General features: G+C 41.5%; 32 protein-coding genes and 1 pseudogene (1 of these 33 running past the window's edge). 11 read left to right on the forward strand and 22 right to left on the reverse strand.

The window, feature by feature from the left end; genetic code table 11:
- The 6 genes from AAGC65_RS00805 to AAGC65_RS00830 all read right to left on the reverse strand — a co-directional run.
- Positions 1-796: the start of a TldD/PmbA family protein gene (locus AAGC65_RS00805; RefSeq protein ID WP_343110497.1), read on the reverse strand. It extends 842 nt beyond the left edge of the window; the window shows 796 of its 1638 coding nt (coding positions 1-796); it begins with the start codon at positions 794-796; its stop codon lies beyond the left edge, outside the window.
- A gap of 59 nt (positions 797-855) precedes the next feature.
- Positions 856-2682, reverse strand: a complete 1827-nt coding sequence (locus AAGC65_RS00810; RefSeq protein WP_343110498.1) for a hypothetical protein — start codon at positions 2680-2682, stop codon at positions 856-858.
- Between the two features lie 6 nt (positions 2683-2688).
- The gene (locus tag AAGC65_RS00815; protein ID WP_343110499.1) at positions 2689-4803 is read right to left on the reverse strand and encodes a hypothetical protein; all 2115 of its coding nucleotides are present in this window, start codon (positions 4801-4803) and stop codon (positions 2689-2691) included.
- Positions 4796-6328: a BatA domain-containing protein gene (locus tag AAGC65_RS00820; RefSeq protein WP_343110500.1), complete on the reverse strand. Its 1533-nt coding sequence runs from the start codon at positions 6326-6328 to the stop codon at positions 4796-4798. Before AAGC65_RS00820 ends, AAGC65_RS00815 begins: the two co-directional genes overlap by 8 nt.
- 32 nt (positions 6329-6360) lie before the next feature.
- Positions 6361-7236 (reverse strand): DUF58 domain-containing protein, encoded by an 876-nt coding sequence (locus AAGC65_RS00825; protein ID WP_343110501.1) that lies wholly within the window; start codon positions 7234-7236, stop codon positions 6361-6363.
- Between the two features lie 74 nt (positions 7237-7310).
- Positions 7311-8306, reverse strand: a complete 996-nt coding sequence (locus AAGC65_RS00830) for a MoxR family ATPase (protein ID WP_343110502.1) — start codon at positions 8304-8306, stop codon at positions 7311-7313.
- A 202-nt stretch (positions 8307-8508) separates the two neighbouring features.
- Between AAGC65_RS00830 and AAGC65_RS00835 the strand changes: the two genes are divergently transcribed.
- The gene (locus AAGC65_RS00835) at positions 8509-9135 is read left to right on the forward strand and encodes a DUF4159 domain-containing protein (RefSeq protein ID WP_343110503.1); all 627 of its coding nucleotides are present in this window, start codon (positions 8509-8511) and stop codon (positions 9133-9135) included.
- On the opposite strand, the gene AAGC65_RS00840 is transcribed toward AAGC65_RS00835, so the two are convergent.
- From AAGC65_RS00840 to AAGC65_RS00860, 5 genes are all read right to left on the reverse strand, one after another.
- On the reverse strand, positions 9132-9503 hold the full coding sequence (locus AAGC65_RS00840; protein ID WP_343110504.1) for a MarR family transcriptional regulator: 372 nt from the start codon (positions 9501-9503) through the stop codon (positions 9132-9134). The genes AAGC65_RS00835 and AAGC65_RS00840 overlap by 4 nt on opposite strands.
- Positions 9504-9580: 77 nt before the next feature.
- On the reverse strand, positions 9581-12877 hold the full coding sequence (locus AAGC65_RS00845) for an efflux RND transporter permease subunit (protein ID WP_343110505.1): 3297 nt from the start codon (positions 12875-12877) through the stop codon (positions 9581-9583).
- Entirely contained in the window at positions 12874-16134 is a 3261-nt protein-coding gene (locus AAGC65_RS00850; RefSeq protein WP_343110506.1) for an efflux RND transporter permease subunit, read from the reverse strand. Before AAGC65_RS00850 ends, AAGC65_RS00845 begins: the two co-directional genes overlap by 4 nt.
- A gap of 49 nt (positions 16135-16183) precedes the next feature.
- Positions 16184-17365 (reverse strand): efflux RND transporter periplasmic adaptor subunit, encoded by a 1182-nt coding sequence (locus AAGC65_RS00855; protein ID WP_343110507.1) that lies wholly within the window; start codon positions 17363-17365, stop codon positions 16184-16186.
- 18 nt (positions 17366-17383) lie between these two features.
- Positions 17384-18817 (reverse strand): TolC family protein, encoded by a 1434-nt coding sequence (locus AAGC65_RS00860; RefSeq protein WP_343110508.1) that lies wholly within the window; start codon positions 18815-18817, stop codon positions 17384-17386.
- Positions 18818-19170: 353 nt separating this feature from the next.
- Between AAGC65_RS00860 and AAGC65_RS00865 the strand changes: the two genes are divergently transcribed.
- Both AAGC65_RS00865 and AAGC65_RS00870 read left to right on the forward strand, forming a co-directional pair.
- Positions 19171-20172, forward strand: coding sequence for a polysaccharide deacetylase family protein (locus AAGC65_RS00865; protein WP_343110509.1), 1002 nt, complete (start codon positions 19171-19173; stop codon positions 20170-20172).
- Positions 20144-21118, forward strand: a complete 975-nt coding sequence (locus AAGC65_RS00870) for a GNAT family N-acetyltransferase (RefSeq protein WP_343110510.1) — start codon at positions 20144-20146, stop codon at positions 21116-21118. Before AAGC65_RS00865 ends, AAGC65_RS00870 begins: the two co-directional genes overlap by 29 nt.
- A 12-nt stretch (positions 21119-21130) precedes the next feature.
- Here the strand turns inward: AAGC65_RS00870 and AAGC65_RS00875 are convergent, their stop codons facing one another.
- Positions 21131-22066 carry a hypothetical protein gene (locus AAGC65_RS00875; protein ID WP_343110511.1) on the reverse strand — a complete coding sequence of 312 codons (936 nt, stop codon included), beginning with the start codon at positions 22064-22066 and terminating at the stop codon, positions 21131-21133.
- Complete coding sequence (locus tag AAGC65_RS00880; protein ID WP_343110512.1) at positions 22063-22785, reverse strand: class I SAM-dependent methyltransferase; 723 nt, start codon at positions 22783-22785, stop codon at positions 22063-22065. The genes AAGC65_RS00875 and AAGC65_RS00880 overlap by 4 nt, the downstream gene beginning before the upstream one ends.
- Before the next feature lie 69 nt (positions 22786-22854).
- Here AAGC65_RS00880 and AAGC65_RS00885 point away from each other — a divergent pair, with 69 nt between their 5' ends.
- Entirely contained in the window at positions 22855-23982 is a 1128-nt protein-coding gene (locus AAGC65_RS00885) for a glycosyltransferase family 4 protein (RefSeq protein WP_343110513.1), read from the forward strand.
- On the opposite strand, the gene AAGC65_RS00890 is transcribed toward AAGC65_RS00885, so the two are convergent.
- Positions 23963-24454 (reverse strand): cupin domain-containing protein, encoded by a 492-nt coding sequence (locus tag AAGC65_RS00890; protein ID WP_343110514.1) that lies wholly within the window; start codon positions 24452-24454, stop codon positions 23963-23965. The genes AAGC65_RS00885 and AAGC65_RS00890 overlap by 20 nt on opposite strands.
- Before the next feature lie 48 nt (positions 24455-24502).
- Positions 24503-25249 carry a DeoR/GlpR family DNA-binding transcription regulator gene (locus AAGC65_RS00895; RefSeq protein WP_343110515.1) on the reverse strand — a complete coding sequence of 249 codons (747 nt, stop codon included), beginning with the start codon at positions 25247-25249 and terminating at the stop codon, positions 24503-24505.
- Positions 25250-25516: 267 nt separating this feature from the next.
- Between AAGC65_RS00895 and AAGC65_RS00900 the strand changes: the two genes are divergently transcribed.
- The 4 genes from AAGC65_RS00900 (at position 25517) to AAGC65_RS00915 (ending at position 31777) form a co-directional block, all read left to right on the forward strand.
- Positions 25517-28642, forward strand: coding sequence for a SusC/RagA family TonB-linked outer membrane protein (locus tag AAGC65_RS00900; protein WP_343110516.1), 3126 nt, complete (start codon positions 25517-25519; stop codon positions 28640-28642).
- Between the two features lie 11 nt (positions 28643-28653).
- The gene (locus tag AAGC65_RS00905) at positions 28654-30240 is read left to right on the forward strand and encodes a SusD/RagB family nutrient-binding outer membrane lipoprotein (RefSeq protein ID WP_343110517.1); all 1587 of its coding nucleotides are present in this window, start codon (positions 28654-28656) and stop codon (positions 30238-30240) included.
- Positions 30241-30260: 20 nt separating this feature from the next.
- A complete protein-coding gene (locus AAGC65_RS00910) occupies positions 30261-31205 on the forward strand; it encodes a DUF4397 domain-containing protein (protein WP_343110518.1) in 945 nt (314 codons plus the stop codon).
- A gap of 212 nt (positions 31206-31417) precedes the next feature.
- Complete coding sequence (locus tag AAGC65_RS00915) at positions 31418-31777, forward strand: RNA-binding protein (protein ID WP_343110519.1); 360 nt, start codon at positions 31418-31420, stop codon at positions 31775-31777.
- Here the strand turns inward: AAGC65_RS00915 and AAGC65_RS00920 are convergent, their stop codons facing one another.
- Both AAGC65_RS00920 and AAGC65_RS00925 read right to left on the reverse strand, forming a co-directional pair.
- A complete protein-coding gene (locus AAGC65_RS00920; RefSeq protein ID WP_343110520.1) occupies positions 31778-32254 on the reverse strand; it encodes a helix-hairpin-helix domain-containing protein in 477 nt (158 codons plus the stop codon).
- Positions 32251-33108 carry an HD domain-containing protein gene (locus AAGC65_RS00925; RefSeq protein WP_343110521.1) on the reverse strand — a complete coding sequence of 286 codons (858 nt, stop codon included), beginning with the start codon at positions 33106-33108 and terminating at the stop codon, positions 32251-32253. Before AAGC65_RS00925 ends, AAGC65_RS00920 begins: the two co-directional genes overlap by 4 nt.
- A gap of 220 nt (positions 33109-33328) precedes the next feature.
- Here AAGC65_RS00925 and AAGC65_RS00930 point away from each other — a divergent pair, with 220 nt between their 5' ends.
- Positions 33329-34636, forward strand: a complete 1308-nt coding sequence (locus tag AAGC65_RS00930; protein ID WP_343110522.1) for a spondin domain-containing protein — start codon at positions 33329-33331, stop codon at positions 34634-34636.
- 54 nt (positions 34637-34690) lie between these two features.
- Here AAGC65_RS00930 and AAGC65_RS00935 read toward each other — a convergent pair whose 3' ends face one another.
- From AAGC65_RS00935 to AAGC65_RS00950, 4 genes are all read right to left on the reverse strand, one after another.
- The gene (locus AAGC65_RS00935; protein ID WP_343110523.1) at positions 34691-35884 is read right to left on the reverse strand and encodes an FAD-dependent oxidoreductase; all 1194 of its coding nucleotides are present in this window, start codon (positions 35882-35884) and stop codon (positions 34691-34693) included.
- 22 nt (positions 35885-35906) lie between these two features.
- Entirely contained in the window at positions 35907-37628 is a 1722-nt protein-coding gene (locus tag AAGC65_RS00940; protein WP_343110524.1) for an FAD-dependent oxidoreductase, read from the reverse strand.
- A gap of 259 nt (positions 37629-37887) precedes the next feature.
- Positions 37888-38763, reverse strand: coding sequence for an SMP-30/gluconolactonase/LRE family protein (locus AAGC65_RS00945; protein WP_343110525.1), 876 nt, complete (start codon positions 38761-38763; stop codon positions 37888-37890).
- A 9-nt stretch (positions 38764-38772) separates the two neighbouring features.
- Positions 38773-39693, reverse strand: coding sequence for a DUF5996 family protein (locus AAGC65_RS00950; RefSeq protein ID WP_343110526.1), 921 nt, complete (start codon positions 39691-39693; stop codon positions 38773-38775).
- A gap of 176 nt (positions 39694-39869) precedes the next feature.
- Between AAGC65_RS00950 and AAGC65_RS00955 the strand changes: the two genes are divergently transcribed.
- Together AAGC65_RS00955 and AAGC65_RS00960 are read left to right on the forward strand one after the other, a co-directional pair.
- A complete protein-coding gene (locus AAGC65_RS00955; protein ID WP_343110527.1) occupies positions 39870-41753 on the forward strand; it encodes a gamma-glutamyltransferase in 1884 nt (627 codons plus the stop codon).
- Positions 41754-41899: 146 nt separating this feature from the next.
- Positions 41900-42163, forward strand: coding sequence for a CHC2 zinc finger domain-containing protein (locus AAGC65_RS00960; RefSeq protein WP_343110528.1), 264 nt, complete (start codon positions 41900-41902; stop codon positions 42161-42163).
- Positions 42164-42253: 90 nt separating this feature from the next.
- Here the strand turns inward: AAGC65_RS00960 and AAGC65_RS00965 are convergent.
- Positions 42254-43489 (reverse strand): annotated as a pseudogene (locus AAGC65_RS00965) (SusD/RagB family nutrient-binding outer membrane lipoprotein); the annotation flags it as partial.

Consider the following 43489-nt stretch of genomic DNA (forward strand, 5'->3'; position numbering starts at 1 on the left):
CATAACGATTTTTATAGCGAGGAGTAACACCCAAAACCTTTTCGCTGGCCAGGGGATCCATATATTCGTACCCCATACCTACCGGCGAGCTTAATGAACGGCGTGTTTCAAAAGCACCTGCCGAAGGATCGATCTTGGTAACCGTAAAACTTGGATAAAGCCTGTGCACGTCCTGATCAATATATGAACCATCGGTTGATGCAAAATATTTTTGCTCGTTTACCGCAAACATGATAGAGTTTACAAAGTTGGCACCACCCGCCATAGCCACACCATTGGCGTTTAATAACAGATCGGCTTTTTCTTTAATAGGTACCTCGAAAGCATTTTTAGTTATCGGTGTTTTCCAGCTTACCTCGCCGTAACCTTTTTGAGGGGCAAGCTGCACGGGTGCACCGCCAATTTTAGCATTAGCTTTGGCTACGGCAACCGCTTTTAAAGCAGTTTTGGCCATACCTTCCTTGGTTACATCATTAGTGGCTGCAAACCCCCAGCAACCATTGGCTATAACCCGGATACCGATGCCATACGATTCGGTATTGGCTACGTTAAGCACCTTGTTTTCACGGGTGATAACAAACTGGTTCAGGTATCGCCCTATCCTGACGTCGGCATAAGTAGCTCCGTTTGATTTGGCCGTATTTAAAGCTACATCTGCCAGCTCCTTCTTGATTTTTACGTCAACGCCCTCCAGGGCCTGAGCCGGATCAATTGTTTTACCAAATGCGGATAGATCGGGCAGCAGCAACGCTCCAGCCCCCATACCCGTTAAATAAATAAAGTCGCGTCTTCTCAAAGTATGTTCCTCCTTAGTGTCTCAAGCATCTCATAATTGGATACCCTAAAAACCTATTTTTAAATTTTAAGATTATTTTTAACCTCCCTTTTGGCAGAGGATGATGTGGCCTGCGAAATTTTAGCCTCGGCCCACAAAAACGTACATGCTAACAGCAGCAAAACATAAAAATATATTTTCGGCACAGTATTTCTCACATTTCCATGTATCTGTTTTGTTACATTATTCATAATCACATTTTTTTCCACGTAATTTTTAGTATCCAATTGCTTTTTAAGTACTCGCAGGCTTTTCCAATCATCATTGCCATATATATAAAACCAGCCCAAGCCTCCAGCATTCGCTTTTATCGACTGCCAGCCGGTATTTTGCGGCCAGTACGAAAAGCTATTTTCAAATGGTAAAAGCGGATTTTGTTGCCCTGAAACACCAAACTTATCATCTACTAATGCTTTTGAGGCCGAGCCATTTAATTGTAAATTAACCGGACTTAAAACAGATGGCATTGCTGTCAACACATCCCAATTTTTAATAGCTGGCACCTTTTGTGCAGCTTTATTAATTAAAAATGACCATAATGCCGCATAATCATTTTTATTACCCGCCAATACCCAACTAAACGTATTATTCAACGTGGTAAATATTAATTTACCGCTTCCGGTTAAAATGCTGCTGGCCAGTATATGGCCATGCTCATCATTTATTAATGGCTGAGTACCCACTTGAAATTTTATATCGACCAGATTATTATTCAGCTTTGCTAATTTTTGATTGTTCCCGGTAATATATATTGAAGATGGAATGGTATCCCGGCCCTGTAAACGCCCGGCCGAGAAATTACTTTGCAGCCATGAATCGCTTTTTAATGTACTATCGGCTTTTATAATGATACCCAGTCCGTTTTGAGTTACCTCCGACCTTAAAGTTGTCGCCTCCTGATCGCTCAGTGATTTTAATACCGAAAGATCTCCTATCAACACATCAAACTTATTAATTATCTGTGCAGAAAGATGATCTAAAGACAACCGGGGCAGGTTAATAAATTCGGTACTGAATTTATCCTTACTAATAGTCGACCTTACAGCCACGCCATATCCATTCCCTGAAAGCCAGTTTTTTAAAAACCTGCTTTCAAAGTCGGGCGATGCTGTAAGCATTAATACATTTAATGGTTTTGCAGTCTCTATTTGTACGGGTAAGTTTTCTTTTTCAAGCGTGTCGGCACCGCTAATAACCATTAAATTATATACGGTTCTGCCTGAAACTTTCGGTGTGTTTTTTAAATGGAAAATAGCTGTACTGTCTGGCTCAACGAAAGCAGAATCTAAAGAGGTGCTTAAACCTTTTAACAGCAACTTTATTTTTTGAGCGGATGAGTTTTTATAAGTTCCCTGAATAGTTAATTCATCACCAGCTTTTAATTTTTCATTCCAGTTGATAGCGGTGATACCTTGTTTAAATTCTTCCGGTTTGAATACCACGGGCAAGTGATACAATTGTTGTAACTGACTTTCAGTTAAACCATCACCCAATATCCTCAGTTGGGTAATAGTTGAATCGCCCGTCAGTTCATCTATGCTGCCTAAAGATTTCACTTTACTGTTTTTAATAGCTTTATCCAGGGAAAACAGTTTGTCATTGAGGTACTTATCCAGGCTATCAGTGTTAAACCCTGACGTAAGTAAAATGGCTTCGTGATTATCTTGCTGATGGACATTGGTCTGATAGGTTAATGGTAAAGCAATACAGCCTAATGCTGCAGCAGCTATTAATACTGCCAGAACGCGTAAAATAAGATATCCTTTATTAACCCGAATAAGCTCCTTCCATACAGCAAATATTGTAACCACAACACAAATAATCACTACAAGGCTATTCCAGTTCATGCGCGGTTATTTGTTTAAATGGTTAAGGTTTTTATAATACTCCTTTGATAGTCCCATATCAACCGGATTTTGAGCTGTCGATGGCATTTTTTTGGCTGGCAGCAGTATCTTTTGAATAGCCTTTTCAACTATAGCAATATCTTGAGGTCTTATCTCTTTTTTGGTCGTTAAAATTCTTCGCATGGCACTTAAGGCAGTTAGATAACTTCCCGGCTCGGCCGATGCCTTTATACTAAGTTGCTGATTGGCTGAGGTAAGTACATACCGATCCGCATTGCCCAACACAGGCTGTGATTTTAGTTGCTGCAATATTGCCACCGCTTTTTTAATATCTGCTTGTTGGTCTGCAACTGGCTTTATGTCCTGTTGATTTACCTGTTGGTTTATTTTGCTAAGGTCACCGCTCAAACGCTTTTCTAACTTTAAAGGTGGTGCGTTGTATGATGTTTTAGCGACATATACCCTTGATTTTTGCTGCAGATCTTTTAACAAACGCAAGGCTTTATATTCAAAAGGTAGAGCATCTTGCGGTTTATACAATCTTAGCTGTAGCTCGGCCTTCCACATTTCGGTTAGTGTAGCCTTTAGTTGTGCTTTCAGTTCCGGATCAAAAAAGCCGGCATCTTCGGCGTTATCATGTTTATCAGTGTATTTATCCAGTATCACGGCGGCATTACCATAATTTTTAATGTCCGAAACGGCATCATTATCGTCCCCGCCTATATCCGATTCTGATTCCTCGCCCAAAAATTTGCCGTAACGCAGGCGTAATAACTTTTGATCGGTACCCAGGTCATTACTCCGGCTTTTAAATTGCTCCACGCTGATGCTGTCTTTTTCTTTAAGCAGTTTTTCAGAATCAAGAATGATCTGACGTTCACTCCTAAAAAATTCAGGCTTTTGATTAACCCCACTCAGCACACCATCCATGCTCAGCAATTGAGCCGTATCCTGAATAGATACCGTGTATACATCTGTACGGCTTTGCTGCTGGTGGGTATCAGTAGCTTGAATATAAAAATAAAGCTCATCACCAGGCTCCATGTTGAGTGTTGGCAGACTGATGATTTTTTGCAGGTTATATTGAGCAAGGTGGCTGCCAAACGATGTTGAAAAATCCATTTTATACTCCTTAAACTTAACCGCCTCTCCGCTGCCCTTGGCCACGGTAGCAATTAGTTGAGCATCATTAACTCCATAGTCATCACTAACAACGGCATCAATATTTACCCTGGGAGCTTCACCGGCATCTATATAGGTATACTGTTTAGGCGTTTTGATGTGGATTAGAGGGGACTGGTCTATAATAACCTGCATTTGATATAAGTCCGAAAGTTTACCATCAACACTTATCTGATAAAATCCTGGTTGGGTGATCTGCTTTTGAGCTATCCATGTTGTTTGATCATAGTTTGCACTTTTCAAAACAATTGTTTCTTTGTCGTTGAATAATATCGACACTTTTTTTACCGCAATATTGGTAGCTATTTTCCAGGCAGCCACACCGCCCTCTTCGATCAATATCGTGAATTTATCTTGCCGATGGCGAGCTTTGCCCGTATATGCAGGTGGAGTAATTGTAAGTTCAACTGCTGATATTTGTGGTAATACCTTTTCGGCTATGCCAGGTTTTGTATTGGTCTCGCCGACTTTAGTCACATCATGCATTAAAAGGTGATGCCCTCCTCCCTTCAATAGCGTACTCAAAAAAACAGATAAAATTAAAGCTATAACTCCCCACAAAAATGGTTTTATAAATTGTTTCTGTTGCACAGGGATCAAACTCAGTTCCTGTTCAATTTTTGAAAGCTGTAGATATTCTAAAAAATTATGCTCAGTTTCTGGCTTTATAAATAGTTGGGCACTTTCTTCCAGTTGCGGGTACCGACGGTCAAGATAATTGGAAATTGAACTTTCGGTGATCTGCCAGGCCCGGTGCCACATTACAAGTGAAATAAAAACCACTCCAAATATTCCCGCAGCAAAACCTATGGAACTTAAAAATATCGACTTTAAGATAATGGCAAAGGCAGCACCAAAAAGCACATCAGCAATAATCCGGTACGTGATGTACCAATTACGCATGCTTTTTATTTGATGTGCACCCCTTGGTTTAATCATTTTTTAGTACTGCTTTATTTTTGTGCGCCCACCACCGTTCTATCATAAAAATCACAACCAAAGCAAACCAGCAATAATGCGAGAGATCTGTTTGTTGCTTTATTTGATCGGTTGGTTTGTTATTATTCACTATCGGCTCATAATGCGGCATCAATTGTTCCTGATCCATTACCCGGCGATCATACTGGCTGTTCTCTATCGAACCGTTTTTATCAATGATGAGTTTAAAGATCAGCTTTGGAAACTCATCGCTCCATACCAGATCATTCCAGGTCGGGTTAAATCGTGAATAAAAATGGTAGGTATCTGGTTTATATGTTTTTGTTTGGCTTAAAACAGGCTTACCAAAACCATCATGCCATATTAATGCCTCGTTTTTATGTATTGTACTAATCAGTTTAAATAGAGCTATTTGCTTATCCTGCCCGTCCACAGCATACTGATCGTTAGTGTTAATCCATGAAGCTGTGTTATTGATTGAGCCGCCTTCATATTTAAATATGTGTCTGGCTTTTAGGCTGAGTCCTGCATCAAATGGTTTATCAGACAACCAGAATACCCAACTTTGTCCGGCAGGGATACCGGCTGGATCGTTATATATCTTAACATTTATCTTAAGCTGGCTAAAAGTAGCTATAGCTTGCAAAGCACCCATCAAATACGTTGCATCCACAGTGTTTCTACCGGGGTAAATTGCCAGTTGCTGTGTTGTGGTATCAATAGCAACCGGTGCCTGATTACTATTTTTAAGTTTTATTGTCGGCTTGCCATTTGATGTACCGACCTCGAAAGCAGAACCGCCCCTATCACCTGATTTCATAATCGAATTGGTAAAATTAGTTCCTGATGGTTTACTATTACCTTCAATCACTTTAATATCGTTATCAGGTGTAAACCAGGCCTGCTCGATCCATCTGCTTAACGAATCATTTGGGGTATAGGTTTGCCAGTGTAAATTCAAAGCAGTGGTAGGTTTATCGCCGACAAAGTATTTGGCACTATTCGGAGTAATAATATAAACAGGTATTGCCGGTTGAAACTGCTGACTTAATTCGGCTATTCTATTCCAATAATTGTTGTTTCGTAATAGCGATCCGTTTTCTTTTCTGGCTAAATCCACTATGATCTTGTGCAGATCAGCCTTTGTAAACCCCTCATTAAAATAATGAAACTCATAACCCACTTTTATCAGCGAATCTGCCAATAGTTTGAATTTTCGGTAGCTTTCCCCTATGTTTTCCTTAGGTATGAGTAACCAGCCTTTTGATTTGGTTGCTGTATTATGTTTCTGCCATATAGGGCCTGCCAATAGTAAAGCAAGTATCATCAATAATAAACAACGCATTAAAAACAAGGGCACATCATTCAGCTTAAAACTTCGGCTGCTTTTCTGCGCCGCTTTATCAAAAAGTGATATACTACCTATTTTTAATACTTTGCCCCGTTTTATATTCCACAGGTGTATGGCTACCGGAATACTTAAGGCGGCAACAGCGAACAACCAAATGGGGTTTAAAAACAGCATTTATTATGGATAGCTTATAAATTATATGATCACTAAAATCTGCCTTTGTTTCTTTGCACCAGAAAATCGCGAAGCGCGGTATCTAAGGGTTGGGACGTTTCTATCGTCCGGTAAAAAACATGTTTGCCCAACAGTTGCATCCTGATGTTATCTAAATGACTCTTCAACTTTTCCTGATATGTTGATGCCTGCTGCGTATTTATTTCAATGGTTTTACCAGTTTCCAAATCTTCAAGCGTTGAATAGGCCCCAAAATCAAAATCAATTTCGTTTTTACCCATTAAATGAAACACAATCACCTCATGTTTTAATGCCGATAATGAGTCAAGCAATTTACTGATCTCGCCTTCCGCCTGGTACATATCTGTTATGAAAACTAAAAGCTCCTTGCGTCCTGCACCGGCAAATAATTCTTTATAATGCACGGGTTGGGTAAATGTTCCGGCTGGATTTACTTGCTGCAGGTGATAAAACAAGCGCTGCAAATGCTGCGGATCGGGTTTGGAAGCCAGCGAGAACAACCTATCGTCTTGGAAAACATAAAGCCCTACAGAATCGCCCTGTAAATTGGCCAGATATGCCAGTGAGGCTGCTAAAAACCGTGCGTAATCAATTTTCCTGATCCTGTTATCATCATGATTCATGGAGGCGCTGGCATCTATCAGAAACCGGACAGAAATACTGGTTTCAATTTCCGATTCACGGATGTAATACCTGTCTGAACGGGCAAACATGCGCCAATCCAACCAGCGCAGGTCATCGCCGGGCTGATAGCTTCGGTATTGACTAAATTCCAATCCCGGCCCTTTTACCTTGCTTTTATTAAACCCATTCATAAAGCCATCAATAACCGTTCTGGCAAGCAGTGGTAAATCTTTAATGGTCATTAATACTTTAGGATCAAGCATGCTTTTGATTTCGGATTTGGGAATTTAGATTTCGGATTTAGTTTATCGCACTTTTTAATAAATAACTCAATTAGCTATATCGCTTTAGGCCGCTCTATGGTTTTTAACAGTTCGGCGGTTACTTTGTCTGATATTATACCTTCGGCTTCTGCCTTAAAATTCATTAATATCCGGTGCCTTAAAACAGCGGGCGCCATAGCATGAATATCTTCAGTTAAAACGGCATATCTTCCTTTTAACAAAGCACGCGCCTTTGCGGTTAATATCAATGCCTGTCCGGCTCTTGGGCCTGCTCCCCAGCGAACCCACTCTTTAACATAAGGCACCAACGTAGTATCCGGGCGAGTAGCTCTAATAATATGGCTTACATACCTTACCAGGTCATCATTGATTGATACCTGTCTTACCAATGCTTGTGCCTGTTGGATATCATCAGCATTTATCACCGCCTTTATATCGGCTTTTTTTGATCCGGTGGTACGGTTCAATACTTCAAACTCCTCCTGCTCGGTTGGGTAACCTATTTTGATAAGCAATAAAAATCGATCTAACTGAGCTTCTGGCAGCGGATAAGTACCGGCCTGCTCAATAGGGTTTTGTGTAGCCAATATAAAAAATGGCTTATCCAACGGATAGGTTTGTCCGCCGTAGGTTACTTCAAACTCCTGCATGGCCTCCAGTAATGCCGATTGTGTTTTGGGCGGTGTACGGTTAATTTCATCGGCCAGGATGATATTGGCAAATAACGGCCCCTTGTTAAACTTAAAGAAACGCTTACCGGTGGCATGATCTTCTTCCAATATCTCGGTGCCTATAATATCGGTAGGCATCAGATCGGGCGTAAACTGTATACGGCGAAACGACAAGTGCAGTGCCTGTGACATGGTTTTAACAATCAACGTTTTCGCCAGCCCGGGTACCCCCTCCAGCAAACAATGGCCACCGGCTAAAAAAGCTACCAGCAGTTCGTCAAGTATGGCATCCTGACCAACAATTACCTTTTGTATCTCATCTTTTAACAGTGGCAGCTTAGTGAGTAATGTTTTTACGTTTTCTTCGGTAAGTTCCAATTATTTCAAGTATTTAATAATCAATATAGATATAGCAGTAAATAAGGTTAGCTATTATTATTCCCAATATATCATGCTTTAAACTAAATCCCATGTTTTTTCAATAAAAAACCAAACAGGTATCCAAAACTTTACAGGAGATACTAACAAAAAGCATTTCTCCATAAAATATTGTACTAATTTTAGATTTTTGATAAAATCAATGGGGTTCAGCGGAAAGTTCACATTCACAAGGTTAAGTTACCACTCCGGCGATTGGGATACAGACCAGCGTATGCCATCAAACCTGCTTAATTCATTACTTGAATACACAACTATACCTATTGATCCGCATGAAAAGGTGATTCCTTTAAGCAGCGACGATATTTTTATGGCGCCATTCTGTTATATCAGCGGCCATAAGTTAGTTCAGTTTGATGCAAAGGAACGTTCAAACTTTAAAAAATATGTCGAAAACGGGGGCTTTGTATTTGCCGATGACTGCAACCATGATATTGACGGACTCTTCGCTAAATCATTTGAAGCACAAATGGCTGCACTGTTTGGACCAACGGCCTTAAAAAAGATACCGAATAACCATAAACTGTACCATTCCTTTTTTTCGTTTGAAAAAGGCCCACCCACTACCAGCTTTGAGCTGAATGGGTGGGGCGATGATCTGGTACACGACTATTTAAAGGCAATTGAAATAAACGGCCGTATAGGTGTGCTATATAGCAGTAAAGATTATGGCTGTGAATGGGATTATGATTTCAGGAACAAACGTTTCCTGGCAGAAGATAATACCAAGTTTGGGGTTAATATTATTATGTACGCGCTAAACTCCTAAGCGCCTTTTGCGAGGAGGTTTTTCTGCATCATTTCAGATACCTCATAAAAAGTACTCAGCTTTTGCTGCTCAATGCCGGCCTCAGCCAGTTGATTAATTTTTTCGATGGTTATTTCTATATGCGGTATGGATGTTGAAGCCGTTGGTGAAAGCGACACATAGTGCTGCCGCCTGTCGTTCGGGTTTACCTGTATCTGTATCAGGCCGCGTTTTTCCAGGTCGAACACGATAACCGCTGTTCGTGATTTATCTATCTGTAACAACTCTGCCAGCTTATTTTGCGTTACCGGTTTTTCCTGCGTAGCCAATACCAGCAATGCTTCAAAATGATGATCCAATTTGAAGGCTGATAATTCTTTCGACAGCATTTTGCTATACAAATAGTTGATTTTTTTTAAACTCTGTGATATTAACTGAACTGTGCGCATAAGCTTTAATTTTAATATTACTGCTTGTTTTTATCTTCTTTATTCTCGTGCTGCTCTTTTGACGCCTTGTGTTCGGCATGGGCAAGTGCTATATCGTATTCAAGTTCAGGATCAATGTTTTGTGATTCTACCCGTTTAGCTTTTTCCATCAATTCTTCATGATGTGCCTGCAGCCAGGCCAGTTGTTTTTTACCGTATGAAACCCGGGTAAACAACACAAAAAGAACAGGTACTATAAAAATGGATATGGTTGATGATGCTATCATTCCGCCTAAAACGGTTACGCCTATGGTGTTTCTGGAAGCCGCTCCGGCTCCTGTTGCCAGTGCCAGCGGCAGTACACCAAGGATAAAGGCCAGTGAGGTCATGATAATTGGCCTTAAACGCAGCCTTACCGCCTCAAGTGTTGATTTAATAAGCTCTTCGCCCCTGTCAACCCTGATCTTGGCAAATTCTACAATCAAGATGGCATTTTTAGCCGATAAACCTATCAGCGTGATCAGACCGATCTGCGCGTATACATTATTGGTCAACTGCGGCATGGATGTAAGTGCAACTATGGCCCCAAAAGCGCTGATAGGCACTGCCAGCATTACAGAAAATGGCACCGACCAGCTCTCATACAACGCGGCAAGGAAAAGGAACACGAAAACTATACAAAACAAGAATATGTATATGGTAATTGATCCTGCCTTTATTTCCTCATAACTTAATCCCGAAAACTCATAGGTATATCCGCGTGGTAATGTCTTTGCTGCCAGCGTTTTTAAAGCCTCTAACGATTGACCGCTGCTGTATCCCTCCGGTATAGCGCCATCAACCTCTGCCGAACGGAACAAGTTAAAATGCGAAATAAGCGGAGCTGCTATCGTAGGCTTATATTTGATGATACTCCCCAGCGGTACCATGTTGCCCACCTGGTTACGCACATAGTATTTATTCATATTACCAATCAGCGCCCTGTAAGCGGTATCTGCCTGAATAACTACGTGATACGTACGGTTATATAAGGTAAAGTTGTTTACAAACAAGCTGCCCATATAGGCCTGCATGGTTGAAAACACATCGGAAATATTAACGCCAAGCTTTTGACATTTTTCCCGATCTACCGTAAGCTCAAAACTTGGTGTATGGGCAGAAAAGTAGCTAAATGATGTAGATATAGCCGGTATTTTTTTGGCTTCGGCTACAAACTTCTGAACCGATTTTTCAAACGCGTGTACATCGTCTGTAGAACTACCTACCTCTATTTGCATACTGAAACCGGCGGCCAAGCCTATACCCCTGATGGGCGGTGGTTGAATGACCACCACGTTAGCATTTTTTATTCCGGCCTTGGCAATCCGCTTTTTAATGGCCATTGTTATACCGGCTACCTGGGTTTCAGACGTAGTACGCTCGTCCCAGGGCTTCAGCATACAAAACATGGAACCATTGTTGGAGTTGGCCCCGCCATTTAAAATATTAAAGCCCGATATAGCCGTGTAATGAAGAACGCCAGGGGTTGAACTTACGATCTTCATCAGCTTTTCCATCACCTTTACAGATTGTGTTGTTGATGAGGCTTCCGGCAACTGGTAGGTTACAAAAAGCCGCCCGCCATCTTCAGAGGGTACAAAGCCTGAGGGTTTAGATTTAAACAGCAGAATAGTACCCACACAAATACATACCAGTATAATTACAATGTACCGTGCATTTTTTATGCTCCTTCTTACACCATTGGAGTATTTATAGGTAACCTTGTCAAACCAGGTGTTAAAACGATAGAAAAACTTATCGAGCCAGTTAGATGATTTTTTATTGATATGGCTTGGCCTTAAAAGTAGGGTACATAAGGCCGGTGTTAAAGACAATGCAGTAAATGCCGATATCATTACCGAGATGGCAATCGTAATAGCAAATTGCTGATACAAGCGCCCTACAATGCCCGGAATAAAGCCAACCGGTACAAATACCGAAGCCAGAATAAGCGCGATGGCCACAACCGGCGCCGAAATTTCTTTCATGGCATGATAAGTAGCCTCCTTGGGCGACATCTCCTTTTCATCAATATAATGCTGTACAGCCTCTACCACAATAATGGCATCATCTACCACAATACCTATGGCCAGCACAAAGCCAAACATGGTAAGCGTATTAATGGTAAACCCTAAAGGGATAAAAAAGCAAAAGGTGGATAAAAGGGAAACCGGAATAGCCAGAATTGGGATCAACGATGAGCGCCAGTTTTGAAGGAACAGAAACACTACGATAGCAACCAATCCTAACGCCTTGAGCAAAGTACCGATCACCTCTTCCATTGACACCTTGATAATGGTTACCGATTCATATGGTACGGTATAGTCAACATCGGCGGGGAACGCTTTTTTTAGTTTGGCCAGTTCGGCATATACATTTTCGGCAGTTTGCAATGCGTTACTTCCCGGCGATTGATAAACCTGTATGGTTGAGCACCGGTTGCCATCAGCAAAGGCATTACTTGAGAAAGTAAACTTTCCTAATTCTATCCTCGCTATATCTTTCAAATAAACCAGCTCACCAGTGGATGGGATGGTTTTAACGATCACCTTTTCATACTCCGGCGCTTTATTAAGCATGCCGTTCACCAGTATACCTATCTCATGCGATTGCGAAGATTTTTGGGGTGGCGCTCCTGCCGAACCAGCCGCTACATAAACATTTTGAGCCTCTAAAGCCGCCTGAACATCGGCCGGGGTTATATGGTATGAAGCCATTTTTTCCGGGTTCATCCAAATACGCATACTAAAATTATCCGTACGGGCACTTACATCACCTACCCCGGGCACGCGCAAAATAGCATCCTGTATAAACGTGGATGTATAGTTATCTAAAAAGGTGATATTATGCGTTTTCTTTGGCGAATAAATAGCAATCAACATCAGCTGATCGGGGTTACTTGCCCGCACGGTCAATCCTAATTTACTTACTACCGCCGGCAATATCGGTTTGGCTATGCCTACGCGGTTTTGCACGTTAAGCGCGGCTATCTGCACATTGGTACCTATATTAAAGGTAATGCGCATACCTACACCACCGCTGTTGGTATTGGTACTCTGCATATACTCCATGCCCGGCGTACCATTAACCTGCTCCTCAATAGGTATGGCAACGGTTTGCTCAACGGTTTCGGCATCGGCACCCGTGTATGACCCGTTAACAGATACACTCGGAGGCGAAATATTAGGATACTGATCTACCGATAAATTAAACAGGCAGATAGTGCCCGCGATCATTAATACTATAGATATAACGATTGCAGTTACCGGCCTTTTTATAAATGTATTTGCAATCATATATGATCTGGTTGACTTAGCTCGCGTGATTTTGCGATCTCGTATTCTAATTCAGGGTCGATGTTCTGAGCTTCTACTTTTCTGGCTTTTTCCATCAGCTCTTCATGATGATCTTTGAGGTATTGCAGTTTGGCCTTACCGTATGACAGGCGCGTAATTACTACATACAGCACCGGCACAACAAATATGGCAATGGTTGAAGCCGCGAACATCCCTCCAAGAACGGTGTAACCAATTGTTCTGCGCGATACCGCTCCGGCACCTGTTGCCAAAACCAGCGGCAATACACCTAAAATAAATGCCAGCGATGTCATGATGATCGGTCGTAAACGAAGGCTTACCGCGTCTAAGGTTGATTGCAGCAGATCCTCTCCCCTGTCAACCCGTACTTTGGCAAACTCCACGATCAGGATAGCGTTCTTAGCTGCGAGGCCGATAAGTGTGATGAGACCTATTTGCGCGTAAACGTTGTTGGTCAGATCAGGCACCAGTAATAAGGCTAATATCGCCCCAAAGGCACCAATTGGCACTGCCAATAACACAGAAAACGGTACCGACCAGCTTTCATACAAGGCTGCCAAAAACAGGAATACAAACGTTATGGAGAAGATAAAGATGTAAATAGTAGTTGAACCTGCTTTTTGCTCCTCATAACTTAAACCTGAAAACTCGTAGGTATAGCCCTCTGGCAGTTTTTTAGCAGCCAGCTCCTGCAGCGCGGCTAAGGCCTGGCTGCTGCTGTAGCCTTCGGCGTTTGAACCGTCTATCTCGGCGGTCCTGAAAATATTAAAGTGCGATATCAAAGGCGCAGCCTCTGTTGGCTTATTACTGATCAGCGTTCCAAGCGGTACCATCGTGCCAAACTGATTACGCACATAATATTTATCCATATCAGATACATTGGTACGGAACGCGGTATCAGCCTGCACCACTACGTGAAACGTACGGTTATAGGTAGTAAAATCATTGATATACAAGCTACCCATGTAGGCTTGTATGGTGGTAAATACATCGGCAATGTTAACACCCAGCTTTTCGCACTTTTCACGGTCAACCGTTAAATTAACGTTGGGGGTATGCGCAGTAAAATAGCTATATGCCTTAGCTATACCGGGTGTTTTATTGGCCTCGGTCACAAAGTCATTTACTACCTTTTCAAACTGGTGTACATCATCTGTGGTGCTGCGTTGTTCTATCTGCATGCTGAAACCAACAGTTGTACCTACACCAGGCAAGGGAGATGGCTGTACCACCTGCACATTGGCGTTGTTGATACCGGCATCGGCAATACGTTTTTTGAGTACGCCAATGATTCCCGGCACCTGCTCGCTTGATCTGGTACGGTCATCCCAGGGGGCCAACTGGCAGTAAATAGTACCACTATTAGAATTACTGGCGTTGGTAACCACGTTCAATCCAGATAGCGCCGCGTAATGTGCGACACCTGGAGTTGTACCGATCACGTGCATCAGTTTTGACATCGCGTCAACAGACGCTGCCGTTGATGAAGCCGGAGGTAGCTGAAAGGTTACATACAGGTTACCATCATCTTCAGACGGTATAAAACCTGATGGTTTAGCCTGAAACATGAAGTAGGTACCTATACAAAGGCACAACAACAGGATCAGGATATACCGGGACCCCTGGATGCTCTTTTTTACACCGAAAGTATATTTGGCCGTAACCCTGTCAAACCAGGCATTAAACTTATTGAACCATTTGTTTAAGCCTGTATTTTGTTTGCTCGGGTCAGTTGGTTTTAATAATAAGGTACAAAGCGCCGGAGTTAACGATAATGCTATAAATGCCGATATCATTACCGAGATAGCTATGGTGATAGCAAACTGCTGATACAAGCGCCCTACTATACCCGGAATAAAGCCTACCGGAACAAACACCGCCGCCAAAATAAGCGCGATAGCTACCACCGGCGCCGATATATCTTTCATGGCCTGATAGGTAGCTTCCTTAGGCGACATCTTATCATGATCAATATAATGCTGTACTGCTTCTACCACGATAATGGCATCATCCACCACAATACCAATAGCCAACACAAAGCCAAACATGGTCAGTGTATTGATGGTAAATCCTAAGGGAATAAAGAAGCAGAACGTACCAAAAATAGATACCGGGATAGCCAGCACAGGTATTAACGTAGACCGCCAGTTTTGCAGGAACAGAAATACCACTACGGCTACCAAACCTAATGTTTTCAGCAAGGTTCCAACAACGTCCTGCATGGATACTTTAACCACAGTAACTGACTCAAACGGAACGCTGTACTCTACATCAGCCGGGAAGGTTTGTTTTAACTTGGCCAGCGCATCGTAAATACCTTTAGCGGTTTCCAGCGCGTTACTACCTGGCGCCTGGTAAATTTGCAGGTACGATGCCCTGTGACCATCAACAAATGAATTACTGGAAAAGGTAAACTTACCCAACTCAACACGTGCAACATCCTTCAGGTAAACCAATGCCCCGGTTGACGGGATGGTTTTAACAATAATATTTTCAAACTCCGATGCCTTGCTCAGCCTTCCGTTCACCAGGATACCCAACTCATAGGTTTGACTTGATGATTGCGGAGGTACCCCTGCCGTTCCGGCCGCAACCTGAACGTTTTGGGCGTTAAGGGCCGCAATAACATCAGAAGGTGTTAAACTGTACGATGCCATCTTCTGCGGATTCATCCAGATGCGCATACTGAAATCATCAGTAAACCTGTTAATGGTTCCTACGCCCGGCACACGCGATAAAGCATCCTGAATAAAAATATTGGTGTAGTTATCTAAAAAGGTAACGTTATGCGTGTTTTTGGGTGCATATATGGCCACCATCATGAGCATACTGGGGTTTACAGCCCTAACGGTTAAACCTAAACGGCTCACTACCGCCGGTAATAATGGCGTGGCTATACTCACCCGGTTTTGTACGTCCAACGCAGCTACATCAATATCGGTACCTATTTTAAAGGTTACGTTCATTTGCATCAGTCCGTTATTGGTACTGTTACTTTGCATGTATTCCATGCCCGGGGTACCGTTTACCTGCTCCTCTATGGGCGTGGCTACGGTTTGTTCAACCGTTTGCGCGTCGGCACCGGTAAACTGACCGTTTACCTGCACTATAGGCGGGGTAATATCCGGATACTGGTCTATAGGTAACAGCAGTATACATACCGTACCGGTAATAACCAGTACAATAGATATAACTATGGCTGTTATAGGTCTTTTAATGAAGGTATTAGCAATCATACAATAGTCGTTTCGTTAAGCACAGCTTATAGAAAGCTGTAAGCATCATTTATCCGCGGCCGCCTTTACCGCCTGCAGATGGGCCTATTTTGTTGGCTGTTGTAATTTGTGAGCCATCATGCAATAATTGCACACCATCGGTTATAATTCGGTCGCCCGGATTAACCCCTGTTTTTATAATGATATTGCCGCCAATGGTTTGGCCAACCTGCACCTTTTTCTGCATGGCCAAAAGCTCACGTTTGTGTTTGCCGGTATCTGTTTTAGCCTGGGGATTATCAATCACGGTATCCTTAGCGACAAACACAAAATACTCGCCCATTTGCTCCACAACAGCTTTATTAGGCAGCACCATTTGCGGGGTAGTTTCTTCGTTATGAACCCTTACCACGCAGCTCATACCTACCCTCATGAAGTTTTTAGGATTTGGGAATACCAACCTTATTTTGATGGCTCCGGTTTGCGCGTCAACCGCACGGTCAATCACCGAAATTTTACCGGTGTATGGATACAGCGAATTATCAGGCAGTAAAACCGTAAATAACGAATCGGTTTGTTGTTTACTGTCTTGAAGTTTTTCAAAATGCGGCAGCTGTTTTTCGTTCACTATAAAATCAACACCGATCGGGCCGTCTGTGGAAATGGTATTCAACACTGTTGTACCTACATTAACCACATCGCCCAACTTTACCATACTAAAGCCTATGGTTCCGTCAAAAGGCGCGGTTACTATAGCGTATTGTAAATTGGTTTTAGCTGTTTTAACAGCCTGCTGGGCCGACTTAACAGCACTTTGCGCGTTTTGCAGGGCAATAATGGCATGGTCGTACTGTTGTTTAGCAACCGCGTTATATTTGTTCAGATACTCATATCTGTCGGCATCCTGCTGAGCCTGTACCAGGTTACCTTCAGATACTTTTTGATTAGCCACAGCCGCATCATAATTATCACGATAAATGCGCTCATCTATCTCATATAGTTTTTGTCCTTTTTTAACGTGCGTACCTTCGGTAAAAAATATACCGGTAATAGCACCCTGTATCTGCGGCAATAAGCTTACCTGGCTTAACGCGGCGGTGGTTGCCGGGTATTTATCAAAGTATAAAACGTTTTGGGTTTTTAATTTTAATAAATTAACAGGCACCTCAGTAACTACTGGTGGTTGCTTTTTTTTACAGGCTGTTATGGCCACGCAGCTTATTAAAATGGTATTTAAGATTACTCTGTTCATAGAGACATGTTTAGAATATTAATAAGAGATGCTTCCCATAGCTTTTTGCAGGTCAACTTTGCTTGAAAGCACCTGGAACAAAGCGTTCAAATAGCTTATTTCGGAAGTAATTAAATTTGATTCGGCAGTTATTACATTTAAGTATGGTACAATACCTTGCTTGTATTGCAGGTTAACTACAAAGTAAACCCGCTTGGCCATAGCCACATTTTTTTGCAGTAGCTGTAGGTTAAAGAAATTACCTTTATAGTTAGCGAGGGCGGTAGTATATTCTTTATCAATCTGTAATTTCAGATCGGTTTCGTCCCAGCTTATCAGTTGTTCCTGTAATTTGGCTTTTTGCAAATTATGTATCCTTGAAAAGCCTGTAAAAATGGGTATGCTGAACGATAGACCTACCAAAGAGCTTGGGTACGAGTTTGACAGCAGGTTAGAAAACTTATTGTTATCATAAGCCAGATTATAATTATAAAAAGCTGATAAAGTAGGCAGATACGATGTACGGTAATAGCCTACAAGTTTTGATTGCAGATCTTTATTGGTTTTAACCTGTTGATACTCGATACGCTTTTCATACTGCAACTGCTGCGTGGTATCTATATAAATACCTTTGATCATTTGAACAGTATCAAAGCTTACATTAAACTCTTTTTCGGACTGAAAACCCATCAACTGCTTCAAAGCTGCATATTGCGGAACAACGTTCTCATTGGCTTGCTTTAACTGGGCAGTTGAATTATTCAGAGTGATGGCAGCCTGCTCATAATCAGTTTCATCAACAATGCCACCTTTATATTGGTGATACGCATCCCTCAGATTTCTTCCTAAACGGGCGGTATCTTCCTTAAGCACATTAATTTGCTCCAGCGTAAGCAGCACATTGTAAAATGATTTACTTACTGCCGATACCAGGAATATTTTAGAGCTATCGGTAACCTGCTGCGCCTGTTTTAAAAATAACGGGGCGCTTTTTGCCGCATATAGAAGGCTTGGATTAAACAATGCCTGTGATACCGATACACCGGGGATAAAGGTATTGGCATATTGTCCTCGTGGTGTAACTCCGGCACCTCCGGGACTAACTGCTCCGCCGGGTAATGTAGTATTTGAACTGGCGCTTGATTGCTGAATATAGTGGAGCAAATTACCTGAGGCATTGGCCTGGGGCAACCAGCCTGCTAAACTGATAGAGTTGGTGGCTTTGGTGATCGACTCATTGATTAAAGCCTTGTTTAATGCAGGCTGATGCTGCACGGCATAATCAATACACTGCTGTAATGTTAAAGAAGTATCATTACCGTTACTGCGCGGGTTTAATGGAATAATAAGATTATTTTTCCCGGTATCGGGCTGGGTAACGGGTGATAAATCAGTTTTTTTACTTTGGGCCTGTGTTATTAAAGGCGAACAAAATAAAAGAGAAATAAATAAAAAAACGGGTCTGGTATCCATACTAAATATATTCTGCACCCTCAAAATAAGGGCGACCATTAGTTCAAAAACTAATAAGGTTTTTTAAATAAAATATTCGTCCGGAGTGTTTCAAAAAAATTGAGAAACCCCGGTCGTTTTAGCAGGATGAGCGAAGGTGATAAAATCATTTATTATTCCAGGTAACATTTCTGTTAACAGCCTCAACCATAAATCAACCGAACAATATTGTTACACTATCATCTACAGATTAACTAATTTTTGCTGAACCGACCAATAGTTTATCAAACCGATCAATGGTATCCGGGGCAAAGCAACCAATGTAAATATTTGCACGTATTTATTATTGAGAACGCTTTGCGAATAGGTAAACCATGATCATAAAAACAGGCAAAAAGCTATATCAAAAAGCTAAATATTTATATACCGACACATGCCATATGTTGGGGCTAAATAATAGCTTTTACAATAAAGCCAGGGGAAACCGTATTTTAATATATCATGGTATTTGCAAACAGGACCATACCCGTTTTAATCCCATATTTTTAAAGCTAAAAACCTTTGAGGCGCATCTTAAATTTTACAAAAAACACTTTAATGTAATTTCCCTGGATGATTATTACCAGCAACGTTTCAGCAATAATAAGTTCAACATTTGCATTACTTTTGACGATGGGTTTGCCAACAACTATCATTATGTATTACCTCTCTTAGAAAAATATCAGCTTCCCGCAACCTTTTTTATTACCGCTATCAATGAAGCTGGTTACGACGTGCTGTGGAATGATTTTTTAGGTATTATAAGCAAATATGGCCCCGCTACGCTGCTTTATAAAAATGAGCTTTACAAAAAAGGGCTTTACGATAAATATATCCATATCAAAAACGGCATTAGCCTCATAGAAAAACTACGGTCGGTTGGGTTTGAGGAGAAAGCCGAAATGATGGAGCTACTATATCCGCTGGTACCGTTTAAGAATAATAAAAATAATGACGACTACTGGATGCAAATGACGGGCCAGCAAATTAAGGCGCTATCGGCTTCGCCATATGCCAGTATCGGGGCACATGGTTATTACCATAACGACCTGGCACGGATAAATATTAATCACGCCTGTATTGAAATGGTACAAACCAAAAAATACCTGGAGCGTATTACGGGCAATGAAGTAAATAGTTTTGCCTTTCCTTATGGCAGTTATAACCATGAGGTGGTTCAAAAAGCTAAAGAAGCTGGTTATGAGCAATTGTTAGCTATGGATTTTCATTTTGAAGAAGACCATACAGATCCTACCCTGCGCGAGCGTTTCACCGTTAATCCATTTATATCTACTATTAACCAGCAATATGCTACCATCAATAAAAGATATGAATAGCCAGGTACAAACAGCGGAATATACTGTTGAGCGACTGAGCTCAGATAACATTAAGGATGTTGCTGTACTGCATAATATGGTCTATAACAGAAAGCAACCTGAAGTCTTTTTCCAGAAAAAATATGATACTGTATATACAGGTGCAGCATATATCGGTTACGTTGCTTACAATGCCAGCCGCTTTCCTATAGCTTATTATGGCGTGATCCCAACCCTACTAAGTTATAACGGCGAAACCATACTCGCGGCCCAATCTGCCGATACCATGACCCATCCACAATTCAGATATGCGGGATTGTTTACCGCCCTGGCCAAACAAACTTTTGATCTATGCATTGCCGAAGGTATTCAGTTAGTTTTCGGCTTTCCTAATCAAAACTCGCTTCCCGGTTTTATAGGTAAATTAAACTGGCAGCTAACGGAGCATATGGATTGTTTTATTATTCCGGTACAGGGAGGATTACCTTTAGAAAAGCTTGCAAATAAATTTTCTTTTTTAAAACCCATGTATAATTGGTACAGTAACCGGTTGTTAAACAAATTTTCAGTTTCACAACCGGATGTTGCCAATTCTGTATTATCGGATAATTACAACGGAGTGCTTCGCGATGAAGGTTATCTGCATTATAAAAGCTATTCAACAACCCGTGTTATACAAATAAATCAAAGTAAATTATGGATTAAGCTACAACATGGCCTTACCATTGGTGATGCGGAAATAACAAAAACTGATTTTGATACTACCATGAATCAGCTCATGAAGTTGGCACGTAAACTTGGTATAACACAAATTCAATTTCATACCAGTCCGCATACCTCACTGCATGCTTTATTTGCTGAACGTTATCAGCCGGTGACTTCTTTTCCCATTATTTTTAAGGATCTGAGCTCTGGTTTGCAATTAAAAAGCATCAAATTCACCTTTGCCGATATTGATGTTTTTTGATTATGTGGATAGTTACACAGCCGGGTATAAAACACCTTTACTTTTTTGGTACAGGTACAGCAAGTAGTGAATATGGAATAAGTGGCCGGTACTTTTTTTAAGCTCACATTCATTTTGAACCTGGCCCCAAAGCAGCATATGGCTCCCTAAATTGATGGTTTTGATGATGCTGATCTCCTTATAACTGTTAACCCAATCAGGTACATAAAAGCCAAACTGTTCACTTTCAATTACTTTAAAAGGCAATTTTTCAACCGGGGGTGCACCACTACTATGATGCGATCCGAGTTTATAAATAGTGTCTTTATATTCAAAAGGCACTTCTGAAACTATTATTTTACCGGTTTGAATGATTTTGGCAAGAGCAGTGTTGGTATGCCTTAAACCAAATACATATTTATTTCCCGGCTTTATCTCCCCCAACAGATCCATTGGGAAAATATTGTAATAATCGCCCTCTTTAAATGATATGATACGCACCCTCCGGGGATAACTGTAGGCCGATGAAAAAGCCTTCAATTGCTCAAAAGAAGTTTGAGGCTTTTTATAATACTTATTATAAAGCAATCTGGTGCTAAATAAATTAAGATGATGGATGCGGCCTGCTTTAACCTTTAGTAATACAAGTACACCTGCTTCATCGCTGATATTTTCAAAAAAATCAAGAGTTAAGGCAGCAATAGTCTTCTCTTTACCAGAGGCACTTACGGTTGTAAAAAACATGCTGTATCGTGCTTTTTGCAAATGTTTGATGTTATTTTGACCCGGTAACCATACACCAAAAACAGCCGGATTTAAACATAGCAGCCACTGATTTTGAGACACCTCGTATTCAGTTTCGTTGATCTTGAGGTATACTTTTTCTCGGATAATGTCTTTGACTGTTACGGTTGCATATTCGCGGATTTGTGTATCTCCAAATAATATCTGATTTATTGCACCTATCATTTTCGCGTAAAATGGAATAAAGTAAATTCAAACAGATTTTCGCTTGCATGCATATCCCAATCAGGCGCCGAAGCTTTTTTTATCTGTTCTGGTGTATACACGTATACAGTTTGCAAATGGTTGTTATAGGTAACATTTATTCTCAAAGGTTTTGAATTGACCAAGGCCCTTAAACCTTCTGCCAGCTTCCATCTTTTTGTTTTTTTATAGCCATGCTGCAGCATCAGTGCAAAAAAATGACCGCCCGGTTTGATGCGCTGCCCCAGATTTTTAAATAACAGATCCAGATCACCAATACAGTTTAAAACCGCGAAGTCAGACAGAATCGCATCTACCTTTGTATCAAACGGTGATTTATTGTGCCACTGCGAAAAATCAATCTGATCATTATTCAAAAATATGATCTGCTCTGGGGTCGCACCTTTATGATGTTCAATGGCCTTATTTCTCATTCCTTCAGACGGTTCACAAAAAACTACCTGATATTGATCTTTCACCAACCAATCCAGATCACGTCCGGTGCCACCTCCAAAATCAAGTACCCATCCATTTTTCACGGTATTCGTAAATTTTTCCCTGACACTTTTTCTTACCGTTTCGTTTGAGCTTTCCTTATCCAGAATAGCATCATAATCCGTTGCTATTTCATTATAAAAGGTGATATTTTCTTTGATAGTCCCTGATTTTTCTTCAATAATTTCTGAAGGCATGTTTTTCATTATTTATGTATAAAAATAGAAAAAAATAAGCATTTTTGAACGTATCAAGGCATATTTTAACCCTTAAATATGCAAGCGCGTGTTGTTATGATTTTTGTTTTTGTCAGCTATAATTATTCTCCAAACTTTAACTCGCCAGAGCGATGGCTGAAAAGAACCGAAAGCTATAATGGTTTATTGGATTGCCTGGCCCAAAAAAACAAGATGATCAGCTTGAAGCAGATAGATTATGAAGGCAAATACGAGCAGAATAGCGTTGAGCATCGTTTTGTAAAATTCAACAGCCAGCCAAAGCATATACATTGGCAATTAAACAATTACGTAAAGAACTTAAACCCCGATATTGTTTTTATCCAGGGTTTGCATGAGCCTTTGAATGTGATTCACTTGGGTATGATACTCCATAAAAAAACAAAGATCATAGCGCAGAATCATGCCGAAAAACCTGCTATCGGGCTAAAAAAATACGCGCAAAAATTTGCCGACAGGTTTGTCGACGCTTATTTATTCGCTTCAAAAAGTATGGGTATGGAATGGGTGGAAAAAGGCAACCTGTCATCGCCGCGAAAGATACATGAGGTGATGGAAGTATCATCTTTATTTTACCCGGTTGAAAGAGCTTTAGCCCTGACTAAAACTGGCATTACCTCCGCTCTTTCCTTTTTATGGGTTGGCAGGCTCAATGAAAATAAAGACCCGTTGAACGTGATCAAAGCGTTTCTTGAATTTGCTAATCTTTATCCGGAAGCTCGGCTGTATATGATATATCATACAGAAGAGTTGATGGATGATATCATGGCGCTTTTAAACAAAAATCCGGCTTATAAAGAGGCCGTTATCTTAGTTGGCCGTATACCTTACGATGATCTGTTATACTGGTACAATAGCGTTGATTTTGTAGTATCGGGCTCACATTATGAAGGCAGCGGCACAGCCATTTGCGAGGCCATGTCATGCGGGTGCATACCTATAGTTACAGATATATTCTCATTCAGAATGATAACTGATAATGGTAATTGCGGCATTTTATACGAGCCTGGTAACCAGGCCGCATTATTGAACGCGCTTAAACAGACCCAGCAAATGAATATTGCCGAACAGCGCGATAAAGCCCTAACTTATTTTAAAGCCAATCTTTCTTTTGAGGCCATTGCAGATCAGGTTCAGCAAATAGCCATTATTGCCGGCAAAGTCTAATTAAGCTGGAAGCATGTTGTGGGTATAACTCAATTAGCCCTGCAAGTGTCCCCATTTCAAATTCGCTAAATTCAAATCCAGGGGCAACCGCGCAACTAACCAGCGTAAAACCTTTGGCCGATTGAATTTCAGCAGCAAACCATAACCCGGCAGGCACTGCTATGGAAAAACTCCCGGTAGGTTCATCAGAAAGCTCATGGGTTATGAGTGCGCCTTTTTCATCTATTACATGAATAAGCAAAGGCTCGCCTTTATGAAAATACCAGATCTCTTCTGAAGCTATCCGGTGAAATCCCGAAAAATCTGTATTTTCAAGTAAATAATAAATGGAGGTACAAGCTTGTTTTACAGCAGCTGCACCCTCCCTTAACACATTTTGATTTGAGCGAAAAATCTCTTTGTAGTAGCCGCCTTCGGGATGTGGTTGTAGTTCAAGCGAGCTGATGTAATACCCGGCATTTTTTGTATCCATAGAAAAATCAAAAATGATTATTCAAATCTATATTAATTCAATTGCAAGTTAATAAAGTTGTACGCCTTTTTTCCGGTAATCTGCAAGCACATCATCAGCAGGCGCAAGATCGGTGATCAGGTAACTCACCTGGTTAAGCTGGCAAACGTTCATACGCTGAACCGAATTTAGCTTTTCGGCAATACACATGATAACCAATTGTTCAGACGCGTGTATCATAGCTTTTTTCAAATGCACCACATTCAGATCTGAATCGGTAACCCCATCATTCACCGAAATCCCGTTGGTACCTAAAAAGCACATATCAAACTTTATCTCGTTCAGGTAACTTACCACCTGCGATCCTACACAAACCTGCGAATCTTTTGAAAACTCGCCCCCTATCAGTATCACGGTTACTAAGGGATGATCTGCCAGCTGTAGTACAACAAGTGGGCTGATGGTGAATATGGTTACTGCAAGATCCAAGGGTAAAGCCTGCACCATTTCCAGTACGGTTGATCCTCCTCCGGTTAACACCATCATTCCGCTTTTAATTAAGCTAATAGCTTTCCTGGCTATCGTTTTTTTAGCTTCAAGCGCATACACATCATTATGCTGAAAGGGATAGTGAAAGGATTTTGCCAGAGCCCCGCCATGCACCTTAACAATTTGTCTGGATTCATCAAGCTCTACCAGATCCCGGCGTATGGTGTCTTCAGATACATTTAAGGCAATGGCCAGATCGGCCGACAGCACTTTGTTATGCAGGTTTATTTGTTTAATAATAAAAGCGTGACGTTCTTTTTTAAGCATATATAAATTCAGGTTTCGGCAATATACCAATTAACGTTAATGTAATTTATATTAATATAAAATTGCAGGTATTTGCATTTTTTAAAATTAAATCGGCCAAATAGCGCATAAATCAAAATTATTTTTACATATCTTTAGCATTAACTTTACATAAATGCGGTTTCCTGCAAGATTCATCTGCATTGAATATCGGTTTAAATTAGCCCTAATTAATTTATTAGCCGACTACAAGCAATTAATAAATACTATATAATTAACTAATCAAGCATGAAAAAAAGTTTACTTTTTTTATTCCTGGTATTATGTTGTTGGGTTACGCAAACACTTGCCCAAACCCATACCATTACAGGAAAAATCACATCTGCAGAAGATGGCTTACCCTTGCCAGGTGTAAGTGTAAAAATTGTCGGCGCTACCGTTGGCGCGGTATCTGATGGTCAGGGTAACTACAGCATTAAGGCAAGCTCCGGCCAGGTTATCAGTTACTCTTTTATTGGTACCGTTAGCCAGCAAAAAACAGTTGGTGCAGCTACTGTTATTAATGTTGCCCTGCAAGCAGATTCAAAAATGCTGCAAGAGGTAAAAGTAACTACCGGTTTTGGTGTACAAACCCAAAAACGCGATTTAACCTCTCCCGTACAAATTGTTAAAGGTGAAGCCATTCAGCAAACCCAGCGCGAAAATATTTTAAATGCGCTGCAAGGCCGTGTAGCTGGCGCATCAGTTACCAGTACCAGTGGTAACCCAGGCGCTTCGGCATCAATTGTTTTACGTGGGGTAAACTCTATTGGCGGTTCAAACAGCCCTTTGTTTGTAGTTGATGGTATCCGGGTAAGCAATGATGCCGTTGACCAAAACTCACTGGCATCTGCCGGTGATAACCGTAGGGAAGATTTCACCAACCGCATAGCGGATTTTAACCCGGATGATATTGAATCTGTTACTGTGCTAAAAGGTGCCGACGCCGCGGCTATATATGGCTCATCAGCATCGGGCGGTGCTATTGTGATCACCACTAAAAAAGGTCATAACGGACCGGGTACAGTTACTTATGATAACGACTTTGGCTTCGCGACAGCATATCGTTTCCCTAAAATTCAGGATGTTTATGGCGTAGGTCAAAACGGGGCATCAAGCGGCATTGTACGTACTTTGTTCGGGCCCGCATACGCCCCGGGAACAAAAACCTACAACAACTTGCAGAATATTATGCAAACAGGGCATACAACCATCAATAATTTAGCCCTTGAAGGTGGGAACGAAACCACTACTTACCGGCTTTCCGCCGCTGTAAGGGATGCTACTGGGGTACTACCTGTAGCTTATAATGATAAAATTTCACTGCGTTTTTCAGGTACATCAAAAATCTCATCCAAATTAACCAGCAGTGCTTCATTCAACTATTTTAATATAGACAACCGCAAACTCAACAAAGGAAATTCCGGCACCTATATTAATGCGCTGGCATGGCCTACCAATGATGATGTGCGTAATTATTTAAATCCTGACGGTACCCGCAGGCTGATTTTACCGGCAAGCGTCTCAAACATTACTTCTGATGCTACCGTTGACTTTGATAACCCCCTTTGGGATGCCCATAACAACATCAGCCGCGATAAAACCAACCGTGCGGTAGGTAATATCGATTTATCATTTGATGCTACTTCATGGTTAAACTTAAGGGCTTTGGCCGGTATTGATTATGCCGGAACATCGGGCAATAACTTTGTGAGCCAATACAGTTCATCGTATCAAAATTCACCGCTAAATAGCTTTGCCGCTACAAGCGGTATAGCTACCGGTGGTATCATTGATAATTATACCGACAATAACCTGCAAATAAACGGATCGTTCTTTGCAACCGGTAAAAAACAATTTGGCGATTTCCGTACCACGCTGGCTGTTGGTGCCGAGGCTATCAGCAACCAGGATGAGATAAACGGTTTTTATGGCGAAAAATTCATCCAGCCCGATTTTAATAATATCAATAATACCACACCGACTACTCAGCGTTCGTCCGATTATGTTAAAAAGGTGCGTTACCTTTCAGGCATTGCCAGGCTTGGTTTAGTGTACAAAGAAATGCTCACGCTGAATGCTACGGCACGCGAAGAGTATTCATCTAAACTATCCGGCACACGACAAGATCACTACTTTTATCCATCAGTAGGTGCCGGCTTTATATTTACCGAGCTACCCGGCTTAAAAAACAACTCCTTTTTATCATACGGTAAGATCAGGGCATCTTATGCCGAAGTTGGTAAAGACCCTGCTGCTCCCTATAAAATATTCTCGACCCTGTTACAGCAAACTACTACCGGCGGCGGCTTTGCTTACGATGTTACCGGCAACAACCCCAACTTACGCCCGGAAAGGGATAAAGAGCTTGATTTAGGTGCCGAGCTCCAATTTTTCAACGGCCGTTTAGGTGCCGATATCAGCTATTATCAGGTAAAGGCTACTAACCAGATCTTTAACCCGCGTATCAGCTATGCATCTGGCTATGTATTGGAATATCTTAACGGCGGCGAAGTTAAAAATCACGGTATAGAGGTATCTTTAACAGCTATACCCGTTAAATCAAAAGATTTTAACTGGGATGTATTACTGAACTTTACCGCGGCACGTGGTAAAGTAATTAGCCTGGGTGGTTTACCTGAGTATTATAACTCCGATACCTGGATCTACTCCAACGTACGTTCAAGTATTTTTCCGGGCAGCAGCACCACCAACATCGCGGCTTATGGTTATTCCCGTAATAACAAAGGCCAGGTGCTGATTGACCCAAGTAGTGGTTTACCTATTAGTAATGTAACTTTTGGTGTTGCCGGCGACAGGCAACCGACTTATAGCATAGGTTTGGGCAACCATTTCAGCTACAAAAGCTTTGACCTTAACTTCCTGTTTGATATCCGTAAAGGGGGCGATATATTTAATGGTAACGAACTTTTCATGACCAAATATGGTTTGAGCGAACGTACACTAAACCGTATGACACCTGTTGTTGTGCCCGGAGTGTTGAAGGATGGAAATGAAAACTCTGCAAACCCAACTCCTAACAATATACAGGTTACACCTAATACCCAAAACAATTACTATGTTAACAGTATTGATGCCGACTTTATTGAGCATGATATTAACTGGGTAAGGTTAAAGGATGTTACATTAAGCTATCGGCTACCGCAATCATTATTAAGCCGTCAAAAAGTGCTTAAATCTGCCAGCATATTTGTAACTGCTACAGATGTATTCCTGATCACTAACTATTCCGGAGCTGACCCAGACGTAAGCGGCACAAACGCATCCACTTTAGGAACCGGCGCGGCCGGGTTTGATTATGGTACTGTACCAACGCCCCGCGTAATTTCTTTAGGCTTAAGAGTGAAGTTATAAAAGTAAATAACATGAAAAAATTCAGATATACATTACTGGCAACACTTGCGCTGTTATCGGCAAGCAGTTGTAAAAAATACATTGACGTAAACACCAACCCCAATGCTCCTGTTACAGCCGATGCTTCGGCACTGCTGCCGCCTATACAGGCCGGCATGGCCCGTGGTGTTTGGTTCGATAGCCGTTATATTGGTCAGTACGCCCAAGTTTGGGGCTCGTCTGCCGCCAACAACGTTTGGGATGAAGAAGGTTATCTGCCTGCAACAGACAATAACGGCGAGATGTGGCGTACTGTTTACTTTAGCCTTGGCCAAAACATAACCCTGTTATGGCAGGATGCATTGCCTAAAAAGAAGTGGGATTATGTAGCCGTAGGCTATGCCTTACGTGCCTGGGGATGGCAAACCGGTGGCGACCTGTACGACCATATGATTGTTAAGGAAGCTTTTGACCCCAGCCGCTTAACTTTTGATTATGATGACGGATCTGTAGTTTACGCCGAAGTTGTAAAAGATTGTCAGATAGCCTTAAACTACATGAACCTGGCTATCAAAACCGATGGGCAAACCATATCACCAACATTAGCCAAAGGTGACTACATGTATTATGGCGATCGCAAAAAGTGGATAAAATTTATTTATGCCATTTTAGCTCAAAATGCCTTGCACTTAAGTAATAAGGCATCTTTTAGCCCGGATAATGTAAAAAAATATGCTGATAGCTCTTTTGTAAACAATGGTGATAATGCCAGTGTAGAATGCAAGGGTTCACAATCCGGTGATTCCAATTTCTGGGGACCATCACGTGGTAACATCGGCGCATATAAACAATCGGACTTTATTGTTCGCTTACTTGATGGACGAATTTTTACAGGATCAACTATACCAAACTATACTTTAGATCCCCGTATCAAACAAATCATCTCAGCGAGTAAAGATGGCGTTTACCGTGGTGTTATAGGTACCAACGGCGATCCAAACGCGGTTGATGCCACCACGCTGGTTCCTTACCTGTTTGGCGATGGTGTAACAACTTATCCCACTACCGCTCCTTTCGGACAACGGTACATTTATAATGACAACTCACGGGGCGTTTTAATGACCTACTCTGAAATTAAATTTTTTGTAGCAGAGGCAATGTTTAAAAAAGGTGATTTAGCCGGTGCCTATGCCGCTTATCTTGATGGGATTAAGGGAAGTTTAGATTTTGTGAGCAATCCGCCGCAGGCTACAGCATTAGCCGGTAACCAAAAATTTATAACGGATGCGGCTATTACAGCATATCTGCAAGGTCCTTGTGTAAAACAGAGTGCCTCAGCCTTAACATTGGCCGATATTATGCAGCAAAAATTCATCTCGCTATATGTATGGGGCTCTCTTGAGGCTTGGGCTGATGAACGCCGCTATAACTACGATACCAATATTTTTCAAGGCTTTAGTAAACCAGGCACACTTTACCCTGATAATGGCGGCAAACAGGTTTACCTGGTAAGGCCACGTTATAATTCAGAGTACATATGGAACGTGCCCGCGTTAAAAACATTTGGCGGCTTAGACCCTGATTATCACACCAAAAAGCCCTGGTTTATTTTACCTTAATTCTCTCATAAATAAGATATATGAAAAAGACATTTTATATCCTTACATGCCTGCTTTTGGTTGCAATAGCAGGTTGTAAAAAATATAACATTAAACAACTGGGCGATCCGGCAACGGGTGCACAGCTCAGGTTTGTACAAGCCATACCCGGCCTGCCTGCTGTTGACGAGTATGTAAATGATAAAAAGATAAGCCCGCAGCAAAGTCTTGGTGTAACCGATGATTCAAAGCCTACATCGGTTACAACCGGTATTGCTTATCCTTCGGCCTTTAACACCGCCATACAGTTTGGAGGCCTTTACCCTGGCGGCACTTCAGTTAATTACGCTGCAGTAGCCACAGGTAATGCGGCTATTAAAATTGCTACTTCAACTCCGGTGCCATTATTGGTAAGTCCGCAAACGGTAGCACCAAACAATACTGTTGTAAGTTTATCACAGTCATTGGCTGAAAGAGGCACCTACACCCTTTTCACTATTGGCTACCCTGATAAACCGGTTGCTATGTTTGTTGAAGATAAATTCCCGGTTGGTGATCCAACTAAGATCTATGTAAGGTTTGGCAATTTTATCCCTAACAGCCCTGCACTTGATGTTACCGGCGTTTACACTGCCGCGGGTACCACAACTGCTACCACCTTAACCCCGTTTACAAACATAGCCGCCAATAATTTAACTGAGTTTATACCAATTGACGCCAATACTATAGGCACAACAGGGTACACCTTTCAATTATTTTTAGCAGGCACAACCACCAAGGTAGGCACGGTTACCAAAGCTATTAATATGACGCCAGGCAAGTATTATACCATTATGGCCAATGGTTTATATAGCGATTATGTAGTTGGCAGCACAGGCATTACGTTAAAAGCAACCGCGAGGCCCACCAAACCTACAGACCCTAATACTCTTTTACCCGAAATATATTTTAACCCGCCGGGTATAAGTTATTTCACAACTAAATAAGATTCGATACCTAAACCTATAAACAAAAATGCCCTGCTTGTATAGGGCATTTTTGTTTACATGAAATGGTAATTGATAGTATTTTATTGTGTAAAACCTGTGATACTTTTTAACTGTAAAGCATCTTTTTTGCACAAAAAGATCATCAGCGCCTTTCAAATACAGCTAAATATTTTTTAATAACTATATTTGTGTTTAACAACATCTACTCTATGATCAAATTATTTGTCGGCGGCTTTCCCCTGGAAATGACGGAGCTTGACTTGGTGAAATTATTCAACCTGCATGGCGACGTTGTTACTATCAAGATAGTCAGGGACAAGAAAACCAAAATTTGCAAAGGCTACGCTTTTCTGGAAATGAAAGACCAGCAGAGCGCGGATAATGCTATCCTCGCATTGGATAATTACTTTATTGGCGACAGGCAACTAAGCGTAAAAATAAGAGAAGATAAGCCAGTGTTAACAAGGCCAAAAACTGGTGGCTTCAGCCCGAGACCAAGACCATCGCACTTTAAGCCTGGACAACCAACCGAGGAACCAAGAAAAAAGCGCCCGAGAAAGATCAATTAATCAATCTTTTACATATTTATTTAACTCATACCACGGTTTTACTGGTCTGTCGGCCGGGAAACCGTACTGCTTGCGGTATGCTTTACGTTCAGCGGTAAAATCCCACCAACGTTTACTTTCATCCTTGTGCTTAATGTAATGTACCAGCAATCGGTATGAATCTTCAACACAGGGATCGGCCCAGGTTCCACAATGTTTTTCAAAGGCGTCAAATAATTCTACAGCCGTTTTACCTTGCAATTGCTGTAATGAATAATATCCCTGATCTATCAGCTCCAGCGCAAAACCTATACCCAATGATGGAATACTTTGGAATTCCATCAGCGCGTTAATTTCTCTTGTTCTTTTAGTATCTGCCTTTATAATGGATGCTATTTCATCTGGTGCATAATCCGTTAATGATTTGATGCTTATTTTTTGCTCTTTAAGCAACTGCTTTTCTGCCGCGGTTAACTGTAATTGAATTACCTTTTTCATATCATTACTGAAGGATGAAGCGTTCTTTGTTTAAATCGTTCAGCCCCTCCTCTTGCAGAAAACTGCTTAAAATTGGTAAGGCTTTGGATTTCATTTAGTCGTAGCCTGCCGTATGGATGAGCTTCTAATTTATGCAGAACCTGAAAATCATCTTTTAACAGATCGCTTTTCTGTAACAGATTTTTATCCAAAGCATCCTTAATCAGTTGCGCCAGCTGCAGGTTGGCATAAATATGTTCAGGCTTTTTGAAATAGGCATCATTTAATCGCTGAAACTGTTCTCTTATCCAAATTCCCGCCTTATCAGATTTAACCACCATATAACCATCCTGTACCGACAGTTCGCTTAAAAAATTGCTGATATCGGCCTTATCAATCAATTTTGCATGATAAAGATCTCTTAAAGTATAATCCACACGGTCGGCGCACAGGTCTGGTAGTTCTCGTTCTAAAATAGTATAATGTTCATTGATAAGAATAGAAGTATCAAACCCATACTTTTTAAGGATAACCGGAATCTCCGACCGGTTTATCACCTCATTAAATATAGTTTCATGGTAATCTTCATTACTATGCTCAAATACATAATCGGCCACGTGCGAAAAAGCGGTATGTGAAACATCATGCAGTAAAGCGACTATCTGTTCTTCTATCCCACCTCCAAAAAATTTAACCAGGTACAAAACACCTAAAGAATGCTCATAACGGGTATGTTTAATTGCAGGATCAACCAAGAAGATAGCACCGCCCTGATGAACATTCTTCAACCGCTGCACCGGTGCCGATTTTATGAGGGCCTCCAACACAGGAGCTACCTCAAACTGACCGTAAATTTCATCCTCAATTTTCATCATAACATCTACATTATTCCTAAACCTGCATCTTATACAAACTTAATAAAAATCAATTAAAATACTAATATTTTTAGTATTTTAATTGAAATGACAATACTCTATTGCTACTCATTAAAAATAAACATGCAATAAACCAGCCACTTAAATAAAAAATAGATGTTTCAGTTAAAAAATCTGTAAGGAAGAAAGGTCACCTTCGACAAATAGGGAAAATACAAACATGAACTACCTTAAAAAAATGAATCACTGGGCAGCCATCGCGCTTTTGCCCTTAACACTTGCCGCTTGTAAAAAGAACAATGATAATACCCCTGTCGCAAGTAATCAGCAATCTACCATCACCGTTGAAAATGTTTTAAACTCTAAGCCCTTGGTTGAATCAGGAACATTTCAGGGTACAGGTTCTCCTGCTTTGATATTACCGGGACAGTCAGTGTCGATCCAGTTTTCTGCTGCCAAAGGCGAGGCGATTACTTTCGCTTCAATGTATGGTTGGTCGAACGATTTGTTTTTTGCACCTGCTAATCCCGGCATTTTAGTTTACGATACTGATGGCAAACCTATTGAAGGCGACGTTTCATCCCAGGTAAAATTGTGGGATAATGGTACACGTATCAACCAAAAACCAGGTGCTGCAGTAAACCATCCCGGTGTAGCCGATACTAAAAGCATAACCGAAGTTAAAGGCTCAGATGCTCAGGGCAATACTTACCTGCCTGCTTCTTCACTGGTTAAAGCTACTTTAAAGTATAATGGCAACTCGGTATTTACGCTTACACTGCAAAATACATCTGCCGGTACAGCAAACGAAACACCGCTTAGCCCGGGTGTTTGGGCAGTATCATACATTGTTGGCGGAACTTTACAGAACGCCGCTCCTTTATTTACCAGCGGACAACCTACTGCAAATGGCCTTACTAATATTGCAGAAGCCGGGGATAATACCGCGCTAAGCACTTATGCAAAAAGTATAACAGGGATTTTCACCCCTCTATCGCCTATCCTGGTTGTTGTTTATAATGGCATTGATAACCCTATTTACAAAACAGGTGAAAACGACCGGGCTCAGGGACTAAAATTAATAGCACAGCAAGGTAATGCCGATACACTTGCCGCCTACCTGAAAGGAAAACCGGGTATTAAAGCAGTGTACGTGCTCCCAGCTCCAAATACAAAGGTATTGCTACCGGTTATAGGCGCACAACAAGGTGGTATAGTTTCACAGCAGATAACTGTTGCTAAAGGCGATAGGTTAGCTATTGCTACCATGTATGGTTTTTCGAACGACTGGTTTTTTGCTTCTACTGATAATGGTGTTGACGCTACTATGAAAGGCGATATTTCAACCAGCATTAAACTATTTGATGACGGTACAGCTATTGACCAGTTCCCGGGTGCTGGTATTACCCAGTTTAACCTGGCTGGTACACCTTTACAGGAGAGCAAGCCCATTAATGCAGTTCCAAACCCGAATGCATTTACTACGCTACCTGATATTCAAAATATCATTAAGGTAACTCTTAAATAATTAAAACGAACAAGCCGGAGTATTTACACCGGCTTGTTCGTTTAATAAGGCTAATTATTGCTGTACAATAGCGTTGAAATATTTATAACCCAACTGAAATGGTGCAATATCATAAGGAGTTGAACCATCCAATGTAAGTTGCGACATAATTTTGCCCAGCAAAGGAATAAACTTGGCTGCCCAGCCAGTTCCGTAGATCACGATATTCTCGTACCCTTCTACATTGTCCGGCGCAAAGTCAAGTACCAATTCCTTATCCTTAATGTTACTCAAAGCAATTAGGCAGGTTGAGGTAAACTCAGGTTCGGGTGATAGCCCTTCCATATATTTTTTAACCCATTCAGCTGTAAAGGCCAGCTCCTGCGGATTTGGCTTACCTGTACGCTGGTTAGGATCTGTAAGTGGTTTGATCACGAAATCCGGAGCTACACGTATGTAACCGGGGTAATCCCAGTCAACCCCGGGAAAGCCATAAAATTGGTTACCGTTATCGCCCTTAGGGTTCTGAAAAACAAACCAGGTTGGATACTGGATCTCAGGTTTCAATTTTTTGAAATAAGCTGATGACATTTCCCAATAGGTAACGTTAATATCAAAACCGAGCAGGTTTAGTACGTCGTTAATATAAGGGCCGGGCGTAAGTACCAGTTTTTCGGCTTCATACTTACCATGAGGTGTGGTGATATAGAACACTTTATCCTTATACTGAATATCTGTAACCGGCGAGTTTTCCTGTAAGGTTACCGATTCATGCTTTTTGTTTAAGCTTAACAGTGTTTTCAGGGTAAGCGCCAGATCAATAATTGCACCATCAGGCTGAAAAAGCCCTTTATAGGTTACCGGCAGGTTTTTAAAATGATACTGTTTTTCTACTTCAGCCGCAGAAAGAGCTGTGTATTTTACCTTCTGTTTTTGCAGTGATTTTTCGGCCTCGCCTATGTTACCTTCGGTTGAATGTACAGAAGGGTCACCAAACCAAAGGGTACCAACGGTATCTAAAAGCTTCTCTCCTGTTTCGGCTTCTAATTCCTTCCAATAAGGTAAAGCTTCTACAGCCATCTTTACCATGTATTCCTCAGGATAAGGAATACGGAACTGGCGCGAGTAGCCTGCCGAACTACCGTCCTGGTTCAAAAATCTATATTTTTCAAGCACCAGTGTTGATGCCTTTCTTTTACCCAATTCATTCGCGGTAGCTAAACCAATTGATCCGCCGCCGATAACTATAACATCATATTTTGTTTTCATATTTCAGCTATTTGAATATTGTTTACCATCCTAAATAATAATCAACAGGCAACCACACCGGGCGCTCCATTTCAAAATATTTCTGCAGCATTTTTTCTGCTACGCAAAACGCGCCCTCAACCCAGCCTTGCTGATCTGAATAAGCTTCGCCGCAGATGTAAATATTTTCATCCGGATTAGGTTTACGCATAAATTCCATAGTTGCCTTTACATCATATGCAGCTTTCCAGGCATGGTAACCTCCGCCAAACGGATCATCGGCCCAATCTTTATATAAAGCAACATACGGGTCTGGGATGCTCTGATCACCATGCAGTTCCCTTACCTGGTTCATGGCCTCGGCTATCATCACTTTAGATGCTTTGTTTTTAATATCCTGAATTGCGGCAAGACTCATGAAACGGGTTGCTTTGGGTTCAAACCTTTCCGGGTGATTGTCATCCAGCGCTTTCCAGAAGGTTACGGTTTGCATATCATTGTAGCTGGCCAAAAACATAGAGTGTGAATCATTAGGATCGGTACCAAAGTAATAGCATTGGCGCATAGGTAAATCAGTAATGGAATGACCGGATGTAGCATTCAATAACTCTTTCCACCACGGCTCTTCAAAACCCATCAGTAATTTAAATGAAGGTTCCATAATTACCGATTCCATATAATATTGTAAATCTTTGGTCTTGAACAGAAAGCCATCCTGATCAAGCAGTTCCAATGAGCGCCTTGGCATACCTAGTATCACCTGATCAGCATATACATTCCATTGCGTATTGGTTGCCTTATTTAAAAACACCAGCTGATATTTTCGACCACTGTCTGCTTTATTGATGGTAAGCAGTTGGTTTTCTGACCATATAGCGGCATTATCAAATTTCAGGTAATGATAAGCCAGCGCATAAGCTATCAGGTCATAACCGCCATCAATGGTTTTGTAAGTAACCGTAGCGCTTGAAAAGTCGCCCACCATATACGGGAAAGCTTCTGCCGCGTTCCAGTTAATAGTGTTGGAATAATAACCTCCGGCTACATCTAAAAATGTATATCCTTCTTCAGATACCTGATCTTTAACTAGGTTCCAGAAACCAAGATCGTTAACTTTCAAACCTTCATACGGCCCGCTGAAGCAATAGGTAAGGTTGGGTTTAATGTCGTCCCAATTCTCGCTGGTTAGTTTAAATACATAGTTATATTTAGAAGGATTAGATACCTTACCATGATATTTTGACCTAAACCAAGGATCGGCAACCAGTACATCATATATTACTTTGTTAAATAACTGATCGGCGCTAAAGCCTTCGTCGTCGTCATTCAGGTAGTAACGGGTTTCGAGTTTTTTTCCGTGTTTTTGGGCTTTATCCCAGGCATCGGCATGAAAACATTGTTTGCGCAGATACAGCAGCAGATCGGCTGGATCTCCCATTGGAAAATCAACATGCTGCAGATCGGCAGCGAAAACATCTTCAATCAATTTGGTAACTATTTGTTGCGAATCCAAATAGCGCATACCGCCAAGTTCGCCGGTAATAACCATTCCAGGCAAAACTACCGATTCCAACCTGCCGGCAATACGGTCGCTCATTTCAAATATTTGCACCTGCTTGGGAGCTTTGCCACTGGTATCGGTCTTGAACCTGTAGGCCGAATAAAGGCCAGATACACCCGCGCCAATAATGGCTACATCAAGGTCTAATCCGTCCTGATAAGACGTATTTAGGCTGATGTCTCTAAGATTTGTGTTGCTATTCATTTTTTATGGTATATAGATGATTAATTGATTATTATAGTATTTATTAAAACCTATAACCATATCAAACAATATCCATAAATAGCCTGGGGCAGGCCACTTGAAAAGATGGTCATCATGATAAGGTTTGGTTCAATTTCTATGTAGATATTAAATAGAAACCGATACTAAAATAATAATTAAATCTTAACCAATAGAAAATAATTATTTCATTTCAATAAAATAATAATAATTACCCATTAAGTTATGGTGGGTTAAATGCTTAATTTTTATACTTAACCATAGGAATACCTTTATAACCGCAATTTCTCCATACAAATAGAGCCCCGGCTAATGGTTGTTTAAGCAATTCAGCTTCCGGAATATCTTTTCGCGCGGTAGTAATGTATAAGTCATTCAACTCCTCACCTCCAAAAGTGCAGGAAGTTACATTGGCTACGGGCAATGGAATTTTCAAGAGTTTTTCGCCGGTTTTGGGGTTCCAGCGTGATACCTGCCAACCGTTCCAATGAGCTATCCAAAGCATCCCTTCTTCATCTATGGTCATTCCATCGGGATAGCCGTCCTCCAACGGTATCGTGATAACTGATTCGGGATTAGTTATTTCACCGCTTTTCTTATCATAATCGTAAGCCATTACCTGGCTTGTAGGTGTATCTATAAAATAAAAAGTTTGCTCATCCGGGCTCCAGGCCATACCATTTGATATGGTTGTATTAGTGATCTTTTGGGTGACTGATTGATCAGCCTCCAAAACATAAACGCTGCCTTCATCTGGTTTTTCCAGATGCGACATGCTGCCCACCCAAAACCGGCCTGCCGGATCACACTTACCATCATTAAACCGATTTTCTGCTAAATGGGATTCGGGCGAGGAAAATATATTTATTTCGCCGGTATCTCTGTTTATAGTACCTAATCCACTTTTTAAACCAGCCAAAAAATGATCGTCCTCACGAATAGCGATGGAACCAATTAATTGATTAATATTGATCGTTTTTAACGAGGAATCTCTCACCCTAAACTCGTGTATCTGCCCCTTCAAAATATCTATCCAGCAAATAGACTGGTGCTCATCGTCCCACACCGGCCCCTCGCCTAACATGCAAATATGATCTGCTACAACAACTTCTACCATGACATCAAACTATTGCGGTTCAAAGCCAGACAGATCACACTCCAATGCTTCACGGTGCCATTTCCCCGTATTAGCGGCCGCGTCATATGTAGATTGTAAAAATTGCATCAAAAAATCCTCCGGGTTGGGCGCGTTGCGTACATCTTCATAAGTGAGGATGAACTCGCCCATCGCCTCACTATATTGAGCCTGTTGCGGCATTACCGGCTGATCTTTAAAATTATCAGGAGTGGGATAACAATAAGAGTAAAACGACGGATGAGGAAAACTATCACTACCCGGCCAAAAACCACAGCTGCTTACCTCGTGCGAATAAGCTTCCTGCATTACTTCTAACGACATGTTCGGTGCTCCTCCCGGATGTTTAGGCGCTTCCCTGCCCGAAAAACGGGTCACGGCCAGATCAAAACCTCCCCAGAAAAAATGTACCGGACTACATTTGCCATTAAACCTGGCTCTGAATTGTGTAAAAACAGCTTCGGCCTTTACTAATGCCTGCCAGAACAGGTTAATTTGTTCCGGCTGATAAACAAAATGTGTTTCGTCCTCAGCAAATGGGATGGCTACCGGTATTTCATTTGGTTTGGCATAAATTTCAGCATCAATATTCATCAGAGCCAGCTTTTCAAGCAGTTCCTGATAAAAACTGGCAACCGAACGTTGAGTAAGCGTAATCTGCTGCCTGGGTGCAGTACTTGAAGTAATGATTAGCTGATGGGCTATAAAATCAAAATCAATCTGGAACAAACCATTCTCATATGGAATGCTCCCGGTTGTTAATCCCGTAGGCGAAACATAAAGTGTAACATGCCAGGAGTGGTTTAACCAGGGCATTTTCACCAGCCTGATCTTGCCTACAATTTGAGTCCACAGGTGTACAGTAGTCAGTGTATCTTTCAGGTCTTGATATTTAAGTTCGGGCCAGTTCATAAGCAATGATTTATATAGGGTGTAACCATTAATAACTCTTACTGTTTGGTTTACAATTCAACTATAAATATCTTATTATTTCAGTTATAAACACTATTGTTATTTGTTTTTTATAGTACAAACCGGTAACACTTATTTTACAACATTCCTGTTTCAATTTTATTACATTAGTGTTTATGAAGCACTTATATGCATTGTTTTTTCTATTAGTATTTGGGTTAACCGCACCGGCACAACAAACGCAAAAGCCTATGTTATATGGCAGTAGCTGGATGGCTGTTACCGGCAAACCGATGGCTGCTACTGCGGGCGCAATGATATTTCAGCAGGGTGGTAACGCGGTTGACGCGGCCTGTGCCATGCTTGCCGCCACCTGTACCATGTGGGATACCTTAAGCTGGGGAGGCGAAACACAGGCACTCATCTACAATCCTAAAACTCACAAGGTTATTGCCATTAACGCTATGGGCGTAGCGCCTACTGGTGCTACCGTTGCATTTTTTAAAAGCAAGGGTTATAATTTTCCACCAGAGTACGGGCCGCTGGCCGCAACCACACCGGGCACACCGGGTGGCTTAATTTACATGTTGGTGCATTACGGCACCATGAGTTTAGGCCAGGTATTGGCACCAGCCATGCATATGGCCGCAGGCTATGCCATAGAAGCACAGGCCGCTAACACCATTGAGCGCGATAAAACCATGCTGAAACAATGGCCATACAGCAAAAAAATATTCCTTACCCACCTGGGCGAACAACGTGAAGCACCTGAGCCAGGCGAGATTTTTGTGCAGAAAGATCTGTTGCAAACACTTACCAAAATGGTAGATGCGGAGAAGGCCGCGCTAAAAAAAGGTAAAAGTCGTCAGGATGCGCTGATGGCCGCTTATGATTGTTTTTACAAAGGCGAAATTGCCAAAGAATTTGTTCGCGGCTGCCAGGAACAAGGCGGCCTGATTACCATGCAGGACCTTGCCAAATGGAAACCTATTGAAGAAGCACCCCTAACTATAAATTATAAAGGTATTGATGTATACAAATTACAGCAATGGACACAAGGCCCTGTAATGCTGCAGGCTTTAAACATACTGGAAAACTTTGACCTTAAAGCAATGGGATATAACAGCGCAAAGTATATCCATACACTTTACCAGGCTATGAACCTTTCTTTTGCCGACCGTGATTTTTATTATGGCGACCCATATGCCAATCCCAGTGAGCCTATTAAAGGCCTGTTAAGTAAAGCTTATGCCAAACAACGTGCCGCGCTTATTCAATATAATGAAAACGATCAGCATATTGGCCCTGGTGACCCCTATCCGTTTGAGGGAAAGCAAAACCCTTACATCAAACTTTTAAAAGACAGAGGGTTTGAAATGGATACAACCAAAAGAAATTTTGCTCCTAAACATGATTTGGGTAAAGTGAACACACCCGCAGATCTGTATCATGACCGGCTATGGAGAGGGACCACCTCTATTGAAGCTGCTGATAAAGACGGCTGGGTGGTTTCCGTTACGCCAAGCGGCGGCTGGCTACCGGCCTGCATTGCCGGCAATACCGGCATAGGTATGAGCCAACGTATGCAAAGCTTCGTACTTGATTCGGCTATAAACCCTTTCAATGTTGTAGCACCGGGTAAAAGGCCGAGGGTAACACTTTCTCCTTCCCTGTTTTTAAAGGATGGGAAACCATTTTTATCTGCAGCGGTACAGGGTGGTGATACGCAGGATCAAAACCTGATACAATTCTTTTTAAACGTTGCCGAATTTGACATGACCGTGCAAAAAGCTACAGAAGCTCCAAATTTTAATACCAACCAGCTATGGCTTTCATTAGGTGGCACAAAAACCGCCGACCGTGAACCTAAGCCCGGCCAGATATTGTTAAACAGTAATACCAAAGAGCCTGTACGCGATGAGCTCAAAAAAATGGGTTATAAACTAAGTTTTGAGGACAGAACGAGCGGGCCTATCAATGCCATTTATTTTGACTGGAAGCACGGAAGTTTTCAGGGCGGATCAAGCAATCACGGCGAAGATTATGGAATAGGCTGGTAAGCAATAAAATATAACGATGCACTTGAATGGCTTATGGATCTCACGATCTGTAAGCCATTTATATTTTTCAACAATTCTTAATTTCTGCATGGAGTGAAATGGCTGAAAATGTATTTTTGCGACCTCTAAAACAGGTTTATTATTTTATGCCAACTGATCAAACGTATTCCCTAAACGGAGCTGATCTGCTTAAGATCGCCTCTAAATATATTTTACTGGTAGAAAGCCGCAGAAACCTAAAAGGTCGCTGCCCGTTCCATGCCGACCAGGGTACATCATTTATGCTATCGCCCGAAAAGAATATTTTTAAATGCTTTGGCTGCGGTAAAGATGGTGGCCCTATTGAGTTTATCATGTACCTGGAAGGCAAAACACGAGAAGAAGCGATACAGCAACTGGCAAAATTTTAAATTGATTTATCAAGCCCCCAATTCAATCACTATAAACAAAAAAGGAGCACGGTAACCGTACTCCTTTTTTAATATGTAATATTCCTTACCTTAGTTTTTCACTGCCAGATCCCACCATAAGCGGGTTCCGCCATTATCGGGGCCTCCTAACAGGGCAACTGCTTTTTGAACTTCCGCAGCGTTGCTGTTATACTCATCCTGTGAAAAAGGTAACCTGCGGATAAAGCCTGTTGTACTGATAGTACCCTGGCTATTATTTACCACTACAGGCATCAAAACAGGATAATTCGTTCTTCTGAACTCAGCCCAGGCCTCGGCACCATCAGGCCATAAGCCTAACCATTTCTGGGTGATGATACGTTCCAGCTTTTGCTGATAAGTAGCGCCATCGTCCCATTTAATAGTTGTTTTACTTAAATATGGCGAACCGGCTGGCACATCATTAACGGTACTTACCAGATCTTTAAACGGCGCTTCTGTACTGGTTGCATCTTCCAGGTAATTACCCAAAGGCACGTTGTTATGCTGGAATGATAAGGTTATACCCTGGTTATAAAACTGCATGGCAGAACCACCTGCATTCCATCCCCTTAAAGCTGCTTCTGCACGTAAGAATGCTACTTCTGATGCTGCCATTAATTGAATTGGTGTAGCCGCGTTGGTGTTGCCAAAATTAAGCAAACTTGCACCCGCATATTGCTGAGCAGAACTGATACTTACACCATTGCGTATGCCATGATAGTTACCGGTAGCATCAGGTACAAAATAAGATGCAATGCGCGGATCTTTAAAGCCTTTTAAGTAGGACTCCATTGGTGCACCCATGTTGATATCCTTATATTCATAAGTGATTGACCAAAGCGAGTTAGTGAACGATACCCCGTTTGAAATATGCACAAAAGCGTTATCATCATTGGTGGCTATTAAACCGTCGGGATCATTAATAGCGGCTTCACCTTCTGTTTTGGCCAAAGCAGGATTAACCATAGAAATACGGATAGCCAAACGCAGTTTTAATGAATTGGCAAACTTGATCCACTGCAGGTAGTTACCGTTATAAACCAAATCATAAGGTTTAACACGGGTAACATTAGGATTAGCCTTAACATACTGTTTTAAAGCCGTAATAGAGCTGTCTAACTGGGTAAAAAAGGTTTTATAAATAGTTTCCTGGCTATCATAAGGCGTTGCAAAACCACCTTTACCAAACTGACTGTACGGCATAGGGCCATAAATATCGGTAACCCTGTGCATACCTTCTACCTTTAAAATATTAGCTATAGCATAAAAATCAGGGTATTTTGCAGGTGCCCTTCTTGATACCTG

Source organism: Mucilaginibacter sp., from assembly GCF_039207105.1.
Lineage (GTDB): Bacteria > Bacteroidota > Bacteroidia > Sphingobacteriales > Sphingobacteriaceae > Mucilaginibacter.

Coding starts and splice junctions, on each gene's coding strand:
- AAGC65_RS00810 (WP_343110498.1), bottom strand. CDS start 2,682: ATGAACTGGAATAGCCTTGTAGTGATTATTTGTGTTGTGGTTACAATA.
- AAGC65_RS00815 (WP_343110499.1), bottom strand. CDS start 4,803: ATGATTAAACCAAGGGGTGCACATCAAATAAAAAGCATGCGTAATTGG.
- AAGC65_RS00820 (WP_343110500.1), bottom strand. CDS start 6,328: ATGCTGTTTTTAAACCCCATTTGGTTGTTCGCTGTTGCCGCCTTAAGT.
- AAGC65_RS00825 (WP_343110501.1), bottom strand. CDS start 7,236: ATGCTTGATCCTAAAGTATTAATGACCATTAAAGATTTACCACTGCTT.
- AAGC65_RS00835 (WP_343110503.1), top strand. CDS start 8,509: ATGGGGTTCAGCGGAAAGTTCACATTCACAAGGTTAAGTTACCACTCC.
- AAGC65_RS00840 (WP_343110504.1), bottom strand. CDS start 9,503: ATGCTGTCGAAAGAATTATCAGCCTTCAAATTGGATCATCATTTTGAA.
- AAGC65_RS00845 (WP_343110505.1), bottom strand. CDS start 12,877: ATGATTGCAAATACATTTATAAAAAGGCCGGTAACTGCAATCGTTATA.
- AAGC65_RS00850 (WP_343110506.1), bottom strand. CDS start 16,134: ATGATTGCTAATACCTTCATTAAAAGACCTATAACAGCCATAGTTATA.
- AAGC65_RS00855 (WP_343110507.1), bottom strand. CDS start 17,365: ATGAACAGAGTAATCTTAAATACCATTTTAATAAGCTGCGTGGCCATA.
- AAGC65_RS00860 (WP_343110508.1), bottom strand. CDS start 18,817: ATGGATACCAGACCCGTTTTTTTATTTATTTCTCTTTTATTTTGTTCG.
- AAGC65_RS00865 (WP_343110509.1), top strand. CDS start 19,171: ATGATCATAAAAACAGGCAAAAAGCTATATCAAAAAGCTAAATATTTA.
- AAGC65_RS00870 (WP_343110510.1), top strand. CDS start 20,144: ATGCTACCATCAATAAAAGATATGAATAGCCAGGTACAAACAGCGGAA.
- AAGC65_RS00875 (WP_343110511.1), bottom strand. CDS start 22,066: ATGATAGGTGCAATAAATCAGATATTATTTGGAGATACACAAATCCGC.
- AAGC65_RS00880 (WP_343110512.1), bottom strand. CDS start 22,785: ATGAAAAACATGCCTTCAGAAATTATTGAAGAAAAATCAGGGACTATC.
- AAGC65_RS00885 (WP_343110513.1), top strand. CDS start 22,855: ATGCAAGCGCGTGTTGTTATGATTTTTGTTTTTGTCAGCTATAATTAT.
- AAGC65_RS00890 (WP_343110514.1), bottom strand. CDS start 24,454: ATGGATACAAAAAATGCCGGGTATTACATCAGCTCGCTTGAACTACAA.
- AAGC65_RS00895 (WP_343110515.1), bottom strand. CDS start 25,249: ATGCTTAAAAAAGAACGTCACGCTTTTATTATTAAACAAATAAACCTG.
- AAGC65_RS00900 (WP_343110516.1), top strand. CDS start 25,517: ATGAAAAAAAGTTTACTTTTTTTATTCCTGGTATTATGTTGTTGGGTT.
- AAGC65_RS00905 (WP_343110517.1), top strand. CDS start 28,654: ATGAAAAAATTCAGATATACATTACTGGCAACACTTGCGCTGTTATCG.
- AAGC65_RS00910 (WP_343110518.1), top strand. CDS start 30,261: ATGAAAAAGACATTTTATATCCTTACATGCCTGCTTTTGGTTGCAATA.
- AAGC65_RS00915 (WP_343110519.1), top strand. CDS start 31,418: ATGATCAAATTATTTGTCGGCGGCTTTCCCCTGGAAATGACGGAGCTT.
- AAGC65_RS00920 (WP_343110520.1), bottom strand. CDS start 32,254: ATGAAAAAGGTAATTCAATTACAGTTAACCGCGGCAGAAAAGCAGTTG.
- AAGC65_RS00925 (WP_343110521.1), bottom strand. CDS start 33,108: ATGATGAAAATTGAGGATGAAATTTACGGTCAGTTTGAGGTAGCTCCT.
- AAGC65_RS00930 (WP_343110522.1), top strand. CDS start 33,329: ATGAACTACCTTAAAAAAATGAATCACTGGGCAGCCATCGCGCTTTTG.
- AAGC65_RS00935 (WP_343110523.1), bottom strand. CDS start 35,884: ATGAAAACAAAATATGATGTTATAGTTATCGGCGGCGGATCAATTGGT.
- AAGC65_RS00940 (WP_343110524.1), bottom strand. CDS start 37,628: ATGAATAGCAACACAAATCTTAGAGACATCAGCCTAAATACGTCTTAT.
- AAGC65_RS00945 (WP_343110525.1), bottom strand. CDS start 38,763: ATGGTAGAAGTTGTTGTAGCAGATCATATTTGCATGTTAGGCGAGGGG.
- AAGC65_RS00950 (WP_343110526.1), bottom strand. CDS start 39,693: ATGAACTGGCCCGAACTTAAATATCAAGACCTGAAAGATACACTGACT.
- AAGC65_RS00955 (WP_343110527.1), top strand. CDS start 39,870: ATGAAGCACTTATATGCATTGTTTTTTCTATTAGTATTTGGGTTAACC.
- AAGC65_RS00960 (WP_343110528.1), top strand. CDS start 41,900: ATGCCAACTGATCAAACGTATTCCCTAAACGGAGCTGATCTGCTTAAG.